Source organism: Candidatus Woesearchaeota archaeon (genome assembly GCA_018302225.1).
Lineage (GTDB): Archaea > Nanobdellota > Nanobdellia > SCGC-AAA011-G17 > JAGVZY01 > JAGVZY01.
Window position 1 is genome coordinate 1 of sequence record JAGVZY010000011.1, and the last position, 57,671, is coordinate 57,671.

The window sequence follows — 57,671 nt, forward strand, 5'->3', positions numbered from 1 at the left end:
TGCGGAATTATTTGCAAATAATTTTCTAATCAAAAATTCTTCTCTATCCACATAATCTGGTTTTTTAGGATCAAGCATAGAATTATCTTCAGTAAGTTTAGCAACCAAATAAATCTCTCCTGTATTTTCATCAAGCCAGATAATCTTGCGTCCATTTTTTTCGCAAGCTCTACATTCTTTCAACCCCCCCATTATATCATGATAAATCTTATCCAGCTGATAAGATCTCATTTTCTTTCCATTTTTTTCATATTCAGATAGCAATATATAACACTTAACTGTGTCACACGTCCAATTACTCTTAATAAATTCTTCTTCAATTATGTAAAACCTCTCAAAACAAGTACTGTTTGGACATATCACTCGTGGTTCACTTTGTAATGTGATGATTACACAGGGGAAAAAAGAATTTCTCTGAGCTAAGTTAAGTTGTCTCATCAAAGGATTTGTTTTAATATTAGAAGAGATAGTTGAGCAATTCATTGAACTTGAAACAAGAATGAAAAAAACCAATATAACAAAACTCTTTTTCATAATAAATTACCTCCTTAAAAAAATTTGTTTCCTAACTTTTCTTATTTATCTTCCCTTCAAGAAAAACCACTACTAATATTATTATAAAAAGTGACACCCCCCTATCATTAATTGTTCGATTAGACTAATTATCTTATCCATAGATTAAACACCTCCAGAATTTTCACAATCTTAATCTATTTCAAACTGGAATAGTTCCAGGATTATTTTTCAAAAGAAAAGTTGCCTCACTGCAAAGTATATTGGCAACCTTTTATCAGGAAGCGATATTTATTTTTCAGGATGCGTAGGATCAAAAAGAATTTTGTCACCGGGTGGCCTTAGTGAAAGGTCATACATATAATCTGCAAGGCGATAAAGCTGATTATCCTGTAGAAGTGTAAGTAGGCCAGAGTTTTTAATATCCTTAGAAGATCCTCTGAATCGAACTTCTCTTAAAAAGAATCCGCTACCATCTTCAAAAAAGGAGACATAAACTAATGCACATGGTCTAGATAATTCGATGTTTCTATTGGATTTGTTAGCAGTCCCGATCTGCAGTTCAAATCCACCAATTTCTTGATGGATTAAAATCTTGCAATCGTAATTATCTGCATATAAATTTCTCTTCACAAGTGTATTTCTATAGATTTTTGCAGGCTTAACGATAACCTGCTTGGAATGATCTGGCCATGCTCGCATAAGTAAAAATAGACAACAAACAAATATAAACACACCATAAGTAAACATTTCCTGTCCTACACCTTGGTTTGTAGGAATTCCTGCTTTTTTCAAACGGTTCATGCTTTTAACACCAAAATAAACCAAAAATAACCCTAAGATTAAACCCATTAAAGACATCACGAAATTAATAGTCATTTTAATATCCTCCTTAAAAAGATAGTTTTGACTTAAAATATCCAAATTAAAATTAAAACGGGGATTGCAACTTGGGCTATAACAATTAGTCCTACAATTGTGGAAGCTCCGATAGTATACAGTTTCATTTTGCATTTTTCAGTTTTATTTACTTTGATTAAATTATTAACCTCTTCAGAAAAAACTTCTTCAAAGATGTGATCTGAGTTAAGCTTATAAGCTAATTTATCAAAAATAAGAAGCGCACCAATTTGTACTTCATCAGATTTACTTGCAACTTCAATTATTTCTAAGAGGGTTTCATTCTTAAGGCTTAGAGCATTGATCTTAATAATCTGAGTTTTTTCTTTAAGTCCACCAACAGTAGAAATTTCAACTCGATTATTTTTAATTGCCTTCTGATTAGATGCATGCTCAAGAATTTTCATCAGTTGATCGCTCAAATCTTTGGGCCTCGTACTTTCAAATGAATCCTTTAGCGAATTTTCTGATTCTATCCAATTATTAAACATTGCTGAATCAGAATCCTCAGCCATTTCTGCGAAAACACTTTTTGAAAAAAGAACTAATATAACTGCAACCAAAAGAGCTATTTTTTTCATGATAAATTCCTCCGAATAAAATATTTTAGAAATCTATTAATCAAATACAAACGCCTTCAAAAAAAATGGCTACTTCATCTGAGTAGGAAGAATCCACAGCCCGCGATTTAGGATAAGAAACAGATATCTTGATGAGCTAAGGGGCAGATATATGTGAAAAAATCTTATTTTCAAAAGAAAAGTTATCTCACCGCAGGAATATTGATAAATACTTCTTTAGCAGATTCTTGGTTTTTTTCTTTCCTTACATTCTATTAGATATACAATTACTTTTGCTAAAATCGGAGACATCAGAAAAAAAGCTATAAATATGCTATGTGAAAACACTCCTGCTAAGACGGCGAGTATAGCACAGTAAGTCACGGCTATAATCATTAGATTCACCTTCTTTATTTTACTTTATATTGTTCAATTACGTTCAATTACTGCAATCTTGGTCTTAAGAGAAAGAATTAAACAGATAATTAGAATCAACGTAAGCATACGCATAGTATCAATACCTCCTTAATCTTAAATATCTTCAATTTATAATTCCAAAACTTGTCTTTCAAAAAAGGACAGCTGCTCTAAACTCAAATCTATGTAGATTAAAATCTAAAACAACTGTCAATGTGGGCGGTTAAATTGTTAAAAAATATTAAGTATTAATGGTACCTCTGTTCTAGTTTAACTAGAAATTTAGATAAGCATCTTTTCAGAGATCATCCCATCACAAGAATCACCTCCTAAAGTAATTAGCTTTAAATCTTGTTTTCCAACCTATTCCACTTATTACAAGCAAAATGAGTTAAAAAACTTAAAAATTAAGAAACTTAAAACTAGAAAAAATCAAAAAATCCGACTTTGAAATACCTTTGTTTTGAAGGTTATTTCGCAGTACTTTTTGTTGTCTTTTTCAGAAAATTCTCTTTGTAAGATAATTCTCTTATTTATGCAGAAAAAAACTCCTGCAAAACCAGACAACAATTTACACTAAACTAACATATTATTACTACCTAGTAGTATTAACTTATATATAAACCTTCCTATTTTTACTACTCATATAGAATGACAATATTACTCTGGAAAACCCCTTAGCAAACGTACTTTACACTATCAATAAAAAAAACACCTCTTTAAATTAGCTATAATTCGCCAAAAGTTACTCTAAAAAACCCCAAAATACCTTAAAATCTGTTATCTATACTACTGTTTTGATTAGAAAACACCCCTTTTTCAACCCTTTCTTTACCTAAATTCTCATTCTCAGTATAATCTCTACTCAAACCCGAATAAGTACCTAAAACATGCATTAAGTACAAATAAGCACTAGTTCCAGTAAGAAAACCCAATACAGATGCAAGTGTATAATCTACATTATACTTATTGTTTAAATAATACATTATACTAGATTTTATGGCTGTATGCACTGCCCCACATGCCTGGCCAAACACAAAACTCTTAAAAATATGCCTCTTAAAACCCTGCCGATTCTCCAAATTCTTTGACTTTTCATGCGTCAAATAGATATAATTCGGCCACCTTAATAAAGCCGCACCAATCAAAGATCCACCTATAACCTTGGCATCATTAGTAGTTAATTTGCCTATTAATTGGATATTTTCAGGACTTACTAAATAGGTTTGAGCAAGTATTGTCCCTAAATAAGTACCTACAAGTGCAAAAGGTGTAACTGCAATTGTTCTTTTAGTATAAGTTGAAGCAAAATACTCTTTATAACTCACCAAATCTTGCTTTGTAATACCTAATTTTCCCATACAAAAAAGTAACGCAAACCCTTTTAAAGACTTTCCATTTTAATAGAAAAATGCAAGAAATCTTATTAATTTTAATCTGGATTTTAGTTACCTTAAGCATAGTTTCAATCATAGTTTTACTAAGTAAAAAATATGGTTTTGAATTAATTTCAGTTATCTTAGCTTCTTTAGTTGTAATTTCAAATATCCTTGCAAATAAAATAGTTTTATTTGGAAGTTTTATAGTTTCAGCAGGTGTAATTGCCTATTCAATTACTTTCATGCTTACAAATATTTTAGCAGAATTGTATGGTAAAAAAGTTGCAAAGAGAGCAGTTTTTTTCGGATTTTGTGCAAATATAATTTTAGTACTTACAATTTATATAGCAATTTTATGGAAACCTGCCCCATTTGCACTAGAAACCTCAGAAATGTTTGCAAAAGTTTTAGGATTAACACCAAGAATAGTTTTAGCTTCTCTAATTGCCTATCTAATCAGCCATTATTTTGATATTTATTTTTATCTTTTCTGGAAAAAAGTTACAAAAGACAAATTTTTATGGTTAAGAAATAATTTTTCAACAATCTTAAGCCAATTAATAGATTCTATTTTCTTTATTTCAATTGCTTTCTATGGAATTGCACCACTCATTCCTTTAATAACAGGACAATTCATAATAAAAGTAATAATATCCATTTTAAGTACCCCCTTTATTTATTTAATAATAAGAAAAAATTAGAAATCTGCAAATTGAATTCTACATTTAACCATTTTTTCATAGAACATATAATCTTGCTTTCTTTTTTTTGGTTCAAAGATTAAAATATCTAAACCTTCCCAGAATAAAAACCATCCTGCTGGCTCTAAAAGTACGACTAAAAATGATGAAAACAAAGTTGATTCTCCTAATTTAAAATATACTAAAGCGGCAAGAAACATAATTACTATACCTGAAAACACAAATGCTCCACCCATCCAAATAGACTTTTTCTTTTCTATTGCAAGAAGTCCGAAATGTTTTTTAAAATGATCTTTTAATCTTCTTTTAATCATCTTTTCATAATGAATTTTTCTTTGTTTCTTTGGAAGTAATAATTCTAAATCAATACTTCCTTTTTCTTTATCTCTACTAGCTCTTTCAGCTTCGTCTAAAAAATCAACAGATAATGCTCTTTCAGAATATCTTCTTGGATCAAAACTAGAAAAAATATCTTCATAACTTTTAAGTACAAGACTAATCTCTGCAATCTTAGCAAGTTTCTCTTTTTCAAACTCTTTAATATTCACCTCTTTACGCATATAATTCTATTAGAAATAGACATTTATAAGGTTTTCTGTCAAATATTTATACTCTCTTGAATAGATAAACTTGTAGAATCATCTTGTACAACTTCCTCAGGTATAGAATCGGCCTTAACTTCTTTAAACACTACTTCTCGATTAAATCCTTTTAATTTTGAAACAATTTCATTCTTTAATTCATTTTCATTTACAACTGTTCTTTCATTTAATTCAGATAATTTTTTTCTAAGTAATTTTTGATTTTCAATTATATTATCTAATTCTGTTTGAAGCATATTAGCTTTTTCTTCCATTTGATTATAAGTTATTTTGTTTCTAAGCATCTTATGTTCTGATGCAATTTTATTATATTCTTCTTGGAGTTGTTTTAATTTTTCAGAACTTAATAACTCAATAGTATTCAAAGCTCTTTCCATTTTCTTTTCATCAAGATCAAGAGTTAAAATATCATCTTTTATATTTTTTAAATACTCAACTATTTTCAATTCTTCATCTAATACTAAAGCTTCAAAGGGCTCTTCAGAATATTTTGCAACTAGAAACTCTTTATTTAATTTGGAATATTTTTTTAATGCTTTATCAAGGGGCATAAATTGTTCTAAAGCTTTTTGTCTTAATTCTTTTATCCTAGAATCAATTTCACTTTTTCTTTTTTTAAGTTCTATAACTTCTATAAACTTAGGACTCGTTCTTATTTCATCTATCTTCTTCGCAAGTTCCAATCTTTTATCATCTATTTGTTTTAATTTTTCATCAATCGCTTTTCTTTGTTTAACTGCAATAGTACCCTCATCTTGAGATTTTAAATAAAGATTCACTTTATTTTTTATTTCATAAACTTCTACCAATCTAAATTTATCATACCTTTCTTTAATTTCTTTTAAAATTTCATCTGCTTGCTTTAATGAAGATGCAACATTAGAGGATTCTTTAAGAGTTGTATGAACAATATAAAAATTTCTCTCAGTCTTTTTTCCAAATTCATTTATTAAATAGTTAAATTTAGTATAAAACTCTGGAAAATTCTCAAGTTCAAACTTATCAATCTCAATTTCATTTAAAAATCCCTTTAGATGTCTAATATAAGCATTCCGATTATCCAAAATTATTAGTTTTGCTTTTTCATCTGTTGGGGGAGCTTTTGGAATCTCTGCATTTTCTAACAAAGAAATATTATCTTTTAATTCATTTATCTTTTTCTTAAACAAATTTAAACTATCACTGCACTCAGAGTTAAATCTATATGTATTTTCAGAAATAAATTCTCTTGTATAGTCTATGATACTTTCATTATTCAATTCTTTAACCTCTTCTTGTACCTTAAAAATATTAGTTATAAACTCAAATAGTTTCATATTACCTAAAATAGCACCGTATATTTTTAAAATCAACTATTTTACCCCTTTTTACCACAACACCCCCCTTCTTAAAAAGTCCAATTTTAGCCTTTAAACCCTTATTAAACCCACCTAACTCACCATTAGAGTTTACAATTCTATGACAAGGAATAGTAGAGTTATAATTATTATGTAAAATCTGGCCTATAACACGATAAGCCTTAGAATTCAAAGCTTTAGCCAATTCTTTGTATGTAGAAACCTTCCCCTTAGAAATTTGCTTACACAATCTATAAACATGAGCCTTAAAATCCATAAACTATTTAAAAACACCAACTTTTAAATAAATTATGAATTATAACTTAGAATTAAACAAAATAGTAAAAGAAATAAAAAAAACTAAAGCTAAGCAAGTTTTAGTGCAATTTCCGGATGGTTTAAAACCAAAAGCTTTAGAAGTATCAGACTATTTAAAAGAAAAAACTAAAGCAGAAATATATATTTGGTTAAATTCGTGTTATGGTGCATGTGACACACCAATTTTACCAACAAAAATTGAAAAACAATTTGATTTATTTATACAATTTGGACATAGTCCCTGGAAAAAGTAATATTTTTCAATGTATTCAGCTCAGCTGATGTACATTCGCGTTGATACACTCAACTTGTTGAGGTATTTTCAACGAAGTTGAACGTAAGCGTACTTGTTATATGGAGGGAATTAAAATGGAAAAATCAAAAGATGAACAAATAGGTTATCATAAGGGAGCATTAGCAACCTTAGCAAAAGAACGTGATGAATTTGTAAAATTAATTAATGTTGTGGAATCAATTATGAAAGCACACATAAAAACATTAAAAGATTTAGGCGTTGATTTAGAAGCAGAAGCAAAAACAATGATTGAGCAACATAAATCTCAACAATCCTCTCATCCAAAACCAAAATTAGATGAAAGAATAGGTTAGGTAATAAATAATGGCTCCAATTGCAGAGGGATTATTTAAAACAAAATATCTTGGAGAAATCACAGAAACAGATTTCTTAAATTATTCTAATTCAAGTGTCTCAATCTGGGGAAAGCTTCTTTGTTCAAATGGAGGATTATTTAAAAGAAGCACAGTTTCTTGTCAAGGAATCGTAATTGGACCAACTTTAGCAGAAAACAAACAAATAATTGGTGATATGTTGGCTATAGAAACTTATTTCTTTTTTAATCAAGCAAAATTAAATCCCCTACAACATAACTTTTATAATTTTTTATTAAATCAGAATTTATTTAGAGCAAAAGAATATCTTCTTGTTATGATAAATGCAACTCCCATTTGGAGAGAAGATATTAAAAAATTGTTAGACCTTTCAAATTTCTTACAAACAGAAGAAAACTTAATCATAGAAGAAAAACAAGAAATTGAAAAAGCTAAAAAAATAAGTTCCAAATTAAAACAAACTATTTCTGTAATTAAAAAGTTCAGTCATAACTCATTTCAAATATTAAATAGAGATTATGATAATATTAATACGATATATCAAGATCTCTCAACAATACTTGAAGAGTTAGAGTTCTTAAAACAAAAAATAATTAATTATATTAAAAAAGTAGAAGTTGAAATGCCTTTCTTGCTTTAAACTTATTTACTTTCAATTTGACCCATAGAAGCATTTAAATAATAGCGAATATATCTTTTAAAAGATTAAATTGAACAAAGTATTAACAAGCGTAGGTATTGGAATCATTTTAATTCTAACTTTAGTTCTTATTATCGGTTGCAATAATAAAACTGAAAATTCATTTTCACAATTACCTTCATCAGGAATAGTTGAAGAACCTAATTTCGAAAATAATCTTTTAGAATTACCTGAAAAATTTCAATCAAACTTACTTTCAGATTCTTTATGGACTTTAGGAAGTGTGGTTATTCCTGGAAAATATGCTGATGCAGATATAATAAATTTAGAAAATGGAAAATATAGAATATATTATTCTGCAGAACCAGAAGTTCAAGGATTTAAAGGTCAAGTTTATTCTGCTCTTTCAAATGATGGAATAATCTGGACTCAAGAATCAGGAGAAAGAAAAGAATGGGCAACTTTTCCATCCATAATTAAACTGCCAAATAATCAGTATAGATTATATTATCAAACTCAAGATTCAATTAAAAGTGCAATTTCTAATGATGGATTAACATTCAAAGATGAAGACGGAATTAGAATAGATAAAATAAATAATCTTGGACTAAATTTAGAAAATGTAGCTGCTCCGACAGTAATTCAAAAAGATAATGAATATATAATGGTTTATAGGGGTACTATTAATGAAAAATATCCCTCAGATGTTCCAAACAATAATATTCAATTATTTTTATGGGCTACTTCAAAAGATGGATTAACTTTTGAGAAAAAAGGTTTAGCTTTAGATAGCAGAAATGAGCAATTTCAAGGTTTACTTGATGGTCCAGAATTTATTGAATGGGATGATGGAATTTTAAGACTTTATTTTTGGTCTTATTCAGGCGTTTATCATGTAGATTATCAAAATGAAATATTCTCAACACCTATTTTTGAATATACAAATAATCAAGACCCACTTAAAAAATTCCCAGAAAATCCACCTTGTGATCCTACTTTAATTAAAATTAATAATAATTGGTTTATGTACTATGGCCAGCATACTCAAGGAATATTTTACACAACTTTAAAATAAATCTTAAAGCAAGTTTATTTTTTAAAAGATTTATTTTTTATTAAGAAGATTAATTGATTTCAATAAATAAAAACTTAAATTTAGTTTATTTGGTTAACTAAAGACAAGCGCTTTTTTAAACGGTTTTATTCTTTCAGAATCTTCAACAACTCACTTACATTCAATTCAAATGCCGCAACAGGCATTGTTAAATTAAAATTCTCTAGAACTTCAGGTCTTGTTTCACCAATATAAGCAATCTTTTTTCCATTAACTAATACTCTTCCAACTCTTCCTGCAATAAAAGAAGCATGCTCAGTTTCTTCCACTGCATAATCTAAACCTAAAGAGCTTAATAAAGCATCTAAAATCTGTCTTATTTCTGTAAAGTTTGCAGTTTGACTACAAATTGCAACACCCATTCTTTCAGTTTCTAAAACTCCTGTTTCAGATTCACCTTTTTTGAAAACTCTTCCAATCTCAAATATTTTTTGAGGATAATCATTATGCTTATTATCTTTTAAAACCTGCATCAAACAAGGAATAATCCAGCTTCTAAGAACATTATAATCCTGATTTAAAGCATTTTCTAATTCTATACATTCTAAATTTGAAAGCGTTTTATTCTGCATAATCTCTTTACTAGAAATATTAAAATTATTTGTTTCTACAAATCCTAAACTTGCCATTATTTCTGAGATTTTTCTTTTTAAAATTTCAATTTTACTTTCTTCTGCTTCAGAAGGTAATCTCTCAATTTCAGGAACAAAATTTTCATAACCATAAGCAATTGCTATATCTTCTGCGATATCCATTTGATGCAAAATATCTGTTCTATAACAAGGAACTTCAACTATATTTCCATTTAAACTATAACCCATTTTTGCAAGTAATTTTCCAATTTCATTGGATTTTAATTCTATTCCTAATAATTTATTTACATATTTAAAATCGATCCTAATTTTATCAGATTTTAAATTTAAATTTAAAATATCATAGATTATTGCACCTCTATCTGCTAGGGCAGTAATAATTATTTTTAAACATTGTTCAACAGCATTTTGCTCCAAACCAGTTATATCAATAAACAAGTTCTTAGTAGTTTCAGTAACTTTTGTTTCTTGAGAATTAATAATTGGTGGCATAGACAATACTTGTTTATTTGCATCTATCCAAATGGGATATTCATTATAATTCTCGAGCAAATGCCTATATTCTATACCTTTTGCGTGTTTTTGTAAAATCTGTAGCAAACTCATAGGCATATGATGCTCTAAAGGAGTAAAACAAAACTCTTTTGGTTTAGTAGTATAAGTTAAGGGGAATTTAATTTTATTTAAATCATAAACCCCAATAGAAACTTTTTTTCTATTTCTTCCAAGTGTAGAATGTAATTTCTCTTGCACTTGCATTATTGATTGTATAGTGTAGCTGTCTAACTTAACATTTAAAGCAACAGCACATGCAACACAAGGCCTTACATTTTTTACTTTAGAATCTATCTTAACTTTGTATTTTGCAGATTTTTTAGTACAATATTCTTTTAAACCTTTTTTTATTCCTAAGAATGTACTTAAACTTCTTGCAAAACCTTCAACACATAACATATCTGGTCGATTAGGTGTAACATCAATTTCTATCTGTTCACCAAAATTTTCTAATGAAACCCCCAACATAGGAATTCTATCTATTAAAATCTCATCAGAAATATTTTTCCCAAGCAATTTTAACAAATCTTTTTTTGAAAATACTATTAAAGCCATTTTACATCCATTCCTTTGCTTTTTTTGTTAAAGCTAAGTCATTTTTATATAATTCTCTCAAATCATCTAAATTATAATATCTTAATATTGATCTCTCCATTCCTTGTCCCCAAGCTAATACAGGTATATCTTCTCCTAACAAAGGTTTAATAACTTCAGGTCTAAATATACCTGCCCCACCTAATTCTACCCATTCTTTTCTTTTCTCATCAAATACCTCAACTTCTAATGAAAATTTAGTATAAGGGAAATATGAAGGTCTAAATCTTATTTTATCAAATCCTATTTTATAATAATATTCTTTTAAGTATCCTAATAAGTTTCTAAAATTAGCGTTTCTATCAACTACTATTCCTTCAACTTGTACAAACTCAAACAAATGTTTCCAATCTAAAGCTTCATTTCTGAAAACTCTTCCTATTGAGAAAAATTTCAAGGGTAATTTATTTTTATCTAAATTTGCAATGGTTTTTACAGATAAAGTGGTGGTATGTGTTCTTAAAACATTTAATTTTGCAATATTTTCATCCCATTTATAATTCCAACCCTTTGAACCTGTATCACCACCATTTTCATGCACTCTTTTTACAGCTTCAACTATTTTTTTATCAGGCAATTTTCCTAATTTAGGATTCTTAACAAAAAAAGTATCTTGCATAGTTCTTGCAGGATGATCTTGTGGTACAAATAAAGCATCTAAATTCCAAAATGAAGTTTGAACAAAATCTCCAGACATCTCTTTAAACCCTAAATTTAACCAAACTTTTTTTATACTATCTACAGCTTGATTAACAAAGTGTTTTCTTCCCCCAAAAATAGTAGGAACATTAATAGATACATCATATCTTCTAAAGGTTTTACCCTTCCAAGCACCAGAATTTAATATAGTTGGAGTCAATTGCTCTAAAGTAGTATTATGGACTTTTATTTTAGCTAATCTTTTTCCAAGTTCAGTCAATTCAAATTTTTTCTCTTTAACTAATTCTATATTTACTATTTCTTTTCTTTTCTTGAGTTCTTCCAAAGCATATTTTTGTTCTGGTTTTAGTTCTTTAATGTTCAAAGGTAATTGATGGATAAATTTTTCTTCAAGTGTTAATTCATTAAAAGCTTTTTTTCCTAAATCAGTTAATTCTACTTCTTTTCCAAGCTTTATCAAACCTTTTTTCTTCAGAACACCAATTGAAATAGAAAATTCTTCTTGATTTAATTTAGTCTCATTCTTAAGTTGCTCTATTGTTTTTGATTTTTCTTTTAAAACTTTTAAAAATCTTCTTTCAGGCAATCCATTTTTTTTATATTTTATACCATTTTTATCCAGAACAATAACTTCGTCTAATAAAGTAGAAATTACTAAAACTTTTTTATTTTCTAACCATTGCAAGGCCCTCATTACTTCAACATCTTTTAAAGACGTTTTTTTCATAAGTTCATTTAAACTAGAAGCTTGGCTAAGAAAAGGCAAAACCTTTCTTTCTAATGGGTGCAAAGTTTCAACTATCTTACTTAATTCTGTCTCTTTTGCAGTATCTTTCATACTAAAAGGATTAAAAATATACTTATTTAAAAAGATTGCCTTTATATTTAAACTAAATAGCTTCTTAATCGCTTCATTTGCCTATTTCCTGGAGAATCAGCTGTGAAATATAACAAATTAGGTAATTTTTTTAATTTATCCTCAAAACTTTGTCTTATTATAAATTTACTATTAGATTTATTTAATATTCTTTCAAGAGGGGAATCAGAAGGATCTACACAAAGAGATTTATCTTCTCCAAATTTTATCAAAGAACTAAAACTGATAATAATTAAATTATTACCTAAATAGTTACTATTTAGACTATTAAATGCGTTTTTTATATAATTTGTATTTGGAATGAGATGTTCTTCCTGAAAATAAATTCTATAATCTGTATCTACATTTAAATTTTGAATATATGCTCTAATAAAATCTATCCTATCAATTGCGACAAAATTTGTAAATTTCATTTTTATAAGTATTTATATTATAAACCCAAGAAAAAGCCCCTTGCAGGGAGAGCTTTTTCCTGGGAAAAGAGGTGATTATGATAACCAATTATTTTAAATTTAAGCAGTAACTTTTATTTTTTTAACAGCCTCTCCCATTGGTTCTAATTTTTCCCAAACAACATTAAATAAGCCCTCAATAGCAGAAGCAAAAAATGGAGTTTCTGCCCAAATTCCTACATCATATGCTGAATGAACATCCTCATCATTCATAACCATAAATAAAAGATTTTTATTATCCACAACTGCAAACCTTGCATTCACTCTTTTAGTGTTTCTAACATCTGCAACTTCTGCTAAACTTTCTGCTGCATAACTAGATTCTTTTGTTACAGGTGCAGCAATTCTAATATTAACTCCTTTTGCTTTTAATTTTCTTAAAGTTTTCTTAAGTGCTTCATTCTTTCTTATCAATCCTTTTGCAGTTGTTACTATAACTACAGATTTTTCTGCGTTTCTAAGTAATGAATCCAAATGATCATAAATATTATTTCTTCCTTTTAATGAACCGGATAAAGAAGCAGGTTCTATAAAACTTATTCCTTGTTTATGTAACAAGTTTAACTCTCCAAACAAATCAGTTGTTTTTATATCTTCCAAAGTTTTAAGTTTTCTTTCAGTATCATACTTTACATTCTTTCTTATCCTATTTATAATCTCACTAGGTTCTACAGCCAAGTATTTTATTGGTTTCCCTAATTTCATTATAATATAGCTTTTCCTTTCAAGACTCTCAAGAACATCATAGCTTCTTGATCTTGGAACCCCAGAAATGTCACTTAATTCACCAGCTGTCGAAATACCTCTAGAAAGTAAAGCCGTCCATATTTTAGCTTCATAAATATTTAATTCAAATGAGTTTTTTATTTTGTTTAAAAATTCTTCTTTAACTATCATTTTTCACCCGTATTTTGTATAACAACTAAGAACAATAGCTCACAAATGTTTATAAAACTTTCCGAGTTTGTTATTTAAAGGTAATAACATCTCAATAGAAATGCATTAGTCTTATAAATTTATTAGGTTTATATAACCTCATGGCTACAGACAATGAACTAAGAGAAAATGTGCTATTAGATAGAATTATCAAAATAAGCAACATATTCTTAGAAGATTCAGGCCATTTAACTAGCAAGGGTGGAATAAGCTTTCATGGTGCCCATAGTTTCAAAGTTGATTATAATAAATCAAAAAATAAATTTGAGAAGATAGAATTATATTTTACACCTGATTCATTCAAAACATTCTCAATTTATAAAAATTTATTGCCTTTTTTAGAAAATGACTCTGGAGAATGGGAAGTTCTAAATAACAAAGTTACAATTTTAGGAACAAAAGACAGACAAATAAATGTTTTTAGTCCATTTGAAATAGAAAATATTTACACTCAAATAAATGAAAAATTAAAATTTGAAAGTAAAGCATTTGAATCATACATTGAATTTACAAAAAAATTCCAAAATCTTTCAACCTATCATCCTTTTTTAATTCAATTAATGAAATCAAGATATGTTAGAAATATGAATGAAACAGAAGTTACAAAAAAATTAAAAAAATATCTTGGGAAAAGTGAAATTAAAGAAATTAACTTTAAAGAATATTTCGAAGAGTACAGAAAAATCTTGTGCAGAAATAATAGGGAAAAAAGAGAATGCTCTGTTGCACCCTATAACAACAAAATAATGGTTTATACAGGAATAAAAGATTTAACCAATCCTGAAGAAAATCCGACCTTAGAGGGAATATTAAATTGGTGGGAATTCCCAGAACTATATTCCCAAGAAAAAGTAATTACTGCAGAAGAAGCAACAGAGTTATTTATTAAAGCAAGAGATCTCGCCAGAAAACAAATAGATAAAAAAATAGAACCCTTATCTGATGGAAGAGTAATCGTGACAGGCATCCATCTAAACGAATTTAATGCTGAAGAACTAGAAAAAGTTTATGACGCGGCCTTAAACGCAGTCAAATATATGCCTAATCCAAGTATTTCTAGTAATACTAAAGATATAAGAACCATCTGCCAAGCACTCGCTACAATTAAAGGATATTGCAAATAAATTTATTCAAATTTTTTCATTAGAGCCGTATGCGCTGGATAAGATATTGAAATCTTTTCTTTATTCAAAGCATCATAAATTAAACAAGTTGCTTGTTCTTTTGCATCTGCTTTCTTAGAAAAATCAGATACCCAAAAAAACACTCCAAATTGCCTGCAAAACCTCTACCATAACAAGCCGAAAAACAAAAATTATTTATATATTTTTGCTTTTTTAGTATATTATGGACTTTATAGACAAAAAGAAATTCTCAATATTAGAGGATAAAATCAAATTAAAGCTAGATAAAATAAAAAAACTAAAAACTCCGCAAATTAAACAAGAAATAATTTGGTGTAACAATTTAATAGAAAACCTCCTCCCTAAGATAATCAACACTAAATCAAAAGCATTAACACAATTTGCTTCAGAAGAAAAAATTAATCAAGCTCTAAAAGATCTAAATCTAGAAGTAGTTATGCAACTAAACATTATAAAATATAAAAAAGAGTTAGAGAAAAAACTTAACTCAAAATAATTACATTTTGAAAATAAATTTATCTAATTCTTTTTCAGCTTTTCTTCTTCTTTCTTGATGTTCTTTTAAGAATTTATTTATCTTATCAATTAAAATCTGTTTTAATTCTCCAGTCAGTAATTTTCCAGATTTATAATCATCATGTATTTTTTTTAATTTTTCATTATCTGGTTCAAAAAAAGCTTTCAAATATTGATAAGAGACATCAATTTCAGGATTTCCACCTTTTTTTCTATGTTCTTCAATTGTTGCCTGCCCGCCTGAAAAAGCATATTTATTTATTTTCTTTTTAACTTGTTCAGGGGTGTCAGATAAGAAAATTGCTGCATCTGAATTATGAGACTGCATTTTACCTTGAACACCTTGTAAAGGAGGTATCATCATCCATTGTATTGAAGCAGGCTTATAATAACCTAATTTAGGTAAAATATCCCTTGTTAGCCTAAAATGAGGATCTTGATCTACACCATGTGGAATTAAGCAAACTAATTTTTTATTATTTATTATAGAAGGTAAAAATGCTGGAACTGCTTGCATTGAAGTATAAAATATTGCACCAATATTAGTAGAATCATTCAAACCAAAACTTGATTTTACCATTGAAAAGGTAATTTTCTTTGCAACTTTTACTGCTTCTGAATACATTAATGAAGCATGTTTAGTATCAATAATAAAGTGGGTCTTTTTTGGATTAAAACCAAGCGCAATTATATCCAACATATTTTCTTTTAAATACTTTTGTGCAGTTTCATAACTTAAATTTTCTTTAAACAAAAATTTCTCTTCATCTGGAAATTGAAACCATAATTCTAAATCCAATTTTTCTTGTAACCATCTTGTAAATTCCCAGCCAAAAACATGACCTATATGTATTGGTCCTGACGGACTTCTACCAGTATATAAAAATAAGTTTTTTCCACTTTCATATTCTTTTAATGCAAAATCTAAATCCCTATGAACAAAAACAATACCTCTTGATAGCATAGGATGTAAAGTTTTGGTATGCTTCTTCAACCTTTCAAACAATTTATTATCTAATCTTTGAACACCAAATTCTTTTATCAACTTATCATAATCAATAGAACCTTCAACTTCCCAGGGTGTTACCTTCATAATAAGCCTTTAGAAGTAGATTTATTTAAATATTGCTATTTTTTCTTTATAATATGCAAGTCTAACTTATGCTCTCTAAAGAATACTCTTGGGTTTAATTTATGTTCAATCTTTAAACCTCTCTTGCTAATAACTTCTTTTTTATCTTTTACAACCTTTGTAGCAACTGCCTTTTCATCAGGATGTAATCTCTTATTTATATCAAGGTGACTTTCTTTACCTCTTGTGAACTTTTTAGTTAATTTGTATAATCTGCCTGTTGATTGTTGTATTAAAATTATAGCAACAAAGAAGATTGTGGCATAAGCTAACAAAACATAGATTTCAAATAAAGCCTTATCTAAACCATAATTAAATAACATTACTTTTTTCAACGCACTTTCACCAATAACAAAAGAACTATAATCAACAAATCTTCTTATAGCCAGAGGTAATGCTTCTGTAGGCATAATAGTATTTGAAAATAATAGTATCAAACTTCCAATAGTTATAGATGCTAAAGTTGTAGTTTCAGTTGAGTTTAATACATATCCTATTACCATTCCTAACAAAGTGAATACAATTGCGCATAATAAAATTAAAACCAATGCATAACCTATTTGTGCAGGTGCTAAAGGTAAGAAATAGTACAATGCTCCAAATATAATTGCAAACTGAACTAAAACAACTAATACATTAGTTAAGAAAGTTCCAAGCATAAATAAGATTTGGGGTGTAGGTGTAATGAAATTTCTAAAATAAGCTTTAGATAATTTTTCTTCAACAGTAGTAGTAGAAGATAATAATAAAGTTGTAAACATTAAGACTAATAACATCAATGCAGGTATTAAATTATTTAAATGTGTTTTTTCAAGAGTTATAGTTTTTATTTCTGTAGTTATAGGAGAAATAATATTTTCTGCTTTAGTTACTTTAATCGCATTTATGCTAGTAAGAATACTATCCATAGCAGTAGAAATACTTGCAATCTTAGGGGAAGAGGTATCAATGGATTGTTTGATTGTTTGAATTTGAGTATTTGCAGTTACAATTTTTGTAGATGCAGTATTTAATTTAACATTTAAATCATCAATTACATCTTGCATTTTTTCAACAACATCACCCAAACTTTCTTTATCATCTTCACTCAAATTTGCACTATTTAAGAAAGAATTGTAGCTTGTAGTAGTATTTAAAGAACTACTTGTTAAATTTATACTTGAAAAATCTTTATTTATTACATCTAATTTGGAAGATGAATCCACCATAGTAGAACTCACTTCTGCAACAACTAACTTTTTTGCACTTAACTCGTCTTTAGCCGAGGTAATAGTAGTTAATAATACATTAGTTAATTCTAAACTTAATTGATCTGATCTCTGAGAAATTTTGTCTGAAATAGTATCCAAAATAGCATAAACTAAATTCATTCTCGACTTATCAATATAAAATGTAATTGTATTTTTAGCCTCATTAGATATTTCCATATTAGCAGGCATTTTTAAACAAATATTTAGACTTCCTTGTTTTATTTTTTCAGTACACTCTGCTTCTGAATTCACCTTTATTATTTTAAATTGATTATCTTCCAGACTTTGAACAAGGGAATTCGAAAGCTCATTATAAGATTCACAATAAACTCCAAGTTTTACACCATACAAAGATGAAGTATTAAATGCCACACCCACTAATGCAATTAAAATAAGTGGCCCTAAAATCATAACTAATGAAGAAGAAGTAGATCTAGTTAATAACTTCAAATTCTTCTTTATTATTGCAATTAATTTTGACATTATTTAGCAACCTCTTCTTTAGGCAAAACTATTTTTTGTTCATTAAGTTTTTCATCTTGCTTAATTTGTTTTAATTGAACTTTTTTAACTAAGAATTCAAATACTTCATATAAAGAAGGTTTTTTCAATTCTAATTTGATTAAATCAAGTTTGGCTTCATCAATTTTCTGAACAACTTTAGGGAATAAATCTTCGCTATCATTAGTATAAACTACAATTTCTTCCTCTCTTCTTTGTATAATTTTATCTTCTTTAATACTTTTAATTATATTCAAAACCTTACTAAAATCAGCATCTTTAGCTTTAATAACAATTTCTTTACTCTTTGAATAAGTGTCTATTAGCTCATGAGGACTTCCTGAAGCAATAACTATTCCATTATGCAAAACGGCAATTGTGTCACATATTCTTTCAGCTTCATCAAGCAAGTGAGAAGTCATAATTACAGTTGTTTTCTGAGAATTTATCTTCTTAATTAACATTATTATTTCTTCTCTTAATATCGGATCTAAATCTTCAGTAGGTTCATCTAATATCAAAATTTTAGGATTATGTATTAATGCACAAGCGATATTTAATCTTCTTTGCATACCCCCAGAAAGATGTTCTGCAAGCATATTTTTATAATCATATAATTCAACTAATTTTAATATACTCTCACTGTTTTCTTTAATCTGTTTATCAGTCAAACTATACAGCTTACCAAAATAATTAAGATTTTCTTGTACAGTCAATTTATTATATACGCAATTTTCTTGTGTTGCAAAACCAATTATATTCTTTATAGGTTTAGACATAGGTTTAGACTCAAACAAAACCTTTCCAGAATCAGAATCCATAAATCCCACAATAATATTTAATAGAGTTGTCTTACCAGAACCAGATTCACCTATAATTCCAAAGATTTCATCCTGTGAAACGGCTAATTTTACATTTTTTAAAACATCTAACTTGCCAAAAGACTTACTAATCTCTTTTGCCTCTATCTGTATAGTCATCAACAAGTAAATATTAAATTAGTTATTAAATTCTTGTCTTAATTACAGAGTGATAGTTTAAGCCTATTTTTGATTTATAATCTAAAATTTAAAAAGGTTTTTATATACCTTGAAATAATTTATACCTATGAAACACACTTTAAAAATAACTTTAATTTTAGTTTTCTTATTCTTAATTATTCAAACAATAGGTATTTTTGTAATTTCAAAGTATTATTCAACTGAAATCTCTGCATCTGGAGAAAAAATAGAAAAATTAAACAAATTACCCTATGATTTAGATTATCCTCAATTTGAAAGAGAAACTTCATACATACCAATAATTATCTTATTTTTAATCGGAACGATATTTGCACTGATATTAGTCAGACTCAATGCAAATGTTTTGTGGAAATTTTGGTTTATTTTCACAATTGCAATTACTTGTGCAATAGCTTTAACTCCATTCTTAGGAAGTTTAATTGCTGGAGTAATTGGAATAATATTAGCTTTACTAAAAGTTTTCAAAAGATCATTAATTACACACAATTTACCAGAATTAATTATGTATTCTGGATTAGCAGTCCTATTTTTTAATATTTTTTCAGTGATTTCAATAATAATTCTTCTTTTAGTTATTTCAGTTTATGATATGATTGCAGTCTGGAAAACAAAACACATGATAAAACTCGCAAAATATCAAACAAAACTAAAAGTGTTTGCAGGATTAATGATACTTTACGGAAAAAAATCTGAAAACTTTGCAATTCTTGGTGGAGGAGACATAGGATTTCCGTTAATTTTTGCAGCTGTATTATTCAGAGATTATAGCTTTTATAGTCTTATAGTCTCATTTTTCGCAGGTTTAGGGTTATTAGCACTTTTATTATTAAGCAAAAAGAAAAAATTTTATCCTGCAATGCCGTTTATAATTGCGGGATGTCTAATTGGATTTGCAATTTTAAAAATTTTATTTTGATTTAGGATTATAAACTACCATTCTATCTAAATCAAATATTAATTTATCTCCCTTATTTAAGATAACACCTGTTCTAAGTAAACAAATAGAAATTTTATTTGGAATAAAATATTTTTCAGATAAAAATCTTATTGAAGCTAAAATTCCTCCCGAACCAAAATTATCTAAAGCGTTTGCAAGTTTAATTGAACACTTATATTTTCCTTTTTCTTCTATCGCTTCTATAATTTTGGCATCTTTAATCACTTTTCCTTGTAATAAATATCTTAAATAAGGCAAAACTTTTTTTTCTTGCATTACTCCAACTTTATACTCTGGAAGATACATATTAAATGAAGGATAATTATTAATATATTTTTCAAATTCTTTTTTATTTTGATTTGGAAAGATAACGGATCTGGAATAATTTCTTCTAAGCTAAATAAGTCTGTTCTTATCTTTGCAAAACTATAGGCTATATGCTATATGAATAACTTAATTATCAAAAGAAGAAAATACTTCATCTATTTTTGAAGAGTCCCAATATTTAGTCTCTTTTAAAAAATCAATTAAATCAATCAGCTTAATATAAAACTCCAACTAATATATATTTTATATTGTCGAATCTTACTTTGATACCATCATTTTCAGTATTATTATCACCCTTAGTTACAAAATATTTTCCATAATCATCTTCACCAATTTTTATAACTCTATGAATAATTAAATTGCTTCCTTGCCCAAAAGCAATTATATCTCCTAATTTTATTTCACTTTCAGAATTAGGAATAATTTCAATTCCTGTTGCACCTTTATCTATAAATGGATCCATAGAATTTGTATCTGCATAATTAGCTAATTCTGCATTTTTTAAAGTAATATATACTCCATCAGAATAAACTTTAATGTCTTGATTTTGGATTCTATCTGCAGGAGAATACTGCTCGGGCGAATTCACAGAAAAAGGATTTTGTACTCCAACAGAATATACTGAATTTGCATACCACCCAATTAAAATTAATAAAAAAGCCAAAACTACCTTTAAATTAAACAATTTCCCAAATATAGTTTTAATAAGCATTTTTGTTACCATACAATAGTAAATAATTCAACTATTTATAAGCTTTTCTACTTTTGAATTTTATAACCCAAGAAAGAGCTAAAAAACCTTAAAAATCCATTTAACAAGCTTTTAAACATCTTTTTCAAAGGATACCCAAACCTTTAAATATTTGATTATACTCCAAAAATTAATCACGGAGGGAAAATATGGTAGGCGTATTAGTCAAATGCTCAAAATGTGGAAAGCATGTAGAAGCAAGTACTATAATTATAGGAAAAAACAAAGTAATAACCTGTAGAAATTGCAATTCTCAGTCTAATCCAGCACAAGATAATAAACCAAAAATACCCCCTAAAGAAAAATATGAGTGTGTGGATTGCGGTTATAAATTTTCAAGAACATCAGAGAGTAGACTCGCCTCAAGATGCCCTTATTGTAGTAGCTTAAGAGTAAGACCCTATGTTGGTAGAACTGCAAATGACCTTTTAAACGAGATAGATGAGGTTTAATCAACAATTCTAATTTAATTTTATAATAAAAGAAGAGATAAAGAGATTTAGTATGTCTGAAAATAAACTTGTTAAAGAAAAAAAACCATTAAATAAGGATATCAACTCCTTATGCACAGAATTTATTAGTTATATTTCTAAAAAGCAATACAAAAAAGCAACCATTTTTTTAGATCATAATCCTGATTTATTGCCTCGTTTAGGCTATAATACTCTTTTTGCATATATTAGAATACTCAATGAAATACCAAAAACAAAACATTCAGAAAATTACAAAAATTTATACAATAAAATCCATAACTTTTTAGATTCAAGGTTAAGTAGTCATTCAGAAAGATTAAAAAATCAAGAGGACTTAGAAAGCAAATTCTGAGTCATTAACCCTTAAAAAGCAATTTTTCAACAAGTTATTTATAAACTTTTGTAAAAAACTCGATTTTTTAATGTTTTTCTGCATTTATAGACTCTATAAACCTATTTAAATACATTTTAGTTAATAGAAACCTTTTTAAACATACGAAATCTAATTCATTTGTTCTAAACATGGTTTAAAACCTTAAAAACACAAAAAAAATGCCAGAAACTAGCTACAAAGCTGAGGATATAACAGTCTTAGAAGGACTTGAAGCTGTTCGTAAAAGACCTAGTATGTATATAGGTGATACAGGCATAAGGGGCCTTCACCATTTAGTCTATGAAGCAGTAGATAATAGTGTTGATGAAGCATTAGCTGGCTTCTGTACAGAGATTTTAGTTACTATTAACACAGATGGCTCTGTAACGGTAGATGATAATGGTAGAGGTATTCCTGTTGATATTCACAAACAATATAATAAATCTGCTGTAGAAATTGTTCTAACAAAATTACATGCCGGTGGAAAATTTGATAAAAAAACTTATCAGGTCTCAGGTGGTTTACACGGCGTTGGTATTTCTTGTGTAAATGCGCTTTCAGAATGGCTTGAAGTTGAAGTGAAAAGAGATGGGCATATTTACTATCAAAAATATGAGCGTGGAAATCCTTTATTAGAATTACAAAAAAAAGGAGAAACTTCACAAAAAGGAACTAAAGTTACATTCAAACCAGATAATTTAATTTTTCCAGAAACAGAATTTAATTATGAAACACTTGCAACAAGATTAAGAGAATTAGCATTCTTAAATAAAAAAGTAAAAATTACTATTGAAGATAAAAGAACTTTAGCAAAAGACACATTTTATTATGAAGGTGGATTAAAATCTTTTGTTGAATATTTAAATAGAACGAAAACAAAATTACATGATATTATTTATCTTGAAAGACAAAAAGATAATATTGGAATTGAAATCGCATTACAATATAATGAAACTTATCAAGAGACTCTATTTTCTTTTGTAAATACAATTAATACTCATGAAGGTGGAACTCATTTAGTTGGCTTCAAAACTGCCTTAACAAGAGTAGCAAATAATTATGCAAAAGATCATGGATTTTTAAAAGGAGATATTAATTTAACTGGAGAAGATTTAAAAGAAGGTTTAACTTGTGTTATTTCTGTAAAAATTCCTGAGCCTCAATTTGAAGGACAAACAAAAACAAAATTAGGAAATTCAGAAGTAAAAGGCATAGTTGATTCTATGGTTACTGATAAGTTAGCTACTTTCTTTGAACAAAATCCAGAAGCTGCAAAAATTGTAGTCCAAAAATCAATCTTAGCTGCAAATGCAAGAGAAGCTGCAAGAAAAGCAAGAGAACTAACAAGAAGAAAGACTATTCTTGGTGGCTCAGGTTTACCTGGAAAATTAGCAGATTGTCAAGAGAAAGATCCTGCAAAATGTGAGATCTTTATTGTTGAAGGAGATTCAGCAGGTGGATGTTTTTCAGGAGATACAAAAGTTGCTTTAACTGATGGAAGAAACTTATCTTTTAAAGATTTAGTAAATGAATATAATCAAGGTAAAAAAAATTATTGTTATACTATTCTAAAAAATGGAGAAATTGGAATACAAGAAATAAAAAATCCTAGAATTACTAAAAAAAATACAGAAGTAATAAAATTAGTTTTAGATAATAATGAAGAAATAATATGTACTTCAGATCATCCATTTATGATTAAAGATGGTTCTTATAAAAAAGCAGAAGAATTATCAAAATTAGATTCTATCATGCCTTTAAACAGAAAACTTTCTGAATTAGGAAAAAATATCACCATTAAAGGATATGAAATGGTCTTTCAGCCAAATTCAAATAAATGGATATTTACACATTTGCTAGCTGATAAATTTAACCTTGAAAAAGGAATCTATACTTCTTCCTTAGGTGACTGTAGACATCATATAGACTTTAACAAACTAAATAATGATCCAAATAATTTGATTAGAATGAAAAAACAAGAACATTTAGAATATCATCAAAGATTAGTACATAAAACTCTTCTTAAAAAAGAAGTAAAAGAAAAATTAAGAATTCTTAGAAAAACCGAAGAATTTAGAAAAAAAATAAGTGAAAGAATGAAACAACCAAAAACAAGACAAATTCTTTCAAAAAATACAAGATTACAATGGGAAAATGAAGAGTATAAAAAATATATGACTAAAAAATTCTTGGAATTTTACCATTCCAATAAAGACTATCAAAAGAAAAATAAAGAATTATTAAATAAATTACAAAAAGAATATTGGTCAAAAAAAGAAAACAAAACTGCTCAATCAAAAAGAATTCAAGAATATTTCAAAAAAAATGCACATAAAAAAGTGGAACTTTCAAAAAAGGCTATAGTTCAATGGAATAATCCAACATTAAAACAATGGAGAGCGAAAAAAACTAAGGAACAATGGACGCAAGAATTTAGAGAAAAAAGAAAAAAAGCATATAATAAAGTTTATTTTGAAAATACAATGAAACTAATAAAATTAATTTATGATGATTCAGGAAATTTAGAAAGTTATGATAATCTAAGAATAAAATTAAACAATAAAAATTTACTCAGTTATCAAACGCTTTTAAAAAGATTCTTTGATAATCAACCAGAAAAATTACAAGAAGCTTTAAAATTATATAATCATAAAATAAAGAGGATTATAGCCCTTAACCAAAAAATGGACGTTTATGATATAGAAGTTCCAGAAACTCATAATTTTGCTTTAGCTTCAGGAGTGTTTGTGCACAATAGTGCAAAGACTGCAAGAACCAGAGAAACCCAAGCAATTTTACCTTTAAAAGGTAAAATCCTAAATGTAGAAAAAGCAAGATTGCATAAAATAATTGCAAATGATGAAATCAGAACTATGATTACTGCAATTGGTACAGGTATTGGTGAAGAATTTGATCTCACAAAAGCAAGATATCACAAAATTGTTCTTATGGTTGACGCCGATACAGATGGTGCGCATATCTCTACTTTAATGTTGACTTTCTTCTATCGTTATATGAATCAATTAATAGAATCAGGCTATATTTACAAAGCAAATCCACCTTTATATAAAATCTCAAAAAGTAAAAAAAATTACTATGCTTTTTCAGATGACGAATTAAATAAACTCTTAAGTGAAATTGGAAAAGATTCTACAAATATTCAAAGATATAAAGGTTTAGGTGAAATGAATCCTGAACAACTTTGGGAAACAACAATGGATCCAGATAATAGGATATTAAAACAGATTACAGTTGAAGATGCTGTTGAAGCTGATCAATTATTCTCTGTATTAATGGGAGATGAAGTTGAACCAAGAAGAGAATTTATACAAAAATATGCAAAAGAGGTTAAAAATTTAGATATTTAAAATGGGAACTATAGCTTTTGATTATGATGGTGTAATTGTAGATAGTTTACAAGCCGCTTATCTAGTTTGGAAAAAAACAAGTGAAGAATTAAACGCCCCAATTAAAATAAGAACCTTAGAACAATTTAGAAACTTCTCAAAAAATGATATTCTTGCTATGTTGAAGGATTTAGGTTTGCCCGAAAAAGATTTAAAAGAAAATCTAAGCAAACAAAAAGAAATATATCTCAAGGTTATGCAAATTCATTCACCTAAATTATTTAGCTGTATAGATCAGGTTTTATCAAAATTATATGAAAAATATGAATTAATTATAATAAGTGGTGCTAATCAAAAAATAATAGAACAAAAATTAAAAAATTATAAGTTAAATAATTTATTTAGTTATGTACAAGGAATTATAGATTTTAATAAAGTTAAACCTAATCCATACCATATTAATCTTGCAATGAAAAAAGTTAATGTTCACCCTGAAAAGGTTATTTACCTTGGAGATACTATAGAAGATATACAAGCAGCAGGAATAGGTAATATTATTGCTTGCTCCTACGGTTTTGGTTCTAAACAAGATTTAGAAAAAGAAAAACCTCATTTTATTGCAGATAGTCCATTAGATATACTCTCAAAAATCAAAGAAATAGAATATGCCAACTGAAATACAAAAAAGGATAATTGAAGATGAAATTAAAGAATCTTATCTAGATTATGCTATGAGTGTTATAGTTGGTAGAGCCTTACCAGATGCAAAAGATGGTTTAAAACCAGTTCATAGAAGAATTCTTTATGCAATGTACAAAGCAGGATTATTTCATGATAAAAAACATACAAAATGTGCAAGAATCGTTGGAGATGTTCTTGGAAAATATCATCCACATGGTGACTCTTCAGTTTATGAAGCATTAGTTAGAATGTCTCAAGATTTTTCATTGAGATACCCCTTAATAGATGGGCAAGGCAATTTCGGTTCTATAGATGGAGATTCAGCTGCAGCATATAGGTACACAGAAGCAAAACTAAAAAAAATTGCAGAAGAATTACTCGAAGATATAGACAAAGAAACAGTTGATTTTACAGATAATTTTGATGGAACAACCCAAGAACCAATAATTCTTCCAGCAAAAATTCCTAATTTACTTATCAACGGTTCAAGTGGTATTGCTGTAGGAATGGCTACAAACATTCCACCCCATAATATTACAGAAATTATGAATGCTCTAGTAGCAATGATTGATAATCCTGAAATTAATATTAATGACTTAATAGAAATTGTAAAAGGACCTGATTTCCCAACTGGCGCAAGTATCTGTGGAACTTCTGGAATAAGAAGTGCTTATATTACTGGAAGAGGAAGAATCGTTGTTAAATCAAGAACAAAAATAGAAGTTGAAAAAGATCAACAAAAAATTATAGTTACAGAAATTCCTTACATGGTAAATAAATCGTCATTAATACAAACAATGGCTAATTTAGTAGAAACAAAAGTTGTTGAAGGTATTACAGATTTAAGAGATGAAAGTGATAAAAGAGGTATTAGAATAGTTATAGAAGTTAAAAAAGGTGCTAGTCCCGAAGTTATTCTTAATCAATTATATAAACATACTCAATTAAAAGAAACATTTGGCGTTATTATGTTAGCTTTAGTTGATAACAAACCAGTTGTTCTAAATTTAAAACAAATGTTAGAACAATACATATTCCATAGAAAATATGTGGTTATTAAAAGAACGGAATTCGAACTTAAAAAAGCACAAGAACGTGCCCATATATTATTAGGATTAAAAATTGCACTTTCGGAAATAGATAATGTTGTTAAAACAATTAAATCTTCAAAAGATGTTAATGTAGCACGTTCATTATTAATTGAAAATTTTACCTTAACTGAAATACAAGCAAATGCTATTCTTGATATGAAGTTGCAAAAATTAACTTCATTAGAAACTGAAAAATTAATGCAAGAACATGATGAATTAATGAAAATGATTGAACAATATAAAGAAATACTTGCTTCAGAATCAAAAATATTTGGGATTATAAAATCTGAAGTTATAGCAATCAGAGATAAATACCAAGATGAAAGAAGAACAGATATTATTGAAGAATTCAAAGAAACAGATGAAGAAGAATTAATAGAAGATGAAGAAGTTGTTATAACCATCACACATTCAGGCTATGTTAAGAAAATACCTTTAGACACATACAAACAACAAAGAAGAGGTGGTGCAGGAGTTATTGCGACTGAAACAAATGAGGAAGATGTAGTAGAACAATTATTTACTTGTTCAACTAAAGATTATATCTTATTATTTACAAATAAAGGAAAAGCTCACTGGTTAAAAGCCTATCATATACCCACTGGAACAAGGTATGCAAAAGGAAAAGCTCTAATTAATTTAATTAAATTAGACCAAGGTGAACGTGTAACTTCAACTATTCCAATTAAAAGTTTTGACAAAGGTTATATTGTAATGATTACTAAAAAAGGTTTAATTAAAAAATGTTTCATAGACTTATTTGCTAATCCAAGATCAGGTGGAATTATAGCAATAAAACTTCGTGACAATGATGAATTAGTTAATGTTATTTTTACAGATGGATACAAAAAATTAATACTCGCAACTGCTAATGGTATGGCTATAAGATTTGATGAAATAGACGCCAAACCAATTGGAAGAACTGCAATGGGTGTTAGAGCAATCTCTTTAAAAGGAGATGATGATGTTGTTTCAGCCTCTATCTCAGAAGATAATACTACTGTTTTAACTATATGTGAAAATGGATTCGGAAAAAGAAGTCCAATTGAAGATTATAGACTAATCAAAAGAGGCGGTTCTGGAGTTATTAACATAAAAACAACTGACAGAAATGGTAAAGTTGTTGGTATGGTCACAGTAACAGATGAAGATGAGGTCATGTTTATTACCTCAAAAGGTGTAATTATAAGAACACCTGTAAAAGGCATTTCAACTATTGGAAGAAACACAGCAGGAGTTAAATTAATGAACTCTAAATCCAATGATAAAGTAGTAAGTGTAACTAAAATTGCTAAAGAAGATTAAACAATTAACTTTTCTGCAACAATCAAAAACTCAGAAACTAGTTTTATAGTTCTTTCAACTTCATTCTTGGCATAATCTTTTTTTTCAAGCCCATAATTAATTTCATGTCTTTCGAGTCTTAAAATATTTAGTTCATTTATAAATTTCATTTCAATCTTATTAGAATACGCTTCTTTTATATAAACCAAAATTGCATAATGGCTTCTTTCTTTAAATCCATCCTTAAAAAGTATTGCTCTTGAAGAATGAAACATAGCAGAATACGCATTAGAAACTGCATCTTCCATCATTTCAAGTTCAAAAAGTTTATTTGCTTTTTTTATTTTTTCCTTTGCAATTGCTAAAGAACTTCCAGGAAATATAAAATAATAGATTTTGAAAAGATAAAAGAAATGGGATATAGAAAAAATGTCTCTTTGTCTATTCATCTTTTTTTTAGAAAAGATATAAACCTCAACCTTTTTGCGAATATAGCCAATGGAATTAAGCTTCAAGGATTCCTTGAGGTCTCCCAATGAGAATAAAAAGACCGGACTATAAGGAGGCTACAAGTATTGCTTTAGAAGCAGAAAGACAAATGAATTATACCTTAAGTTTACAAGTTAATGATTTGTCTGCGTTTACAATAGTAAGAAATATTTATGAATGTTTTAGAATGCTTGGAGATGCATTGTTGATGATTAAAGGAATAAAAAGCAAAGATCATCTTGAAGCAATAAATGAAATTACAAAACTACACCTTAATACCAACAGACCAATAAGCGCAATAGACAATCTAAGAAGATTAAGGCACAATATAAATTATTATGGTTATCATTCAAGCATAGAAGAAGCACAGGATATATTAGATTTTGCAAAAGCTTGTTTTAATCCTGTCGTGAATGAAGTCAGAAAAAAATTATAATTACTCGACTAAGTTTCCATATCCAATTAATCTAAACCTATTTCCAATTCTTCTTGAAATAGTTATTCTATCTTCTTTATTGCAACAAATAGGTAACTTTAATTTTAACTTAAAATAATCTTTTCTTTGTTCAATTACTATACCAACAGTAGCAGATGAATTAACATTAAGCATTAAAATTTCAGCTCTTTTTACTGGCTCTACAACAGTTTCTTCTTTTACACCAACAACTCTTTCAAGTAAAATTATTTTTAAATTTATTTCCTCTCTTGTCTCAGGCATCTTACCTTCAACACCAACTATACTTCCAATCAAAGTATCTGATTTTACAATAGAAGGATCCAATAATGTCAAAAGTGCAGAACTTCCACCAGGATGAATTTCTTTTATATCTTCTTCTCCTGTTCTTAAACCAACGATTTTGGTTTTCAAAGGTTCCCAGAAAACTCTGCCTTGCCTTTCAACTTTTCTTCCAGGCTTTATAATTATAGTATCATCAATTTTAAATTTTCCTTGTTTTAATGCTCCACCTAAAACTCCTCCAAACAATTTTTCTATTTTTGAACCAGGTCTATTAATATCAAAAGACCTTGCAACAAAGAATAAAGGTTCTTTACTATCCTCTCTCTTTGGAGTTTTAAAAGTTTCTTGTATAGCATTAATTAATTTGTCAATATTAATATTAAATTGTGCAGATATAGGAATAATAGGGGACTTTTCAGCAATTGTTCCCTTAACAAATTCTTTTATTTGTTTGTAGTTTTTAATTGCATCTTCTTTAGAAACCAAATCAATTTTATTTTGAACTATGATTATATTTTTTAAACCAATTATTTCTAGAGCAGTTAAATGTTCTTTAGTTTGTGGCTGAGGACAAATTTCTTCTGCAGATACTAATAATAAAGCAGCATCCATAATTGCAGCACCAGATAACATAGTAGCCATTAATGTTTCATGTCCGGGCGCATCAATAAAAGAAACTTTTCTTACAAATACTGCATCAGAACCACAATCAGGACATTTTGCCCTTGTAACAAATTTTTTACACTTTTTACATTCATAAATAGAAGCATTTGCATAACCCAATCTTATTGTAATCCCCCTTTTAATTTCTTCAGAATGAGTGTCAGTCCATTTACCAGATAATTTAGAAACGAGGGTTGTTTTTCCGTGATCAACATGTCCTACTAGGCCAATGTTAATTTCCGGTTGTATAATTTTATCTTGTTTAGGCATTAAAAAGACCACCACTAAAATAATATTTTAATTTTATTGAGCTTCAGCTTTTTCTTCTTTAACTTCTTTTTTTATTCCTAATGCATCTTCAATAGAATTATGTCCATATTTTAAGATTTTAATATTAATTTGTGCTGTTTTTTCATGAATAGTATTCATAGCAACTCTTTTTCTTTGAAATGTTCCCTTACCTTTTTGTGTCAAACCAGTTCCTTTAATAGCTAGAACCTTTCTTGTGCCTATCCCATTAACAGCCTTAACCATAGGAAATCCACAATAATCACTTCCCCCAGTTATTTCTAATTCATACCCTTCTAAGCCTATTAGATGACCACTTATTTTATCGCCAATTTTATGGCCTACTAAGTTATTAGCATTTTCATCGGAAACTACCTTTTGGTAGGATTTATGTGATTTTGCATCTCCAATTACAACTTTAAATTCTGTCATTTTCAGCTATTGAATACTCCAATCTCTTTATAAAGATTTTGATATTAAACCAAGATTTTAAGCGTATTCTTTAACTTGTAACCCCTAAAAAAGAAACATTTATATATCTGTAACCCCTAAAAAGATTATGTTTATAGAAAAGAAAAAAATTGGAAAAAATAAATATATTTACTTAAGAATATCTTCAAGATTAGGAAATAAAACTAAGACTAAAACTGTTTCTTACTTAGGAAAAGAACCCCTTACAAAAAAACAAATAGATGAAAAAATATCTAAGATTCCTCAATCTAAAATTAAAGAAATAGAATTAGAAATAAAAAGAGATTTAAAAAATAAAGAATTTAAAATAAATGAAGAGTTTCTAACAATAGAAGAACTCAAAAGATTAGATAATATACAAAAAGAATTCTCACAAAAATTAAAAAAATTAGACGATAAACTAATTGAAGATATGTTTAAAGATTTTAAAACAAGCTATATCCATAATACTACAGCTATAGAAGGGAATACTATTTCATTAAAAGAAACTAGTTTACTTATTAATGATAACCTCTCTCCGCAGGGAAAAGACTTAAAAGAAATTTATGATTTAATTAATGAAAGAGAAACATTTAATTATATTCTTGAAGAAAAACCAGAAATTACATTGAAATCTATACTTTTAATCCATCAAAAACTTTTGAAAGATATAGATTTAAGAACAGGCGAATTTAGAATACATAATATTAGAATACTTGGTTCAGAAGTCGAAACAACAGATTCTAAATTTATTTATACTGATTTAAATATTTTATTAAAATGGTATAAAAAAAATAAACCTTTGTTGAATCCATTAATACTTGCAGCCATATTTCATGAAAAATTTGAAAGAATACATCCTTTTTATGATGGAAACGGAAGAACTGGAAGAATATTACTAAATTTAATTTTAATTAAAAATTCGTTTCCTCCTTTAATTATTGAAAATAGTAAAAGAAATAGTTATTATGAAGTTTTAACTAAAGGACATAAAGCAGACCTCAATAAAACTCAAACTGAAGAATATAAACCAATAGTTAAATTTTGTTATTTTCAATTAATCGAAACTTATGAAAAAATCTTTGCCAAATGGGGTTAATTTGTAACCCCTAAACTCCCCAAACAGGGTTCTTTTTTCTTTGTATACTTGAAATCTCTTTTAAAACTATAATCTCACTAGGAGAAATGCTGCCTTTGAGCTCTTTTAATCTTCTAAATTCTTCTTCAGAAATATTAGCATATAATAAATCACCCTCTTTTATTTGTCTTCCCACAGTAACATGGGATAAAGCAACTGCAACTTGTTGTCCTTTTACAGCTTCTTGTATAACTTTTTTATTGTCTTGGATCGTTTTTAACTCAGTTATTTCAACTAAACCATTCTTAGTTTCTTTTGCTAACTTTACTCCAGTTTGTAACACTCCATTTATAACTTCTATACCAACAACTGCAGGATTACTTTGTCTGAACACACAACCAGGTAAAATTTGTATTTTTGACGGTCTCTTTAATTCTTCTAAATCTTTTGTTTTTTCACTTGCTTCAGTTTCCTTTCTCCATAACCCATATTCATCAATTATTTTATAGATGACATCTTGTAAAATTATTTTAGGCTTATCTTGGATCTCTTCAGATTCTTTATTTAATTTCACTTTGAATCCAACAATACATTTATTCAAACCTTCTTGAGTTTTTGTTTCAATAATATCTTTTTTAGTTATTTCACCAATAGATGCTTTTTTAATTGGAATATCATGTTCTTTTAGTAATTTATCTAATGCTTCTAAAGCACCAATAGTATCAGCTTTTACAGTTATACCTTCTTGTTCAGTATCAATTAAAACCTCTTCAATTTCTTCTTGAATCTCTTCTTTATCTTTTTCTAAATTATCCACAACTCTCAAAGGCATACCCGCGATTACATTTTCTAACTCGGGTGCAGAAATTTTTACACCTGTTGCAGCAATAGCCTCATTAATAGGATTAAACTTAGCTTTAGTCATCATTTCAGTTAATGGTGCAGGAATAAGCAAAGCTTTTACTTTAGTAACTATAGGTTTATCTAAACTACCGATAATAATTGTATCTCCTTTTTTTATTTTACCATCATAAATTATGACATCAATTGTAATTCCTAAACCTTTTGTTTCTTTTACTTCTAAAATAGTTCCTCTTGCAGGACCTTTCACATTTACTTTCAAATTATTTTCAAGATATTTTTGTGCTAATCCGGTAATTGTAACTAATAATTCTTGCAAACCTGCTTTAAATTTAACAGACATCGGAACTATAGGAATTTGCTTTGTAAAATCAGAAACTCTATCAAATCTATCAGAATTTAAACCAAATTTAAATAATTCTCCAACAAATTCATACATCTTTTGTTCTAAAACATTTCTTATTGGTTCGCCTTGCTTCGAAATATCTTCTAATAAACTTAAATTAGGATTAGATCTCCAACCATTAATTAAATCAATTTTATTTAATGCAACAACAAAAGGAGTTTTATACTCTTTTAAAATTTCAATAGCTTCAATAGTTTGAGGTTTCAATCCTTCATTAATATCAACAACTAAAATTGCAATATCGGCTAAATTTCCACCTCTTCTTCTTAATGTTGAGAAAGCAGCATGTCCAGGAGTATCAATAAATAATAAACCTGGAATTTTTAAGTCTAATTTAACTTTTTTAATTAAATCAGCACACAATCTTTTTATTGTTTCAGCAGGAATAATAGACGCACCAATTGCTTGAGTAATTCTTCCAGATTCTTTTTCAACAACAGTAGTTTGCCTAATACTATCTAATAAACTAGTCTTTCCATGGTCTACATGACCTAAAACCGTAATTAATGGTTGTCTTAGCATTTTCAGTCGTTTTAAGCTTATTTTAGCTTAACAGAGTTTAAAAAATGCTGAAAACTATTTAAAAGCTTTGCTGAGATTTGCTCTTAGAAAAATGTTGTTGCTTAGTAACTATAAAACTTAATACACCTAATAATCTATTAAAGTCCAATATACCCTTACCACTATTTAGACTTACTAAAGGATTTTCACCATAACTTATGATTGCCTTTTCATACTCATCAAAAAATTGATAGACCGACATTTGTAAAACTTCCTGATAACTTTTTTTGCCTAAAAAAACAATTGTATAAACCATATAAGACCCAAGTTCATAAGTATTATAAGATTGTTTTAACAAACTTCCTATTTGTTTGATTAATTCCTCTTTAACTAACCCACTCATAGAATCATCTGGATAAAACGTATCCAAAATATCCATAAGGCCGGTCTGGATTGATTTAGTTATGGGTCTAACTTCATTATGTTTATTTTTCCATGAATCTAAAAGATAACAATATTGATGCTCATCAGAAAAAAAAGTTGCAAAACCGTTTGTATGGATTTTACGCATAATTGACGAAATCAAATCACGTATATATATGAAATAAGCACGATAACTAAAACTATTAGAAAGGTTGTCTAAACCCCTTACTAATTCAGAATCATCTCTTTTTAAACTTTTAAGCAAATTTAAAGTCACAAAGTCTGCATTTGTAAAAACTTTATTTTTAATTTCATGAATTATATGTTGTTGCTCATGTCTGAGGGCTTCTATAAGTTTAGGTTCATTAATTAAATATTTATGATTTATATCATCTACTAAAGTCAAATTAGGAATGTTTAAATAAATATTATAATCTCCTCTTTGAATTTCATTTGAATTTACCCAGCCATAATTGCCAGAATAATTTTTATTTGTATCATTAACATCTTCTAAATCACCCATAAAAAATATGCTAAGAAAGGGAACAGTCATATAATAAGGATTTGTTTTAATTTCATTCAAAACCTGCTTTATTAAATTTATTCTATGTCTTTCAAAATCTTGAGCAAAACATTTTAATTGAATATTTGGATCAACTGATGAATTTGAGAGATTATAATTCTTCTTAAGATTAGACTCCAATTTTTTAACATCAAGATTAAATTTAAAGGTTACAATCCTTAAAATAAAACCATCTAAAGTTACACCTACAATTGGTTGAGAATAATCTACTTTATTAAAAACATCTGAAATTTTATCGAATACACTCATAAAACTCTAAAAAACAAGAGTTATATATAAATATTTAGAATTAATCTTTCAAAGATTTTTTATCCACTTCTTTACTTATTCTACCTAAAATAGAATTAAAATCTAACATACCCTTACCACTATTTAAACTAACTACAGGTTCTAAACCTGATTTAGTCATAGCAGATTCATATTCTTTAAAAAATTGATAAACCGACATATATAATATTTCTTCAAAAGTTTTATTATTATAAAAAATAATGGTATAAACCATAAATGCACCAATATCATATTTTTCAATACCGCCTGAAATAGAATCAAGATATAACTTAAATGTTTTTAAATCTGATTTTGCATTATGCTTAGGAAAATAAAACAAAATATCAATTATAGACTCAAAATTCCTATTTAATTCCCTGACTGCATAATAAGCCTTCCAATAGTTATCTTTCCAAGAAGAAAAGGTATAAGTATATTTAGAAGTATTCTCAAAATATCTAGCAAATCCTTCTGTATGAATGCCTCGCATAAGTAAAGATATAGACTCTCTTAATAACATAAGACATTTTTTATAATCAAACCAACTGCCCAATAAAAAAAATTTTTTATATTCGGAGATTAATGCCTGGTGATAAGGGTATAACGCTTTATAAATCCTCTTTCGTATAATCGCTTCATCAACAAATACGTGATTTTTTATTTCGTGAATAATATGCTCTTGTTCATGCTGAAGCGTATCTCGGATTCTTTCTTTTTGCAAACTATAAATATTATCTTCTAAAGAGATATACATCAACAAAGGAATATTTAGATAAATATTATATTTTCCTTGTTTAATCTCTCTAGTCATTACCCATCCAAGTGCAGAAGACATTTTATAAAAAGAAAGCTTATCATCTAAAGGTCTGGCATCCATACCACCCATCAAATAAATATTAATACAAGGTACTTCTTTATAAAGTGGATTTATTTTAATTTCATGAATTATAAAATCAATTAATTCAATCTTAGATTTATTAAACAAACTTAAAAAAGTTTGTGTCCTTTTTTCAGTATCTTGAAAATTAAATATTTTATTTGAATATTGATTATCATATTTTAAACTTTTAATATCTGCTTTCAAAGTATTAGTAATGATATTTAATTTAAATCCGTCAAAATTTAGATTAATTTTAGAGCTATTATAATCTAATTGGTTAGATCCACCAAATATATCACTTATTAAACCCATAACTTAAACTAAAAGAAAGAGATATATAAAGATTATTGAGAATTTCACTTATTTGCAACCATTAAATAACACAAAGCCATTATTAAGCCAAAAAAGCTTGAAATCCATAAAAAAATATTATATTGCCAAATTGAATAAATAAAGGTAAAAAACACAGCAGGCATTAACGCCGCCAGTATAAGCAAAGTATAATATCTAGTATTCTCATTAAATTTAGAGCTTCTTATAGTATAAAACAATATACTTAACACAACCAAACTCAACAAACTAAATATTAAAGTCATCATTTGTTTTTACCTCATTTCTTTTTCTTAGCCAATTTCGCTTTTTTAATTGCAATTTTTTCATTAAACTTTCTTTTTAATTCTAATATTTTCTGCTCTTCTGCCTTATTTTTCTCTATTAACTTTTTTAACACAATTTCTTTCTTAATCACTTCTTGTTGCTTTTTATCAATATCTTGTTTTGCTTTCTTTTTCATTTCATCTATCTTTTTAATTTCAACTTGAATAGATTTTTTTAATTCGCTTCTAGTTAATTCTAAATCCCTTTGCTCATCTTTAAACTTCTTTAATCTTAAATTTAATTCATCATTTTCTCTTTTCTTTTCATCATAAAATACCTTCTTTTCATTAATTAAAGCACTTTTAGTTTCGTTCTTTAGTTTACTAACCTCTTCTTTATCTTTAGTAAACTGAGTTTTTATTTCTGCAATTTTTTTATTTTCAATATTAACATTTTCTTTCTCTCTATGCAATCTTTCACTTTCTAATCTTGTATCCATTTGAACTTTCTTCAAAGTTTTTTCTTCTGCTTCTAACGCAGACATTTTAGCTTTCAAATCATCTTCTTTCTTTGCAACGCTTCTTAGCTCATCTTCTAATTTTTTCTTTTCAGTTAAAAATTCTCTTCTATGACCATCAAAATCTTTTCTTTGGACTTCAATAATTTCTTTATCTGATTTGATTTTATTCATCAATTCATCAATTTTCTTTCTTTCCTCATCTGCTTTCTTCCTTAATTGTTCTAAATTCTCTTTATCAGAATTAAACTTTTGTTCAAGTATTGCTTTTTCAGCTTCAAGCTTTTTTCTTTCTTCACCCAAAATTTTATTAGTAGCATCAATCTGGTTTCTTTCTTTTTCAAACTCTATTTTTTCCATTAATAAGTCTGCTCTTTCTAAGTCTATTTTTTCCATACTCGGAATATAGATTTTTTCCATAAAATCATCTTTCTTTTTATCAAGAATATCAGTTTCAAAAACTTCGTTTTCCATTTTTTTGAATTTTTTAGCATTATATTTAATTACTCCAAATAAAACAACCAAGGATATAACTAAAATTAAACCCATTCTAAACCATGTAGGTAAAAAGAAGAATATAAAAGGCAAGGACATTAAGAAGAATAAATTAATTACTGGATTCTTCTTATGTCTCAACCTTACCAAAACTGCCAAAACTAGAATTATGCATGTTGATATTATCTGTATCCAAGTTATAGTTGATAGCATTTAATCCCTCTCTTTTATTATCACTTTACTATAGTATATATATGTTCCTATTAAATTGTAGATATATATAAAGTTTGTGTAATTAGTTTATAAAGAAAATAAATAATTTATAAATAAAAATTTTAAGAATTTATTCTAAACCTAACTTCCGATTAACTTCAGTTATCACAGTTCCGATATCTCTAGCCATTAATTTGTATAAACTATTAATCATAGCTTTATACATTGCTTCTTTTAAAGTTCCATGACAATAATCAATATTTTGTCCTATAGAAGCCAGAGTAGGCTTTACTAGATTTATTATTGGAATCCTACATCTCATTTCTGCATTTGTAAATATTTCTTTGTATTGTTCTGAAATTTCTCCTGGTTGCAACATTTTAACATTTACAACACAATAATTAGTTCCAAAAGGATTATTTTCAACTTTATATAAAGTTACAGCACCAGAATTTTCATAATAATAAAATTTTGCACCTGCACAATTTTCCATTTTTTGTTCAAAACAAACTTTATCCTCACAAGTAACTTTTCTCGCAAATAAAAGATAATAACCTACAAACAAGATTAGAATAATTAAAATGTACTTTCTATATTTTCTTAATACCTGCAAAGTATCCATTTTAATTTAAAAAGAAATTCTATTTAAAAAGCTTGCTATAAAAAAGAATTATTGTTCGTCTTTATGATAAATTTCAAGAAGATTAGTTTGTTTTCAGCAGGTAAATAAGCATAAGCTAGCCTATAAGGAGAAATATATACTTCTCTTGTTCCTTTTCGATTATATTTCATAGGTTTACCTACTTCAGGATTTTCTATGATTTTTTCAACTTGTTTAATTACTCTTTCTTTAAAGATAGGATCTTTTATTTTACTTATATTCTTTAAAAATTCTTTTTCATGCACAATATTTAACATGCATGAAGCTCCTTAAGAAATAAATCTTTAGTTTTAGTTTCAAACTTGCCCTTATCATAATCTTCCCAAGCTTTTTCAACTTTCTCTGCAAAAATTAAATCTTCTTTAAGATTTAAAGCCAAACTTTTCATACTTTTAAGGATTAATCTTCCTTCATCTTTTATAATTAAAAATTCATCTCCACAATTAATATTATCTCTTAAGGAATTAGGTATAACTATTTGTCCTTTTGTACTTACCTTAGCAATAGCATATTCCATATTCTCACCTAAGTAAGGTATAACTTACTAGTATATAAACATTTCTATTAAAACACTTCAATCAAGTATAACAAAAAATAAAAGAAAAAAATGCAGGTTTACTGTATTTCTGATTGTATTAAAATATTTACTTTACTTGTACCTGCTTTTACTTCAGTCTCCATTCCAATTATATGAGTTATGTTTGACTTTTCAGCATATTTTACAAGCTCTGCAGAAATTTTTCCATCCATCAAAACTGCATAAACTCCAGTGTTCAAACTTTTAATTGTACTTGCTAATTCAGTTACAGGAACCTTTCCAAGTATATTTAGATTTTGATCTATAATATATGCTCCTCTTGTTCCAACCAAATCTTCAAGCATTAATTTGAATTTTACACTTTCTTCAGCAGTCATAATTTGTTTTTTCTGAACAGGTTTTTTTCTGTCAAAGAAATTAGGTCTTTCTTGCCTTTCATTTGTTCTTTCAGCTGGAAATCTATCTGTTCTTCTTTGATATCCATTCTGATTATTTTGATAAGATCTTCTTTCTTCAGATCTTTCTCGATTTTCAGTTCTTTCTGCTCTTTCAGGTTTTGTAGAATCTAACTTTTCTTGTTCAATAGCTACTCTGCCTCTCAAAGCTTTATGGATTTCTTTTTTAGTTATTTCTTCAACTTCTTTTCCATCAGGAGCCCTAGCTATATAATCAACATCTGTAATTTCAGATATTTCTTTTATAATTAAATCTCCGCCTCTATCTCCATCAACAAATAAAGTCATTACTTTTTTCTCTCCAATTTCTTTAATTGAAGGAGGTATATTTGTTCCATTCATACCAATAACATTCTTTATTCCGTGTTTTAATAGATTAAGAACATCTGCTCTTCCTTCTACTAAAATAATCTCTTCAGATTCTTCTACCGCTGGTCCTGCTGGAAGTCTGTCTCTACCATACTCTATGATTTCCATCATTCTAACTGAAGCAGCAACTTCTTCTGTAATTTCTTGGCTGTCTGGAAGAACATTTTCTGTTAAATTCTTTAACAATTCTTTAGCTCTTTCAATAACATATCCTCTTTTAGAAATTCTAACATCTTCAATCTTTTCTACTCTTACTTTAGCATTACAGGGACCTATTCTTTGTATTGTTTCTAAGGCAGCACCAACAATTGCTGTTTCTGCCTTATCTAAAGAACTAGGTATAATTATCATACCTTCAGCTTTTCCACCTTTAGTATCAACATTAACTTCTATTCTTCCTATTCTACCGCTTCTTTGTAACTCTCTTAACTCTAATTCTGCACCTAACAATCCTTCTGTCTGGCCAAAGATAGCACCAATAACATCTGGTCTCTCTACTACACCTTCAATTTGAATATTAGTGTGAATTATATATTTTGCACTTACTGGGCTTATTTTTCCCATCGTAATCCCTCCTAGGTTTACACAGAACAAGTTTAAAGCACTAAACAACAACAAATTAAAAACTATTTTTTGAACTATTAGTTTTTGCCTTTGATTTTCTTGTTTTTTGCTTTATTTAGGGTTTAAAACCCTTAATTTACCTTAAATGATTAAATGAATAGTAAATTTTACTTGTTCTTGATTTTTAAGTATAATTTGACCTGACATTAACTCCCAAGGTTCATTGCTTGGCAGGTTGCCGTACTCCGTTGAGTCTTTCTCATGGCAGGCCTTAGACTTTTCATGTACTTTTCAGTTTATAAAGGTTTCCATTTAAGCCTTATAAACTCATTAAATGGCCTTTTTACAGTTTATAACACCCATTTAACCTCAGTTCACATTAGTTTTAAAAGTTTATCCCTCGTAACCAATAAGTAATAAAAACACTACACCAATTGTTTAACATTAATTTAAACCTTTTTTAGCTCTACTAAAACAAATACTAAAATTAATGTGAAAAATCACTTTAAAAAAAGGATTTTTTAAAATAACAATTTGAAGACATAAATAGGGAAAACCTTGCACAAACAGTTATTCCAAATTATGTTATTTTACTTAGTTCTAAGTAAATCTAAGTAAATCTAAGTAAATTAAGTTGAATCTAATTTCTAAAAAATAAAGGGAATATCTTGGAATAAGATAATTTATAATTTTAAGGAGGAAAGAATATGCAGTCACTAAATCTAGGTCATTTAATTATTGCTTTCAATGTATTGGGTATATTAGGCATTCTAATTTTGTTAATTGCCTATCTGCGCGAAAAGAAGTCTAAAGAAAATTCAGAAAAAACTATAGTCAAAGAACAGAAACATTCTTCAGAAAATCCTAACTCTAAAAAGGCAAATCATAAAAAAGATCTTGAAGAATTAGATCAATTGTTGAAAAGCGAAACTCCTAGAGAAGAAATACATTCAGAAGACTTTTCTACTCAAAATCTGGAAATAGAAATCCTTTCTGAAAAAATAATTGATGAAATTGAAATAAAAGATGAATCAGAAGAAGTCTTCTTAGATTTGAGCCAAAATAATGAAACAACAGAAGAAGAAAACAATGAAAATAGGGCAAAGGGTAAAGATGATGAAGAAAGCGAACAAGAATATGAAGAAAAGGAAAGAACCTATACATTATCCCTTCATATAGCCCAATATGCTTCTATCGAAATTATACCTGAAGACCGTATGGAAAATTTAGTTATTTACCTCGGACCAAATTTTATAAGAACTTCAGAAGGCCAAATAGTTATTGTGGGTGTTTCTTTTTTAATCATAAATCCATCAGATGCAACAGAACGTTCAATCAAAAATCTTACTACGGGTTTAATAAATTCAGACTCAACTCTTGAGAAAAAAATAAACATAACCTCTTTAATTATCGAAAACCGAGAAAATAGTGAAGAAATTTCTAGTGAAGAAGAAGTAGAATATCTTTTAAAAGATTTAATTGGAGATGCAGATGAATTAGAAAGAATAGTAGAAGACTCATATGACTGCGCTTTCAAAAAAATCTTCATTTCTAACATAGATTTCAATGATCAAAGCATTACTTTAGAAATAACATTCAATCTCACTGTATAAAGGGGGAATCAAAATGAGGATTATCTTCTTTTTTTTGCTAATTCTTAATCTATTAATTAAATTAGCACACTTTGTTTATGTAATATCCAGAAAGCCTAATCCAACAACAATCAAATTTAATTCAAGCTTATTTATAAGCGTCTCATCATTAAGTGTTTTTTTAGTACTCTTACCTTTCATATATCACGGTATGAGATATGGCGTTTTTACTCACCCTATAATCTTGCAAACAAACATACTTTCAGGTAATACAACGTCAAAAATAATTTTATCTTTTGGTGAAAATGAAAGGCCAAGAGTTTTTATTGCACAAGAGCTTCAGAAGCAAATAATCATCCCAAACTCAAATGTTCTTCTTACATATTTCAAAGAAAACAAAGAAATATTTAAGGAAAAATATAAACACAAAAAAGAAGCAAATAAAAAAGCTCTAAAATGGTTCAAAAGAAAATTAGAGAAAGAATCTATGGCAGATTTCAATTCAGCTACAGATGCTATGAGTTCCTATTCAGATTATCTTGACAGGGAATATCAAATTAGAAAAAGTTGGGATCCAAAGGCAAGAATAGAAATGGAAAGAGAGGTAAGAATTGAAAAAAAAGAATCTTTAAAGGAAAAAAAGTCGCAATAAATTTCTTTGTAAAATCTTTGTAAAAATTTCTTTGAATTAATTTAAATTTTAAAATCAAATTTATTTATCAAAGGAGGTGAAAAAAATGAGTTTTATTTCATTCTTGGGTCTCGATTACAACCTGATATACACAATTCCAATGATGATAAGTGTAATGCTCTTTTTAATCCAACTGATGTTCCTGCCCGGTGGAGATCATAACTTGGATCATGATGTTAGTCATGATGTAGATCACCATTTTGATCATGATGCAAGCCATACCACCGTTCATGAAATAGGGCATGAAATGTACACTGAAGGAAGTATATTAGATCGTGCATTTAGCTTTCTCAACTTAGGGAAAGTTCCATTTATGTATGGTCTTGTCTGCTTTTTGTTATCTTGGGGTTGCTGTGGATTATGCATCAACTGGTTATTTCCTTTTAAGAATGTCTCTTCTCTAATAGTTTCAATACCTATTTCAGCAATAATAGCGATATTCTTTACAAAAACAGTTGGTGCAATTCTTGGAAAATATCTTCCAAAATATGAATCTGCCGCATATGACTCACTCGCACTTATTTCAAAAATAGGTACTATTGTGAGTCCTGAAATAACTTCCACTCATCAGGGCAGAGTTTTAGTTGTTACACCAACTAACGAATATCAGTCTATATTTGCAAAAACTTCTGGTAAAACCTTGAAAAAAGATGACAAGGTTATAATTATTGATTATGTTAAAAAAGAAGAATTGTATATTGTTGACATCGTAAACGAACCCGCATTATTAAAAAATTAGCACAGTGCAGGTAAATTTCTAAACGAATTTCTTTCTTTCCAAAAAATATCTTAAAAAAATCTATTTATAGGAGGTTCGAAATTATGATTATTTCAGGTCTCATGCTTGCATCCACTGCGATTGTGCTTATCCTCTTCCTGGGGATATTAATCGCAAAGTTCTACAAACGAGCCAGTGCCGATATGGCTATTGTAAGAACGGGTAATGGTAAGATGAAAATCTGCATGGATGGGGGTATATTCGTCATCCCTCTGATTCACAAGTCATTTGAGATCAACCTCAAGACACTGCCTGTTGAAGTTGACCGCAATGGCTCAGAATCATTAATCACAAAAGACAACCTACGTGCAGATGTAAAGGCAATTTTCTATGTAAGAGTAAGCACTGAAGATACGCAAATCACAAGTGCTGCAAGAACCTTGGGTTCAAAAACCCTTAACATCCAAGAGATGAAAACCTTCATAGAAGACAAACTTGTCGGCGCACTAAGAGCCATCGCAGCAACAAAAGATCTCACAGATCTCAATTCCAAAAGAGAAGACTTCGCGGAATCTGTCCAGACAGCGCTGAAAGATGAACTTCTCCAGAACGGCATAGTCCTAGAAAGTGTCACAATCGCCAATCTTGACCAGGCAAAACTTGATGATTTCAGGCCTGACAATATCTTTGACTCAACAGGAAAAAAGAACGTGGCAGCCATTGTCCAGGACAACAGAAAACTGGAAAATGAGATTGTCCGAAAAGCAGAAGTGGAAATCGAAAAAAAGAACGTTGAGACAAGGAAAAACGTCCTGGCTCTTCAGCAGGATCAGGCTTTTGCCACAGCAGAACAAGATAAAGAAATCCGCTCAAAAAAAGCTACACAAGATGCAGCTGCGAAAAAGATAGAAGCTGAACAAGCGCAAACAGCTGAAGTTGCAGTCATTGAAAAGGAAAAAACGGTTGCATTAACCAGCGTTGAAAAAGACAAAACTGTACGTGTCGAAACTCAGAACGCAGACAAAGCTGCACAGGTAGCTGAAGTTGAAAAGAAACAAGCTGTGGAAATCGCGGTAATCGCGAAAGAAAAACAGGTTCAGATATCAGAAAAAGAAAAGGAAATTTCAGTGCTCCAGAAGGAAAAAGAGCGCGTAGAAACTGCTGCCGAAACTGCCAAAGCTGACGCAGAAAGAGTGAAAGCTGAACAAGCAGTTCTGACAATCACCAAGGTCGCCGAGTATGATAGAGAAAAACAGGCAGCAATAATCGAGCAGGAGAAAAAATCAGAAATTGGCAAGATCGAAATAGTTATTTCAGCAGACGCAGAAGCAGAAAAAATTATGAAGATCGCAAAAGCAAAACTCGATGCTGCAAAAATGGATGCTGAAGCAATCAAGGTCATTGCCGAAGCAAACAGAGAAAAGTTCACCGTTGATGCAAAAGGCAAAGAACTCATGGTGGGAGCAGAAAACGTGATTTCTAATGAAAGACTCATGCAGTTAACTGCAATGAGCTTCATTGAAAAACTGCCCAGCATCATTGAGAAACTCGTGGAACCTGCCAATTCCATCGATGAGATGAAGATTCTCAACATCAACGGTGTAGGAAGCGGAATTCCTGGAATATCTGGTGGCGTAGGGAACGACGGCACAACAGGTGGAACAAATTCATCAACACCTAACATCATCAGCAATATCATATCCAATGTCGGCCAGGTCGGACTATTCCTTCCGGTATTAAACAGCCTTATAAAATTCGCGAGGGAAAATCAGACAAGTTTAATTAACACTATTAACCGGCTGCCCTTGAGTGATGACGTAAAAAAAGCACTCCCAAGCATTCTCAATCATTTCGCTCCAGGCCTTGTTCCAACTCTCGAAAAAGAAATCGCTGCGCCTGAGAAAAAGGACGAAGCCACAGAGCCCACAGCAAAAGGAAAAGATAAATCTAGTACTCCTACTCCTACTACGCAGCAGCCGGAAAAAAAGAAATAGTAGCTCAATTCTTACAAGAAATCCAATCTTTGCTTTTTGCTTAGACTTTTCCATTCCCTTTCTTAATTGATTTACTTTGTCTACTTATTAAAATTTATAATTCTAAAAATTGTAAATTTAATATTAATAGGCTTAGCCAAAATTAATTTTGAAAGGAGACTATAGTAAAGGAGGTGTTATCATGGGCAAACTTCTCAAAAGACTTGGCAGAATTACTTCTGCTAAGATCGAAAAACTGATTTCTGCAATGGAAACGCCGGAAGAAATCATTCCCCAACTCCTTGAAGAACTCAAGAAAGAAGGCGTAGAAACGGCTAAAAATGCACTAGCTACTGCGCTCTCAACTCAGAAGAGAAGGGAAATAGATGTGGCAGGTCTTAAAGATAACATATCTATTCTTCAAAACGGTGCGGAAAGTTATGTTGCTAAAGGTGATGAAGCTTCTGCGCGAAATGCCATTAAACAAAAAAATCAGCTTTCCAAAGATCTCAAGATTAAAGAAGGCCAACTCGAACAATCAAAGCAATCAGCTGAAGCAGCCAGAAGTATTTTGACTGAACTTCAAGCTTCTATCGCACTTCTCGAAGAGAAGTATAATGAACTCAAAACCCGCCATACTGATGCTGAAGCCACCGAAGCAGTTTCAAGAAAAGTGGGTGACAGTTCATTAAAGGGAAGCGGAAGTGTTTCAGAGTTGGACTCACTGCTCAAAAGATTTGAGGAAGAAGTTACTACTGCTGAAGCCATGAATACCCTTAATACAGAAAAAGGTCCTGAAAAGCAACCTGACATGGTTGAAAAACTCAGGAAAGAATCTGAAAGTCAAATGGTAGAAGACGAGCTTGCTAAAATCAAGGCAAGAAGTCAAAAACCGGCAGTGCAGTAATCTCGCAGTAAGATTCACTGTTCACACTTTTTCCTAACTGGAAAATCTAATCATTAAGCATTTGAAAACCCCCTTGATTCTACCAAATTCATAGATTTGGCAAGGGGAGTTTTTTTTCTTTTTTTCTCTCCTAAATCTTAACAATAGTTAAATTAGAACTATTTAACTTAGTTTCTTTTTTAAGAAAGGGAGTTTATTATTTTAAAAAATAAAATATAATTCATATCACAAAAATAAAATTATTTATCAAATCACTCTTTCATTGAAATTAAAATAAACTTTAGAATTATTAAAGGCAATCTTACTCTTTCACACCAATAAAGAACTTTCCAGAATGTGCAATCTTTTGTCTATTATTTTTCTCAGTATGATACTTTACATATGCTGAAGGTATCTTGAATTTACCAATAATATCAATATTAGTATTAATCTCATATGAAATTACTCTTTCTTCACCTGCTTCTAAGAAAGGTATTTCCCATAAAACTCTATTATAATTTCTTCCATGTTCAACTCTCAAAGGTTTAATAGTTCCATAATGTTTTCCCGGCCCAATTAATTCAGGCAATCTATCAACAACCATTAAATTTTTAACACTTCCAGGACCCCTATTTTTGATTAAAAGCATAATTCTTGCACCTTTTATACCTTCTTTAGTTCTACTTATATTAATCACTTTTTTAGTAATAGTAACTCGTCTAGTAAATCTTAAGAATAACCACATCGCAATTAAAATAATTACTAAAACAATTAAAACAAACCATAAATAATTAATTCTTACATTTAATTCAAACTTTTCACCAGGTTGTAAAGCAATTTGCCAGATATAGATATATCCACTTCCATCTTTTTGTATTGAATCTGGGGTCTGTGAAAATTTAATAAACAATTTTTCAAAGCTTGAAACAGGTATTGAAATACTCTCTCTTTGAACAACATCACCTTTATTTTCTTTACTTATCCTTATTACTTTAGAAAATAATCCTTTCTCAACAGTATAATCATTTTTTTGATTTAAAGGATTAACCAATTTCAAACTTGACTCAGCACTACCAATTAAAGTTTTCTTGTAATAGGCTTTTGCTATTAGTTTATAGAATCCTTCTTCAAAGTTATTTTCAATATTAACATTTGCAATTTGTTGGTCTTTTTCTTTAGCATCAATTGAAATCTCTTTCTCATTTCTAAACAATTCACTTTCTAAAATAATATTTATTTTATTTAAATCATAATCTTGAGTATTAGTTACATCAAAAGAAATAATCTCTTCCTTACCTGCTTCTAACACAACTGTCTGAGGAATTTCAATATACAGAGCTTTATTTTCAGGAGGAACTAAGTTTATATTTAATATTACATCTTTACTAAATAAACCATCCTTAGTAGCCACATTAACAGATAAAGAATAATAATCTATAGGTAAACTCTTAACAGGATACGCACTTACAATACTTTTAGCAGCAGAATTACCTTGTAATTTTAATATATACGGTTCGGGGGTATCTATTCTCCACTTACCGTACTGTTGTTGGGGAGTTATTATGATCTCGCGAGCCATTGCCTCATTATTAATTATATTTAACTCAAATTTAGCAATACCATTCTCAGAAATCTCATTAACTATAGCTTTATCTTCAACAATTATATCATAATTTGCTAAAACTATACTTGAAAGTAAAACTAACAAAACTGCAAAAATAGGCAATTTAAAGTTTGTTTTTGACATCTAATATTTAGTCTCAAGACTTATATATAAACATTTTGATTGTCTCTAAAAGCCCAAAAAACAGTGACAAAAGCTTTTTATATTACTGAAGATTAATTTAAGATTTGCATTAAAAATGTATACAAAAGGGACAAATAAAGTAACAAGCAAGACAGGTATTATATCAATAACACCTCCTTTTCTTGAGAAGGAAGGATTATTTCTAACAATATTAAATAAAGAATTTAGTGCAATTGAGAAAGACATACCTTACTTAACATTTATAGAATCATTCTGTGAATTTTTTAAAGTATTTAAAAATTATAATCCTACTAATGCTAGAAGTATTAAAAATTTTTGTCCTGCATTTCATATCGCAAATTCTATGGCTTTTGTAAAGCAAGATTGTTTAATTTATAAAATAAATAATTCTAATTCAGAAAAAAAAATTTGTGAAAAAACAATAAATACATGCAATTTAGATTATTTAAGCCACTTACTCAAAGAAATTCTTCAAACAATGACAAAATATGAAAGTTCACAAATTCCCCAGCCAGTAATAAAAAAAGAAAATAATCATTTAATTGCACTTTATAATTTTTATCCAGAATCAAAAGAAGATGGAGCAACTATAAAAATTAATTATATTTCATGCAAAGAAAGAATCGAAGAAAAATTAAAAGCCTAATTAAATATTTAAGATTTGATTAAATAATCTAATTAATCATCTTACTAATATGCTGTTTCTTTTCTATTTTAATAAGTTTATCAACAAAACTTTCAATTTTACTTTCATGACTTACTATAATTACTTGTTTTATCTCAAGTTCATCTAAAACTAATTTCATTCTATCCAATTGCTCACTTGAAAATCCATCTGTTGGCTCATCTAAAATTATCAAATCTCTTGTTCTTATATGAGACATCATTTTATTTATAACTTGATTTAAAGCTAATCTATACGCCAATGCACAGGCTGTCTTTTCTCCACCACTTAAATTTAGATACTCAGAATCATAACCATTCTGAGTAATCTTTAAATTAAAATTTTCATCTAAATAAATTTGTATTAAATCATCATCTATAAGAGTATTAAACCACTTTCCAAAAATAATACTAAAATCGCTATGGATTTTTTTCATAATATTTTTTTCCATGACTAAAACCATTTCAGTAAATTTACCATTTAACCAACTAACTAAACTAGATAATCTTTCAGATTCTTGTAAAGATTTTTCTTTTCTAGCTATTTCTTTTTCCTGTCTTTGAATAAACTCTTGAATTGAATTTATTTTTTCAGTCAAAGAAGTCTTTTTAATAGCAATAGCTCTTTGTCTATCAATTATAAAATCTATTTCCTTTTTTATTTCAAGGTATTTTTTCTCAGAATCTTTAATTAACTCCAAATCAGAAACAAATTTAATTTTGCTACTATTCAAATCTAAAATATCCTCTTTTAATTTAATATTTTCAGATTCAATCTTTTTAATAGTTTCATTTTTCTCACTCAAAGCTTTTATCTTAAAATTAACTAAATTTGTTTTATTTAATCTTTCATTTAATAATTTTAAGGCAGTTCTTAGATTATTAAGCTCTAAATTATTTTTAATTAAGTCTAATTTAATTTTATTAATCTCCAAAGTAGTTTCTTGAATAATAATATTCTGTCTTTCAAAAACTCCGGATTTATATTCTTTAGAAACATCTTGTTTACAAGTAGGACACTGATTTAAGTTCATTATAGAATTTTTTATCTTTTCAGCAGATTTCTTCTCAGCCTCAATTTCATACATTCTAAATTCAGTTAACTTCAACTCTTTTTCTCTATTTTCTATCTCTTTCTCTTGCTTTGAAATCTCTTGTTTAAGTACGAAATCATCCTCTCTAACAAGGTTTTCTTTTGACAACTCGCTTATTTCATAATTAAGCTTTTCAAAGTTTCTTTGGTTTTTCAAAAGAATTTCATTTTTATTATTTATTTCACTTTCAAACAAAGCTATTTTTCCTTTAAAATCCTGTGCAAATTTCAATTCATTATTATACTTATCATAATCTTTCCTCAAGTTATCAAATTTCAAATTTACTTCAACCTCAACAGGTCCTAAGTTTTTAAGTTCCCCAAAAATAAAATTCATTTCATCATTTTTAGATTTGATTTCATTTTTTAATAAATTAATATCTTGAGCATAAGCATTAAGCTCTTTTCTTTTAAAATTATATTCTCTAACTAATATTTGTGAATTTTCAACTACTCTTTTATATTTATCAATTCCAAATACTCTTCTTAAAGTGTTTAATTTTATTTCTTCTTCTCCTAAAAGAATCTCCTTCATCTCTTCTTGAGGAGTATAAACAGTATATCTATAAATTAAAGCCTTACCTTTAGTCAAAAACTCAGGAGGGTAATTTAAAATTTCAAGAATTTTAGATTTCAACTCTGTAGCAGTTCCAGTTACTTTTTTACCTTCAATTATTAAATATCCTGCATCTTGTTGTATAGCCTCCGAGCTTCTTTTTAAAGTTCGTTTAATAATGATAGGTTTGCCTTCTATCTCAAAATTTAGCTCAACATAACCCTCTCTTTCTCCGTGTCTCAAAATAGTATTTCCAGAAATTATTCCCTTAGTTAAACCAAACAAAACAAAATCTATAGCTAATAATATTGTGCTTTTACCCGCACCAACATCCCCGCTCAATAACACTTTTCCAAGAGGAAAATTAACTTCTGCCTGTTTATAACTTCTTATATTTTCAAGCTTTAAAGATTTTAAAATCATAAAAAATACATTTACTCCAGCTTAATAAGTTTTACTCTAAGTATTTAAATACTTATAAAAGGAAAGATTTTAAAATACGCCATCTCTTTTTAAGATAGAATGAATGAAAACATAGAGCCTCAAAAGATTTCTAATATAGCGCCCAAGGCACTTATTAAACAAATATATTCTTATCTAGACGATTTTATGAATCATGATGAAACTCTTAAGTCTCTTCCAGAATTAGAATTCTTTGAAGAAATGGAGTTTATAATAACACCCCATAAAGCACCTATTTTATTTCAAGAAGAAAAAGCAAACATGACTTACTTATTTACATTAAATCAAATACCTAAAAAATATTACGCCTTAGACAAAAAAACAAAAGATAAACTTAACTTACTTATCCCGCAATTAGGAATATATTATTGGGATAATTTAAGAAAAAAGGTAATTTATATCCCCCATAATTCGCAAGATAAAGACAACAGAGAAAACATTAATAAAATTGAAAAATATAAAACTATAAACGATATTCTTTAATCTTTAATAATTTATTTTCTAAAAATTATTCTATATTTAAAACTTCTTTTGCTTCTTGTAATATTCTCTTTTCAAAATCAGTTATTTTTTCACCTTCTAATTTTTCAGTATCTAAAATTTTAATTAAACTTTCGACTGTTTCTTTTGTCAAAATATCTGTTTCACTAAGATTCTTCTTCAAAATCTCTTCTTCTACATCTTCCACTTTTTCACTCTTAACTTCAACTTTCAATTCTTCAAAAGCTTTGGTTGATAATTTGGAAGAATTTCTTAAAACAGCGTAAACACCATTATTTATAAAATTATTGCTAATTCTATTAAAATCTATATCCCCTGGATTTCCTTCCTCCAAAACTCCAGAAATTCTTAGCATTATTATATTGTCTCTTAACATTTCTTTCTCAAGAATCTTATAACATTGATCATTAACCTCAGAAACTTTCTTAGCAAAAATTTCAAAACTCTTTACTTCTTTAATTTTCACAGGAACAAATTCAGTTTTTAGAATTTTATTTAATCCATCATATTCACATAAATAATATCCACCTTGTTTAAATTCTTCTAACTCTTTAAAATTATTTGGAAATAATGCTCCAGGATAAACTAATTTTCCTTTTCCAAAATCTTTTTCAAAAATATAATGAACATGTCCACCTGCATAATAATTAAAATTTTTAGGCAGAGTATTCACACTTTGACACTCAATAGTATTATATTCATTAGGTTTAAATTCTTCCAAAGCCGTATGAAATAAGAATATTTTAAATCCATCAATATTTTCAACTTCACTAAAATCAGTCTCTAGATATTCTTCTTTTTCTAAAGCACCTTTTCTACCAAACATTCCTGTTATCTTTGCTTGAGTCTTATTATCAACTACAAATTTTAATTTATTTCCTTCAAATTTCATAACATTAGTTACCAAACCTGATTTTTCAAAAACATCAATCATTGTCTTACCCGTTGCAGAAAAATCATGGCTTCCGGGGATAATATAAACACTTATCCCTAATTCTTTCAGTTTTCTTAATTCTGCTGCAGTCTCTTTAATATATTCTATCTGAGGTAAAGCCGTATTAAACAAATCTCCAGAAATTAACAAAAAGTCAATCTTTTTACTAATGCATTCTTCTATTGCCTTCTTAAAAGTCTCAAAACCTAACTTCTTTAGATTTTCATCTCTCCAACCACCTATGTGACAGTCTGCAAAGTGTGCAAATTTCATTTTAAAAACAAAAAGAATGAAGTCAGAAATATTATAAACCTTACTAAAAGGATTTATAAAACAAAAATCTATTTAAATACTAATTTATTTCAAAAATATATGCCTTTATATATACCTCAACACAAAAAAGAAAGAATAAAAAAACTTTCAACAGCCCTTTTAAAACAGAAAAAAAAGAACTTTTTTCACAGATTATTTTCAAAGAATTAATTTTCTAATTTAGAACCGTCTAATTTTACAATATCCCCATCATTCAAGACAAGGACATTCTTGTTTAGTTTATAACCTTCTTCTTTTGCTAATTCAGCCATAGAATTAAGTTTTTCGTGTTCTCCATGTGCAGGAATTATATACTTAGGTTTAATCATATTTACTAAATCTCTTAAGTCTTCTCTAGAAGCATGTCCTGATTGATGTATCCCAGTGAATATCCTTACTCTTGCTTTTTTTAATAATTTTTCTAGTTTATCTCTATTTGAAATATTTTCTTCAACAGGAATAACATTACAAGAAAAAACAACATGATCTCCTTCAACTAATTTAAAATCAAATTCTCCTCTAGCCATTCTCGATAATACAGATTTAGGTTCTCCTTGATTTCCAGTGCAGACTATTAAATATTTTCCACGTTCTTTCTCAACTTTTGCAAGTTTTTTATTTATCATACCAGCATAAGGAACTATTTCGACGTCAGCTGAAAAGTTTACTAATCCTGCTCTTTCTGCCGCACCAACATATTTTGAAAGACTTCTTCCTAAAAATATTATTTTTCTATCCATTTCTTTTCCAAAATCAATCACACTTTGTAATCTTGCAATATGACTTGCAAAAGTCGTAACTATAACTAATTTTCCGAAATTACTTGTTCCCAATAAAACATCTTTTAACATTTCCCTTGCGACTTTTTCACTAGGAGTTTTTCTTTCTGTATTTGAATATAAAGAATCAACAACTAAAGCCAAAGCGTTTTTTTCCCCTATTTTTTCTAACACATGATAATTAGGTTTTAAACCTATAACTGGATGATTATCAAATTTAAAATCATTAGCATAAATTATGGTTCCATCAGGAGTATGAATTGCAGTCATAACGGTTTGTAATGTAGAATGAGTCATATTAATAAACTCTATTTCTATATTTTCAGAAACTTTATACTTAGAATTAACATTTAAAGGAACAAATCTATTTGGAATATTCACTTTATCATCAAAAAACATCTTTTTAAGAACATTCATTGTATAAGGTGTTCCTACTAAAGGAGCATCATACCTTTGAGCCAAATATTGTGCTGCACCTAAATGATCTAAATGACAATGTCCCAAAACAATTACTTTAACATAATCTCTCCATTTTTCTATAACTCTATCATCTGGAATTGCCCCTATTTTTATTAATTGAGCATCTGTTAAATCTTCTCTATGTCCCCCTTCTTCTTCAAAATCAAGAATTCTTGGTAAAAACAGGCCCATATCACATATTACAACTTCATCATTATACTTAATGGCAGTCATATTTTTACCTGCTTCATTATAACCACCGATTGCTGCTAATTCTATCATTTTCTTATTTAATATCCCTCTGTTGTTTGTATTTATAAAGATTTATCTTAAAAATCTTTCCAAATTAAATTTATCTCCAAATTTAAAATTATTTTGCTTGCTAACAAATTCGACTATATACTTAGCTTTCTGCTTAGGTATATGAAAACTAATAAAAGGCAACATCCTTTTAATATCAACAATCTTAAACCTATAATCTAACCATATAACTTGAATAGGATAAAATACAAATAACATATGTATTCCAGCATTAAATTTCTCTTCTTTATCTAAAACAAATAATAAGTTCTTTTTCTTAGAAAACATCAAACCTCTAAACTTCTTAAATTTAGTTTTACATACTTCTAATTCTAACATAAAAATAAAAAGGAATAAGTCTATTTAAACTTAACTTGCTATGCCTTCAATTTCTCTTATTCTATTTCTTAAAGTAACTTCACTTACACCAGTTGCTTCAACAACATCTTTCTGTGAAATCTTTAATCTTTTCTTTCTTGCTGTGAAATAAATTATTCCAGCAACAACAGATAAAGGATTTTTACCAACAAATTCTTTGTTATCTTTTAGAGAATTAAGTAACTTTTCAGCATAAGTTGTATTAGTCGCACTTAAACTTAATCTTGATGCAAATCTCATTAAATAGTCATTTAAATCAATAGTTTTTAATTTAATATTTAATTTTCTTCTTATTAATTTACATGCCCTATTAATTTCTTTTTGATCAATTTTACTGTATTTAGTTATATCTTTAACAGTTCTTGGAAGATTATGCATCTTACAAGCTAAATAAGTACATGCGTACATAATTGTAATAACACTTCTACCACGCGCCAAATCATGATCAATTGCTTTTTTATGCAATCTTGCAGCATCATTCATAACTTCTCTAGGTAAACTTGTTTTTAATGAGAAATTCTTTAATTCAGACATTGCTCTTACTAAATTCTTTTCTTTAGTTGAATATAACCATTGCTCTTTTACTAACTTAGTATCTAACTCTGGTTGTGATTGTCTAAAGTCTAATACATCCTGAAAATAGCCATCTTTATTTAACATTTTTTCTCCTTAAAAACTACCCCCTTTTTGCAGAGGAAGAATTCCCCTAAACTAAACACCTTTTATATTATAAATAAGGCCTTAAGCCTCAATCTGTCCAATGACAGCACTTTTAATATACTATGTGTATAAACACACTTTTTTCTATTAATTAATATAACTAACATCCTGTAAACTTTATAAAGCTATCGTTTTTTTGAGAAAAATAAACCACTTAATAGTGGCTAATATGCCCTTAAAACCATTCTTCACCGCATCAGCCAAATAATTATAATTGCTTAAATCAAATGTCTCTCTATTTAACAATTAACAAAATTAAACATTTTAAGCTCATTTGTTAATAATTAAAAAGCTATTCTCCAATAACGGCTATAAACGTCATCACAGAAGTCTTTTTGCCAGGATCTTCATCTTGAGGTATAGTAATATTCACCTCTAAAGCAGCTTCATCACTAGAATTAACATAGTCCAAATTATCAATAGCTAATAAAGAAATAAGAGGTATATTATTCCAATTTGTTAATGAAGCAATTCCATAACTAACACCTTCATCAGCTTCAGACACCATAAACTGATAATTATTTGTTGGATTGGGTTGTTTAACATACAAACTATCAGCATATAAAGTAATGTTTAATTTCACATTACCATCATTTTGATATTCAAAAGGCTGAGGCAAATTATCTAAAGTATTATTCGAATCTCCAACAGTCATATTTCCAAAATAAATATAATCAACAACCATGGTTATCTCAGTCATAGAACTCAAATTGAACATTCTTATTTCGCTCCAATCACCCCATCCAGTCCCATTGTCATTTGCTCTTACATGCCAATAATAATTTTTATCTATACCTAATTCAGTTGTTGAAGTATAATTAGAAGAATTTGTAGTTTCAGCAATTGTGGAAACATTAATATTAGGACTTCCAAACTCTATGTCATCATCAACTTGTATTTGATAAGTTAAAGGATCTTCATCTGGATCTGTTGCATTTGCCCATTTAAAATCAAGATATCTATCCCCTAATATGCTTAAATTATCAGGAATATCTAACAAAACCTGATTTGGTAATCTATTTACTATTTGTAATTGTGTTGAATTAAACCATCCTGAAGTTCCAGCTTGACTATCAGTTACTAAAACTTGACAGCCCCATAATTCGTTCTTAGTTGTATTTTCACTTTCTAAAATAAAAGTTGTCATTGCATCTTTTGTACAAGCTTCTCCTGAAAAAGTAAATTGAGTTATATTATTTTTTAACCATTCAACTGAACAAGTTATTGTATCTGCACCATCTGAATCAGCAGGAACAAAATTACAACTTAAATCTTCATCAGTATAATTTGTCTGCGCTGCAATAGTTGAATTTAGATCTAAATTTGAAAGTGTTGGATTATTATTTGCAGGTGCAGCGGTTATTGTTTGTTGGATTGTATTTAAGTCATATTCATTTGCAATACAAGTAATATTATAAGTTACCAAAGAATTTGGGAAAAAACCTTTTGTAGTATAATAATATAATCCATCACTAGCATTATAATCCATAACAACAGAGGTTTTTCTATCATTAAACCAAATATTACATCCTTGATAATCTTTATCTAATTCAACTGAATAAAAAATCCCGGATAGAAAGGTACGTTGAGTAAAATTAAAATTAGTATTATTATATAAATCCATAGAAGTTATATAAGCTTGATCCCCCCCATCATAAAAACTCATATAAGTTCCAATAATATCATCTACCCACCCATCATAATCCATATCTGCAACTTGCCACCAAGAACTTCTTCCATCCCATGAAGTTTCATAAACAACATTTCCATTTTTATCAATAATAAAAGATTCATAAGGGGCATTATGATCAGAAACTACAATTTCATTAATTATTCCATCATTATCCAAATCTGCACTTGCCAAATAATAAGGATTATCAAAATCAGCATTAGAATAACTTTTAATTATATCTCCAGTTTCATTAAAAAAATAAATTAAATCAGGTGTAGCATCAAAAGTTCCTACACCCACATCATCTTCTACACCATCATTATCAAAGTCTCCAATTATTATATCTGAAACAGGATTGGCATTATTAGGACCAATTTCTTCTATTATATTAACAGCCCATAATAAACTACCACTATTATTTACTGCAACTAAATAATTTTTAGAATTACTTGCAATTATATCATCAAAACCATCATTATTTAAATCTACAACTTTAACTAAATCATTATTCACAGCTATATGATTACCTCCAAGAGCTGAAGAAGTATATGTCCAAATAGGTGTTAACA

The 57,671-nt window shown here is 28.4% G+C and carries 58 protein-coding genes (1 of these 58 running past the window's edge); 22 read left to right on the forward strand and 36 right to left on the reverse strand.

Annotated elements, in window-relative coordinates; all coding sequences use genetic code 11:
- The 4 genes from J4403_02605 to J4403_02620 all read right to left on the reverse strand — a co-directional run.
- A partial coding sequence (locus J4403_02605; protein MBS3167073.1) for a hypothetical protein occupies positions 1-534 on the reverse strand: 534 nt, incomplete at its 3' end.
- A 270-nt stretch (positions 535-804) separates the two neighbouring features.
- Complete coding sequence (locus tag J4403_02610) at positions 805-1,392, reverse strand: hypothetical protein (GenBank protein ID MBS3167074.1); 588 nt, start codon at positions 1,390-1,392, stop codon at positions 805-807.
- A 32-nt stretch (positions 1,393-1,424) separates the two neighbouring features.
- On the reverse strand, positions 1,425-1,994 hold the full coding sequence (locus J4403_02615) for a hypothetical protein (GenBank protein ID MBS3167075.1): 570 nt from the start codon (positions 1,992-1,994) through the stop codon (positions 1,425-1,427).
- A 1,166-nt stretch (positions 1,995-3,160) separates the two neighbouring features.
- Positions 3,161-3,751, reverse strand: a complete 591-nt coding sequence (locus J4403_02620; protein MBS3167076.1) for a hypothetical protein — start codon at positions 3,749-3,751, stop codon at positions 3,161-3,163.
- 59 nt (positions 3,752-3,810) lie between these two features.
- Here J4403_02620 and J4403_02625 point away from each other — a divergent pair, with 59 nt between their 5' ends.
- On the forward strand, positions 3,811-4,470 hold the full coding sequence (locus J4403_02625) for a queuosine precursor transporter (protein ID MBS3167077.1): 660 nt from the start codon (positions 3,811-3,813) through the stop codon (positions 4,468-4,470).
- Here J4403_02625 and J4403_02630 read toward each other — a convergent pair.
- From J4403_02630 to J4403_02640, 3 genes are read right to left on the reverse strand one after another with little or no spacing between them, the layout of a single operon-like run.
- Positions 4,467-5,030: a hypothetical protein gene (locus J4403_02630; GenBank protein ID MBS3167078.1), complete on the reverse strand. Its 564-nt coding sequence runs from the start codon at positions 5,028-5,030 to the stop codon at positions 4,467-4,469. The genes J4403_02625 and J4403_02630 overlap by 4 nt on opposite strands.
- A 38-nt stretch (positions 5,031-5,068) precedes the next feature.
- Positions 5,069-6,388, reverse strand: coding sequence for a hypothetical protein (locus J4403_02635; GenBank protein MBS3167079.1), 1,320 nt, complete (start codon positions 6,386-6,388; stop codon positions 5,069-5,071).
- Between the two features lies 1 nt (position 6,389).
- Positions 6,390-6,686 carry an MGMT family protein gene (locus tag J4403_02640; GenBank protein MBS3167080.1) on the reverse strand — a complete coding sequence of 99 codons (297 nt, stop codon included), beginning with the start codon at positions 6,684-6,686 and terminating at the stop codon, positions 6,390-6,392.
- A 34-nt stretch (positions 6,687-6,720) separates the two neighbouring features.
- Here J4403_02640 and J4403_02645 point away from each other — a divergent pair, with 34 nt between their 5' ends.
- The 4 genes from J4403_02645 (at position 6,721) to J4403_02660 (ending at position 9,072) form a co-directional block, all read left to right on the forward strand.
- Entirely contained in the window at positions 6,721-6,981 is a 261-nt protein-coding gene (locus tag J4403_02645; protein ID MBS3167081.1) for a diphthamide synthesis protein, read from the forward strand.
- 115 nt (positions 6,982-7,096) lie between these two features.
- Entirely contained in the window at positions 7,097-7,336 is a 240-nt protein-coding gene (locus tag J4403_02650) for a hypothetical protein (GenBank protein MBS3167082.1), read from the forward strand.
- 10 nt (positions 7,337-7,346) lie between these two features.
- Positions 7,347-7,997, forward strand: coding sequence for a hypothetical protein (locus tag J4403_02655; GenBank protein ID MBS3167083.1), 651 nt, complete (start codon positions 7,347-7,349; stop codon positions 7,995-7,997).
- A 70-nt stretch (positions 7,998-8,067) separates the two neighbouring features.
- On the forward strand, positions 8,068-9,072 hold the full coding sequence (locus J4403_02660) for a hypothetical protein (GenBank protein MBS3167084.1): 1,005 nt from the start codon (positions 8,068-8,070) through the stop codon (positions 9,070-9,072).
- 125 nt (positions 9,073-9,197) lie between these two features.
- On the opposite strand, the gene J4403_02665 is transcribed toward J4403_02660, so the two are convergent.
- The 4 genes from J4403_02665 to J4403_02680 form a co-directional block, all read right to left on the reverse strand.
- Positions 9,198-10,814: a phenylalanine--tRNA ligase subunit beta gene (locus J4403_02665; GenBank protein ID MBS3167085.1), complete on the reverse strand. Its 1,617-nt coding sequence runs from the start codon at positions 10,812-10,814 to the stop codon at positions 9,198-9,200.
- Position 10,815: 1 nt separating this feature from the next.
- On the reverse strand, positions 10,816-12,351 hold the full coding sequence (locus J4403_02670; GenBank protein MBS3167086.1) for a phenylalanine--tRNA ligase subunit alpha: 1,536 nt from the start codon (positions 12,349-12,351) through the stop codon (positions 10,816-10,818).
- A gap of 47 nt (positions 12,352-12,398) precedes the next feature.
- Entirely contained in the window at positions 12,399-12,803 is a 405-nt protein-coding gene (locus J4403_02675) for a hypothetical protein (protein ID MBS3167087.1), read from the reverse strand.
- Positions 12,804-12,902: 99 nt separating this feature from the next.
- Positions 12,903-13,739: a TrmB family transcriptional regulator gene (locus tag J4403_02680; protein MBS3167088.1), complete on the reverse strand. Its 837-nt coding sequence runs from the start codon at positions 13,737-13,739 to the stop codon at positions 12,903-12,905.
- Between the two features lie 140 nt (positions 13,740-13,879).
- Here J4403_02680 and J4403_02685 point away from each other — a divergent pair, with 140 nt between their 5' ends.
- Entirely contained in the window at positions 13,880-14,902 is a 1,023-nt protein-coding gene (locus J4403_02685) for a hypothetical protein (protein ID MBS3167089.1), read from the forward strand.
- Positions 14,903-14,904: 2 nt separating this feature from the next.
- Here J4403_02685 and J4403_02690 read toward each other — a convergent pair whose 3' ends face one another.
- Positions 14,905-15,045, reverse strand: coding sequence for a hypothetical protein (locus J4403_02690; protein MBS3167090.1), 141 nt, complete (start codon positions 15,043-15,045; stop codon positions 14,905-14,907).
- Positions 15,046-15,125: 80 nt separating this feature from the next.
- Here J4403_02690 and J4403_02695 point away from each other — a divergent pair, with 80 nt between their 5' ends.
- Positions 15,126-15,419 (forward strand): hypothetical protein, encoded by a 294-nt coding sequence (locus J4403_02695; GenBank protein ID MBS3167091.1) that lies wholly within the window; start codon positions 15,126-15,128, stop codon positions 15,417-15,419.
- Here J4403_02695 and J4403_02700 read toward each other — a convergent pair whose 3' ends face one another.
- From J4403_02700 to J4403_02710, 3 genes are read right to left on the reverse strand one after another with little or no spacing between them, the layout of a single operon-like run.
- Entirely contained in the window at positions 15,420-16,532 is a 1,113-nt protein-coding gene (locus J4403_02700; GenBank protein ID MBS3167092.1) for a tryptophan--tRNA ligase, read from the reverse strand.
- 35 nt (positions 16,533-16,567) lie between these two features.
- Positions 16,568-18,304, reverse strand: a complete 1,737-nt coding sequence (locus J4403_02705; protein ID MBS3167093.1) for an ABC transporter permease — start codon at positions 18,302-18,304, stop codon at positions 16,568-16,570.
- The gene (locus J4403_02710; GenBank protein ID MBS3167094.1) at positions 18,304-19,302 is read right to left on the reverse strand and encodes an ABC transporter ATP-binding protein; all 999 of its coding nucleotides are present in this window, start codon (positions 19,300-19,302) and stop codon (positions 18,304-18,306) included. Before J4403_02710 ends, J4403_02705 begins: the two co-directional genes overlap by 1 nt.
- 127 nt (positions 19,303-19,429) lie before the next feature.
- Between J4403_02710 and J4403_02715 the strand changes: the two genes are divergently transcribed.
- A complete protein-coding gene (locus J4403_02715; protein MBS3167095.1) occupies positions 19,430-20,260 on the forward strand; it encodes a hypothetical protein in 831 nt (276 codons plus the stop codon).
- Here J4403_02715 and J4403_02720 read toward each other — a convergent pair.
- Positions 20,252-20,557: a hypothetical protein gene (locus tag J4403_02720; protein ID MBS3167096.1), complete on the reverse strand. Its 306-nt coding sequence runs from the start codon at positions 20,555-20,557 to the stop codon at positions 20,252-20,254. The two genes, J4403_02715 and J4403_02720, sit on opposite strands and share 9 nt — an antisense overlap.
- A gap of 265 nt (positions 20,558-20,822) precedes the next feature.
- Positions 20,823-21,332: a signal peptidase I gene (locus J4403_02725; GenBank protein ID MBS3167097.1), complete on the reverse strand. Its 510-nt coding sequence runs from the start codon at positions 21,330-21,332 to the stop codon at positions 20,823-20,825.
- 176 nt (positions 21,333-21,508) lie between these two features.
- Between J4403_02725 and J4403_02730 the strand changes: the two genes are divergently transcribed.
- The 5 genes from J4403_02730 (at position 21,509) to gyrA (ending at position 28,629) form a co-directional block, all read left to right on the forward strand.
- On the forward strand, positions 21,509-21,811 hold the full coding sequence (locus tag J4403_02730; GenBank protein MBS3167098.1) for a hypothetical protein: 303 nt from the start codon (positions 21,509-21,511) through the stop codon (positions 21,809-21,811).
- Positions 21,812-21,863: 52 nt separating this feature from the next.
- A complete protein-coding gene (locus J4403_02735) occupies positions 21,864-22,184 on the forward strand; it encodes a hypothetical protein (protein MBS3167099.1) in 321 nt (106 codons plus the stop codon).
- Positions 22,185-22,384: 200 nt separating this feature from the next.
- Positions 22,385-25,573 (forward strand): DNA topoisomerase (ATP-hydrolyzing) subunit B, encoded by a 3,189-nt coding sequence (gene gyrB / locus J4403_02740; protein MBS3167100.1) that lies wholly within the window; start codon positions 22,385-22,387, stop codon positions 25,571-25,573.
- 1 nt (position 25,574) lies between these two features.
- On the forward strand, positions 25,575-26,228 hold the full coding sequence (locus tag J4403_02745; protein MBS3167101.1) for an HAD family hydrolase: 654 nt from the start codon (positions 25,575-25,577) through the stop codon (positions 26,226-26,228).
- Positions 26,218-28,629 carry a DNA gyrase subunit A gene (gene gyrA, locus J4403_02750; GenBank protein MBS3167102.1) on the forward strand — a complete coding sequence of 804 codons (2,412 nt, stop codon included), beginning with the start codon at positions 26,218-26,220 and terminating at the stop codon, positions 28,627-28,629. Before J4403_02745 ends, gyrA begins: the two co-directional genes overlap by 11 nt.
- Here the strand turns inward: gyrA and J4403_02755 are convergent.
- On the reverse strand, positions 28,626-29,057 hold the full coding sequence (locus J4403_02755) for a HEPN domain-containing protein (GenBank protein MBS3167103.1): 432 nt from the start codon (positions 29,055-29,057) through the stop codon (positions 28,626-28,628). The genes gyrA and J4403_02755 overlap by 4 nt on opposite strands.
- An 86-nt stretch (positions 29,058-29,143) precedes the next feature.
- On the opposite strand from J4403_02755, the gene J4403_02760 reads away from it, so the two are divergent.
- Positions 29,144-29,533, forward strand: a complete 390-nt coding sequence (locus J4403_02760) for a hypothetical protein (protein MBS3167104.1) — start codon at positions 29,144-29,146, stop codon at positions 29,531-29,533.
- On the opposite strand, the gene J4403_02765 is transcribed toward J4403_02760, so the two are convergent.
- Positions 29,534-30,769, reverse strand: a complete 1,236-nt coding sequence (locus J4403_02765; protein ID MBS3167105.1) for a translation initiation factor IF-2 subunit gamma — start codon at positions 30,767-30,769, stop codon at positions 29,534-29,536. It lies immediately after the preceding gene.
- A 33-nt stretch (positions 30,770-30,802) separates the two neighbouring features.
- Positions 30,803-31,219: a 30S ribosomal protein S6e gene (locus tag J4403_02770; protein ID MBS3167106.1), complete on the reverse strand. Its 417-nt coding sequence runs from the start codon at positions 31,217-31,219 to the stop codon at positions 30,803-30,805.
- A 127-nt stretch (positions 31,220-31,346) separates the two neighbouring features.
- Between J4403_02770 and J4403_02775 the strand changes: the two genes are divergently transcribed.
- The gene (locus J4403_02775; protein MBS3167107.1) at positions 31,347-32,336 is read left to right on the forward strand and encodes a Fic family protein; all 990 of its coding nucleotides are present in this window, start codon (positions 31,347-31,349) and stop codon (positions 32,334-32,336) included.
- A gap of 10 nt (positions 32,337-32,346) precedes the next feature.
- Here J4403_02775 and infB read toward each other — a convergent pair whose 3' ends face one another.
- The 9 genes from infB to J4403_02820 form a co-directional block, all read right to left on the reverse strand.
- Positions 32,347-34,104, reverse strand: coding sequence for a translation initiation factor IF-2 (gene infB / locus J4403_02780; GenBank protein ID MBS3167108.1), 1,758 nt, complete (start codon positions 34,102-34,104; stop codon positions 32,347-32,349).
- A gap of 58 nt (positions 34,105-34,162) precedes the next feature.
- Entirely contained in the window at positions 34,163-35,338 is a 1,176-nt protein-coding gene (locus tag J4403_02785) for a hypothetical protein (protein MBS3167109.1), read from the reverse strand.
- Between the two features lie 40 nt (positions 35,339-35,378).
- A complete protein-coding gene (locus tag J4403_02790) occupies positions 35,379-36,548 on the reverse strand; it encodes a hypothetical protein (protein ID MBS3167110.1) in 1,170 nt (389 codons plus the stop codon).
- 44 nt (positions 36,549-36,592) lie between these two features.
- On the reverse strand, positions 36,593-36,835 hold the full coding sequence (locus tag J4403_02795) for a hypothetical protein (GenBank protein MBS3167111.1): 243 nt from the start codon (positions 36,833-36,835) through the stop codon (positions 36,593-36,595).
- A gap of 11 nt (positions 36,836-36,846) precedes the next feature.
- On the reverse strand, positions 36,847-38,058 hold the full coding sequence (locus J4403_02800; GenBank protein MBS3167112.1) for a hypothetical protein: 1,212 nt from the start codon (positions 38,056-38,058) through the stop codon (positions 36,847-36,849).
- Positions 38,059-38,188: 130 nt separating this feature from the next.
- Positions 38,189-38,680: a hypothetical protein gene (locus J4403_02805; protein ID MBS3167113.1), complete on the reverse strand. Its 492-nt coding sequence runs from the start codon at positions 38,678-38,680 to the stop codon at positions 38,189-38,191.
- 35 nt (positions 38,681-38,715) lie between these two features.
- Positions 38,716-38,976 carry a type II toxin-antitoxin system RelE/ParE family toxin gene (locus tag J4403_02810; protein ID MBS3167114.1) on the reverse strand — a complete coding sequence of 87 codons (261 nt, stop codon included), beginning with the start codon at positions 38,974-38,976 and terminating at the stop codon, positions 38,716-38,718.
- Positions 38,970-39,236, reverse strand: coding sequence for an AbrB/MazE/SpoVT family DNA-binding domain-containing protein (locus tag J4403_02815; protein ID MBS3167115.1), 267 nt, complete (start codon positions 39,234-39,236; stop codon positions 38,970-38,972). Before J4403_02815 ends, J4403_02810 begins: the two co-directional genes overlap by 7 nt.
- A 98-nt stretch (positions 39,237-39,334) precedes the next feature.
- Positions 39,335-40,645, reverse strand: coding sequence for a DNA primase (locus tag J4403_02820; protein MBS3167116.1), 1,311 nt, complete (start codon positions 40,643-40,645; stop codon positions 39,335-39,337).
- 707 nt (positions 40,646-41,352) lie between these two features.
- Between J4403_02820 and J4403_02825 the strand changes: the two genes are divergently transcribed.
- From J4403_02825 to J4403_02845, 5 genes are all read left to right on the forward strand, one after another.
- On the forward strand, positions 41,353-42,258 hold the full coding sequence (locus J4403_02825; protein ID MBS3167117.1) for a hypothetical protein: 906 nt from the start codon (positions 41,353-41,355) through the stop codon (positions 42,256-42,258).
- A gap of 190 nt (positions 42,259-42,448) precedes the next feature.
- The gene (locus J4403_02830; GenBank protein ID MBS3167118.1) at positions 42,449-42,889 is read left to right on the forward strand and encodes a hypothetical protein; all 441 of its coding nucleotides are present in this window, start codon (positions 42,449-42,451) and stop codon (positions 42,887-42,889) included.
- A 139-nt stretch (positions 42,890-43,028) separates the two neighbouring features.
- Positions 43,029-43,667, forward strand: coding sequence for a DUF1449 family protein (locus J4403_02835; protein ID MBS3167119.1), 639 nt, complete (start codon positions 43,029-43,031; stop codon positions 43,665-43,667).
- Between the two features lie 83 nt (positions 43,668-43,750).
- Positions 43,751-45,640: a hypothetical protein gene (locus J4403_02840; GenBank protein MBS3167120.1), complete on the forward strand. Its 1,890-nt coding sequence runs from the start codon at positions 43,751-43,753 to the stop codon at positions 45,638-45,640.
- Between the two features lie 148 nt (positions 45,641-45,788).
- A complete protein-coding gene (locus J4403_02845) occupies positions 45,789-46,526 on the forward strand; it encodes a PspA/IM30 family protein (protein ID MBS3167121.1) in 738 nt (245 codons plus the stop codon).
- Positions 46,527-46,827: 301 nt separating this feature from the next.
- Here J4403_02845 and J4403_02850 read toward each other — a convergent pair whose 3' ends face one another.
- Positions 46,828-48,252, reverse strand: a complete 1,425-nt coding sequence (locus J4403_02850; GenBank protein MBS3167122.1) for a hypothetical protein — start codon at positions 48,250-48,252, stop codon at positions 46,828-46,830.
- 115 nt (positions 48,253-48,367) lie between these two features.
- On the opposite strand from J4403_02850, the gene J4403_02855 reads away from it, so the two are divergent.
- Positions 48,368-48,919: a hypothetical protein gene (locus J4403_02855; GenBank protein ID MBS3167123.1), complete on the forward strand. Its 552-nt coding sequence runs from the start codon at positions 48,368-48,370 to the stop codon at positions 48,917-48,919.
- 28 nt (positions 48,920-48,947) lie between these two features.
- Here the strand turns inward: J4403_02855 and J4403_02860 are convergent, their stop codons facing one another.
- The gene (locus tag J4403_02860) at positions 48,948-51,008 is read right to left on the reverse strand and encodes a hypothetical protein (protein MBS3167124.1); all 2,061 of its coding nucleotides are present in this window, start codon (positions 51,006-51,008) and stop codon (positions 48,948-48,950) included.
- Positions 51,009-51,107: 99 nt separating this feature from the next.
- Here J4403_02860 and J4403_02865 point away from each other — a divergent pair, with 99 nt between their 5' ends.
- The gene (locus J4403_02865) at positions 51,108-51,530 is read left to right on the forward strand and encodes a hypothetical protein (protein MBS3167125.1); all 423 of its coding nucleotides are present in this window, start codon (positions 51,108-51,110) and stop codon (positions 51,528-51,530) included.
- A 25-nt stretch (positions 51,531-51,555) separates the two neighbouring features.
- Here J4403_02865 and J4403_02870 read toward each other — a convergent pair whose 3' ends face one another.
- From J4403_02870 to J4403_02890, 5 genes are all read right to left on the reverse strand, one after another.
- The gene (locus tag J4403_02870; GenBank protein ID MBS3167126.1) at positions 51,556-52,755 is read right to left on the reverse strand and encodes an exonuclease SbcCD subunit D; all 1,200 of its coding nucleotides are present in this window, start codon (positions 52,753-52,755) and stop codon (positions 51,556-51,558) included.
- 206 nt (positions 52,756-52,961) lie between these two features.
- Entirely contained in the window at positions 52,962-54,314 is a 1,353-nt protein-coding gene (locus J4403_02875) for an RNase J family beta-CASP ribonuclease (protein ID MBS3167127.1), read from the reverse strand.
- 42 nt (positions 54,315-54,356) lie between these two features.
- Complete coding sequence (locus J4403_02880; protein ID MBS3167128.1) at positions 54,357-54,671, reverse strand: DUF192 domain-containing protein; 315 nt, start codon at positions 54,669-54,671, stop codon at positions 54,357-54,359.
- A 30-nt stretch (positions 54,672-54,701) separates the two neighbouring features.
- Positions 54,702-55,370, reverse strand: a complete 669-nt coding sequence (locus tag J4403_02885) for a transcription initiation factor IIB family protein (protein ID MBS3167129.1) — start codon at positions 55,368-55,370, stop codon at positions 54,702-54,704.
- 352 nt (positions 55,371-55,722) lie between these two features.
- Positions 55,723-57,671 carry the 3' end of a VCBS repeat-containing protein gene (locus J4403_02890; protein ID MBS3167130.1) on the reverse strand. It continues 2,317 nt past the right edge of the window, so 1,949 of the gene's 4,266 nt are visible here — the last part of the coding sequence; its start codon lies beyond the right edge, outside the window — the gene reads right to left on this strand; the stop codon is at positions 55,723-55,725.

Bases quoted from the DNA above. Each gene is read 5' to 3' on its own strand.
- J4403_02610 (MBS3167074.1), bottom strand. From the start codon at position 1,392: ATGACTATTAATTTCGTGATGTCTTTAATGGGTTTAATCTTAGGGTTA.
- J4403_02615 (MBS3167075.1), bottom strand. From the start codon at position 1,994: ATGAAAAAAATAGCTCTTTTGGTTGCAGTTATATTAGTTCTTTTTTCA.
- J4403_02620 (MBS3167076.1), bottom strand. From the start codon at position 3,751: ATGGGAAAATTAGGTATTACAAAGCAAGATTTGGTGAGTTATAAAGAG.
- J4403_02630 (MBS3167078.1), bottom strand. From the start codon at position 5,030: ATGCGTAAAGAGGTGAATATTAAAGAGTTTGAAAAAGAGAAACTTGCT.
- J4403_02635 (MBS3167079.1), bottom strand. From the start codon at position 6,388: ATGAAACTATTTGAGTTTATAACTAATATTTTTAAGGTACAAGAAGAG.
- J4403_02640 (MBS3167080.1), bottom strand. From the start codon at position 6,686: ATGGATTTTAAGGCTCATGTTTATAGATTGTGTAAGCAAATTTCTAAG.
- J4403_02645 (MBS3167081.1), top strand. From the start codon at position 6,721: ATGAATTATAACTTAGAATTAAACAAAATAGTAAAAGAAATAAAAAAA.
- J4403_02650 (MBS3167082.1), top strand. From the start codon at position 7,097: ATGGAAAAATCAAAAGATGAACAAATAGGTTATCATAAGGGAGCATTA.
- J4403_02655 (MBS3167083.1), top strand. From the start codon at position 7,347: ATGGCTCCAATTGCAGAGGGATTATTTAAAACAAAATATCTTGGAGAA.
- J4403_02665 (MBS3167085.1), bottom strand. From the start codon at position 10,814: ATGGCTTTAATAGTATTTTCAAAAAAAGATTTGTTAAAATTGCTTGGG.
- J4403_02670 (MBS3167086.1), bottom strand. From the start codon at position 12,351: ATGAAAGATACTGCAAAAGAGACAGAATTAAGTAAGATAGTTGAAACT.
- J4403_02675 (MBS3167087.1), bottom strand. From the start codon at position 12,803: ATGAAATTTACAAATTTTGTCGCAATTGATAGGATAGATTTTATTAGA.
- J4403_02680 (MBS3167088.1), bottom strand. From the start codon at position 13,739: ATGATAGTTAAAGAAGAATTTTTAAACAAAATAAAAAACTCATTTGAA.
- J4403_02685 (MBS3167089.1), top strand. From the start codon at position 13,880: ATGGCTACAGACAATGAACTAAGAGAAAATGTGCTATTAGATAGAATT.
- J4403_02695 (MBS3167091.1), top strand. From the start codon at position 15,126: ATGGACTTTATAGACAAAAAGAAATTCTCAATATTAGAGGATAAAATC.
- J4403_02700 (MBS3167092.1), bottom strand. From the start codon at position 16,532: ATGAAGGTAACACCCTGGGAAGTTGAAGGTTCTATTGATTATGATAAG.
- J4403_02705 (MBS3167093.1), bottom strand. From the start codon at position 18,304: ATGTCAAAATTAATTGCAATAATAAAGAAGAATTTGAAGTTATTAACT.
- J4403_02710 (MBS3167094.1), bottom strand. From the start codon at position 19,302: ATGACTATACAGATAGAGGCAAAAGAGATTAGTAAGTCTTTTGGCAAG.
- J4403_02715 (MBS3167095.1), top strand. From the start codon at position 19,430: ATGAAACACACTTTAAAAATAACTTTAATTTTAGTTTTCTTATTCTTA.
- J4403_02720 (MBS3167096.1), bottom strand. From the start codon at position 20,557: ATGCAAGAAAAAAAAGTTTTGCCTTATTTAAGATATTTATTACAAGGA.
- J4403_02725 (MBS3167097.1), bottom strand. From the start codon at position 21,332: ATGGTAACAAAAATGCTTATTAAAACTATATTTGGGAAATTGTTTAAT.
- J4403_02730 (MBS3167098.1), top strand. From the start codon at position 21,509: ATGGTAGGCGTATTAGTCAAATGCTCAAAATGTGGAAAGCATGTAGAA.
- J4403_02735 (MBS3167099.1), top strand. From the start codon at position 21,864: ATGTCTGAAAATAAACTTGTTAAAGAAAAAAAACCATTAAATAAGGAT.
- gyrB (MBS3167100.1), top strand. From the start codon at position 22,385: ATGCCAGAAACTAGCTACAAAGCTGAGGATATAACAGTCTTAGAAGGA.
- J4403_02745 (MBS3167101.1), top strand. From the start codon at position 25,575: ATGGGAACTATAGCTTTTGATTATGATGGTGTAATTGTAGATAGTTTA.
- gyrA (MBS3167102.1), top strand. From the start codon at position 26,218: ATGCCAACTGAAATACAAAAAAGGATAATTGAAGATGAAATTAAAGAA.
- J4403_02755 (MBS3167103.1), bottom strand. From the start codon at position 29,057: ATGAATAGACAAAGAGACATTTTTTCTATATCCCATTTCTTTTATCTT.
- J4403_02760 (MBS3167104.1), top strand. From the start codon at position 29,144: ATGAGAATAAAAAGACCGGACTATAAGGAGGCTACAAGTATTGCTTTA.
- J4403_02765 (MBS3167105.1), bottom strand. From the start codon at position 30,769: ATGCCTAAACAAGATAAAATTATACAACCGGAAATTAACATTGGCCTA.
- J4403_02770 (MBS3167106.1), bottom strand. From the start codon at position 31,219: ATGACAGAATTTAAAGTTGTAATTGGAGATGCAAAATCACATAAATCC.
- J4403_02775 (MBS3167107.1), top strand. From the start codon at position 31,347: ATGTTTATAGAAAAGAAAAAAATTGGAAAAAATAAATATATTTACTTA.
- infB (MBS3167108.1), bottom strand. From the start codon at position 34,104: ATGCTAAGACAACCATTAATTACGGTTTTAGGTCATGTAGACCATGGA.
- J4403_02785 (MBS3167109.1), bottom strand. From the start codon at position 35,338: ATGAGTGTATTCGATAAAATTTCAGATGTTTTTAATAAAGTAGATTAT.
- J4403_02790 (MBS3167110.1), bottom strand. From the start codon at position 36,548: ATGGGTTTAATAAGTGATATATTTGGTGGATCTAACCAATTAGATTAT.
- J4403_02795 (MBS3167111.1), bottom strand. From the start codon at position 36,835: ATGATGACTTTAATATTTAGTTTGTTGAGTTTGGTTGTGTTAAGTATA.
- J4403_02800 (MBS3167112.1), bottom strand. From the start codon at position 38,058: ATGCTATCAACTATAACTTGGATACAGATAATATCAACATGCATAATT.
- J4403_02805 (MBS3167113.1), bottom strand. From the start codon at position 38,680: ATGGATACTTTGCAGGTATTAAGAAAATATAGAAAGTACATTTTAATT.
- J4403_02810 (MBS3167114.1), bottom strand. From the start codon at position 38,976: ATGTTAAATATTGTGCATGAAAAAGAATTTTTAAAGAATATAAGTAAA.
- J4403_02815 (MBS3167115.1), bottom strand. From the start codon at position 39,236: ATGGAATATGCTATTGCTAAGGTAAGTACAAAAGGACAAATAGTTATA.
- J4403_02820 (MBS3167116.1), bottom strand. From the start codon at position 40,645: ATGGGAAAAATAAGCCCAGTAAGTGCAAAATATATAATTCACACTAAT.
- J4403_02825 (MBS3167117.1), top strand. From the start codon at position 41,353: ATGCAGTCACTAAATCTAGGTCATTTAATTATTGCTTTCAATGTATTG.
- J4403_02830 (MBS3167118.1), top strand. From the start codon at position 42,449: ATGAGATATGGCGTTTTTACTCACCCTATAATCTTGCAAACAAACATA.
- J4403_02835 (MBS3167119.1), top strand. From the start codon at position 43,029: ATGATGATAAGTGTAATGCTCTTTTTAATCCAACTGATGTTCCTGCCC.
- J4403_02840 (MBS3167120.1), top strand. From the start codon at position 43,751: ATGATTATTTCAGGTCTCATGCTTGCATCCACTGCGATTGTGCTTATC.
- J4403_02850 (MBS3167122.1), bottom strand. From the start codon at position 48,252: ATGTCAAAAACAAACTTTAAATTGCCTATTTTTGCAGTTTTGTTAGTT.
- J4403_02855 (MBS3167123.1), top strand. From the start codon at position 48,368: ATGTATACAAAAGGGACAAATAAAGTAACAAGCAAGACAGGTATTATA.
- J4403_02860 (MBS3167124.1), bottom strand. From the start codon at position 51,008: ATGATTTTAAAATCTTTAAAGCTTGAAAATATAAGAAGTTATAAACAG.
- J4403_02865 (MBS3167125.1), top strand. From the start codon at position 51,108: ATGAATGAAAACATAGAGCCTCAAAAGATTTCTAATATAGCGCCCAAG.
- J4403_02870 (MBS3167126.1), bottom strand. From the start codon at position 52,755: ATGAAATTTGCACACTTTGCAGACTGTCACATAGGTGGTTGGAGAGAT.
- J4403_02875 (MBS3167127.1), bottom strand. From the start codon at position 54,314: ATGATAGAATTAGCAGCAATCGGTGGTTATAATGAAGCAGGTAAAAAT.
- J4403_02880 (MBS3167128.1), bottom strand. From the start codon at position 54,671: ATGTTAGAATTAGAAGTATGTAAAACTAAATTTAAGAAGTTTAGAGGT.
- J4403_02885 (MBS3167129.1), bottom strand. From the start codon at position 55,370: ATGTTAAATAAAGATGGCTATTTTCAGGATGTATTAGACTTTAGACAA.